Consider the following 42,747-nt stretch of genomic DNA (forward strand, 5'->3'; position numbering starts at 1 on the left):
GGTTGGGGCTCCGGGTGGGGGACGGGCGGGCGGGCCCGGGACGCGCAAAGGGGTCGGGGGCCCGGCCTGCGGGCGTCCGCCGGCCCCCTCCCCGTACCCCGAACGCCGGGTCGCCGTCGACGTCCACGTCGTGCCTGGCAGCCCCCCGCCCACGCCCTCCTGACGTCAGGACCGCGTACGGAACGGCCCCGCGCGCGTCAGAGCTCCGTCAACGAACGGCCCGGCCGCACACCGCCCGGCTTTGCTGGAACCGACAGCACCTCAGCAGCAGCCGGAAGGACGGGCAGGGCCATGGCGGACAACGGCGCCGGGACGGGCAGCGAAGCGTTCGACACGTACGACGCAGACGAGGGCCACCGCCGGATCGTGGTCGGGGTCAGCGGGTCGCTCGGCAGCCTCGCCGCCCTGCACCACGCCGTCGCCGAGGCGCGCCGCGTCGATGCCGAGGTGCTCGCCGTGCACTGCTGGACCCCGCCCGGCGGCGAGTTCGGCTACCGCCGCTCCCCGTGCCCGCCGCTGCTCACCGCCTGCCGCGACGCGGCCGCCGTCCGGCTGCGCCAGGCGCTCGACGAGGCGTTCGGCGGCGGGCACGCGGGCGTCCGGCTGTGCAGCCAGACCGTCCGCGGCGAGACCGGTCAGGCGCTGGTCGGCTCCGCCGACCGCCCCGGGGACGTGCTCGTCCTGGGAGCCGGCGTCCGCGGCGTGCTCGCCCGCGCGCTGCGCCCGTCCGTCACGGCGTACTGCGTCCGGCACGCGACCTGCCCGGTCCTCGCCGTGCCCAAGCCGCCGCTGCAACGCGAGCTCGAAGCGCTCGAACGCCACCGCCCGCTGCTGCGACCGCTCCGGCCGCTCACCGTCGGGAGGTGACGTCGTGACCAGCCCCCTCCGCCTCACCGCCGCCATGTCCGGCGCGGTGGCCCTGCTCGCCTCCGCCGCCCTGCTGCCGGCCCTCGCCGTCCTCGGCGAGCTGCGCCCGACCTGGGTCGCCCTCGCCGCCTACGCGCTCCTGGCGGCCGCCGTCGGCCGCCACTCCCGCCCGGCCGCAGCCCCGCTGGTCGGCCTGGCCGCCTGGCTCTTCCACAACGGGTTCGTGGAGCACCGCCACGGCGCCCTCGGTTGGGCCGGCCCCGGCCCCGAGGCCGGCCACCTCCTCCTCTTCACGGCGGCCGCCCTCCTGCTGTCCGCCCTCGCCGCCCTCCCACGCCCGGCGCGCTCCGCCGCCCGCACGGGCCGGGACGCGTGGCGGCCCGCCGCCTGAGCCCTCAGTCGCCTGAGCCCTCAGCCGGCGGACGCCCGGGCCGCCTCGGACAGCACCCGGGCGGTTGCCCGTCCGGCGAGCACCGCGTGCTCGGCCCGGGCGGGCACACACCGTTCGAGAGCGGGGTCGAACTCGGTGAGGACGACACCGGCGTGGTCGGTGTCCGGCTCCAGGAGGCGTGACGCCGGATTGCCGACGGCCTCGCTCAGCTCCCGCGTGAGTTCGGCCGGCACCAGGTCGTCCCGCGTGCCGTGCACGAGCCAGAGCGGTACGGGGGAGGGCCGGCCGGCCAGCAGGGGCAGCGGCGGCTCGCCGGTGGTGACGGCGGGGCGGACGTAGCTGGAGGCTATGCCCACGGCTGCGGTCGGGCGGTCCTCCGCAGGGGTGGACGGGTGGGTGGCCAGGGCGACGGCCTCGCGACCGCCCAGCGACCAGCCGGCCAGCACGAACCGCGTCGGATCGCCGCCGTACCCGGCCGCGTGGCGCCGGGCGTGCCCGAACGACGCGAGCAGGTGGGCCCGGCCGCCGTCCTCCTCGTCCGACCGCCAGTCCGGCACCAGCACCAGCAGGCCGAGCCCGGCCGCCTCGTTCGCCAGCGGGCGCAGGACGTCCCGCTCGTCGGCGCCCCGTCCGTGCCAGAGCAGCACGACGGGCCAGGGCCCGTCTCCGCAGGCGGGGCGGTGGACGTCCATCAGCCGCCCCGGGGCGTACTCGACGACCTCGGGCGGGGCGGGGTTCATGGTCATGCGGTGTTCTCCTCGGATCAGGACAGGTGTGCTGAGCTGTTAGTATTCTCCTCGTCGCGAGGGAGATGATCTCTCGTCAGGCGTCAGCGGTGCTACCAGAGCACGCCCTACTTTCAGTAGGGAGAGTCCGTGCGATCCGGGCCTGGCGCTCTTCTGTCGGACGAGGTCCGGTGCCGTTCTGGTGCCGGGCCTCGTTTGCGTGTGTGGTCCTGGCGGGTCGTTCGGGGTTGGCGGTGGGTTGGAGGGCAGGGCTTCTGACCTGCTAGTCTTCTCTTCGTCGCGAGGGAGATGATCCCTCGTCAGGCGTCAGCGGTGCTACCAGAGCACGCCCTACTTTCAGTAGGGAGAGTCCGTGCAACCCGGGCCTGGCGCTCCATTGTCGGACGGGGTCCGGTGCCGTTTCCTGGCACCGGACCTCGTTCGCGTGTGCGCCGGTTCCCGCCGGGGACCGGCACCGGGGACCCCGCCGGGGACGCTCAGCCCGGCTGGCGGTCGGAGCCGAGTTCGCGGGAGATCCGCAGGCCGACCTGGGCGACCACCGGGCCGAGCGAGCGGACTCGGGCGGCGGTCATCCGTGAGGTGAGCCCGGAGACCGAGAGGGCGGCCGTCACCTCGCCGGTGTGGTCGAAGATCGGGGCGGCGACGCAGCGGACCTCGGGCTCGTTCTCCCGGTCGTCGATCGAGTAGCCGCGGGCGCGGATCCGGGCGAGGTCGGCGCGCAGACGGGGCTCGTCGGAGATGGTCCAGGCGGTGACCGGCCGCAGGCCGGCGGCGACCACCTCGGCGACGGCCTCCTCGGGCAGCCAGGCCAGGATCGCCTTTCCGGTCGCGGTGCAGTACGCGGGTGCGCGGCTGCCGACCCGCGACGCCATCCGGACGTTGGTCTCGTCCTCGACCTTGTCCAGGTAGACGATGCCGGGGGCCTGCCAGACGGTCAGGTGGACGGTCTCGCCGGCCTCGCGCTGCAGCCGTCTCAGGTGTTCGGCGGCGACGCTGCGCAGGTCGAGGGTGGAGAGGTAGGCCTGGCCGAGCCGGAGCGAGCCGTGTCCGAGTCGGAACCAGCCGGTCTCCCGGTCGCGGTCGAGCAGGTGCTCGTCGAGCAGCGGACCGGCCAGGCGCAGCACGGTGCTCTTGTTGAGGCCGAGCGCCTCGGAGAGCTGGGCGAGCGGTACGCCGCGGCCGTTGCCGTGGTCGCGCACGTGGCCGAGGACGGACAGCGCGCGGCGCAGCGAGGACGACTGGTTGCGGTCGGAGGCCGCCGCCTTCCTCGCGGGCTTGGCGGGCGCGGGAGCGTTCCCGGCGTCGGCGTCGGCCTCGGCCCCGGTGCCCGTCTCGGCCTCGGTGCCCGTCTCCGCCCCGGTCCCTGTCGCCGTCCCGGTGCCCGTCTCCGTCATGGGTCCGTTCCCCTCTCGTTCCGCCGCCGGGCTGCGGCGGTGGTCAGAAGGTACCCCTTCGGACCCCGCTCGACGATTCTTCGATACAGCGTTGTGCACTGCAAAACTTCCCGAACGGCCTCTTGTTGGCCCCGAGCGCCCCCGCCTAACGTCCTGGCATCGAGCAGGCGCCGCGGCCCCACCCGAGCGGTCGCTCTGCCGCACCCCCACATCAACGCGTTCGCGCACCCACCATCGGCCCCGGTCAGGGCCCGCTTCGACGTACCCGTCCCCAGCGGTGCACGTCTCGGCGGCAACTGTCGGGAGGGGAGGTCTCCACCCATGCGACTCATCAGACGGACCGCTGCGGCCGCCGTTCTCACCGTCACCTGTATCGCGGCGGCCGCCTGTTCGCCCGGTACCGCGCTGCCGGCCGGCGACAAGGCGGGGGACGACCGGACGGGAACGCTCCAGGTCTGGCTGTACAACGAGGCCGGCAACGCGGCGAAGGAAGCGGTGATCGGCAAGGCGGTCGCCGAGTTCCAGGCCTCCCACCAGGGCGTGACGGTGAACGTCAGCTACATCGACACCGACGCCTCGGCCCGCGCCGCCAAGATGAAGGGCGCGTTCAACGACCCGAACAGCGCCCCGGACCTGGTCGAGTTCGGCAACACCGACCTCCCCGGCTACGTCGCGGCCGGCGGCCTCGCCGACATCGGCGCCGACCTCGACAGGTGGAAGGACAAGGGCGACCTCGACCCGGCGATCGCCGGGACCGCGGTGCTGGACGGCAAGACGTACGGCCTGCCCTGGTGGGTCGGCGTGCGCGCGCTGTACTTCCGCACCGACCTGTTCACCGAGGCCGGGCTGACCCCGCCGAAGTCGTACGACGAACTGGTCGCCGCCAACCAGAAGATCCACGCCGCCCACCCGGACACCTTCGGCATCGCGGTCGGCGGCAAGTACACCTTCGGCGCGCTGCCGTTCGTCTGGGACGCGGGCGGCGACATCGCGACCAAGGACGGCGGCACGTTCAAGGCCGCCATCAACTCGCCCGCCTCCCAGGCCGGGATCAAGCGCTACACCGACCTGTTCGGCGAGAACGGCTGCCCGGCCCAGCAGTGCGCCGACCTGACCGGCGGCAAGACCGTCGACCTCTTCGCGGCCGGCAAGTCCGCGATGGCGATCCTGCCCAACTCCAGCCGCAGCAAGGTCGACGCGGGAGCGGTCAAGGGCCGGTACGGCGTCGTCCCGCTGCCCGGCGAGAAGGCCGGCTCGATCGCCCCGGCGTTCGGCGGCGGCAACAACCTGGGCGTGATGAAGGCGGCCAGGCACCGCACCCTCGCGGTCGAGTTCGCCGAGCTGCTGGCGGGCCCCGGCTACCAGGAGCAGATGTACGACGCGATGGGCAACCTGCCGACGCTCAAGTCCGTCAACGACAAGGTCGCGGCCAAGGACGCCTTCCTGAAGCCGTTCACCGACACCATCGCCGCGGGCACCCGGTTCGTGCCGCTGGACCAGGCGTGGGCGCAGATCGACGCGCAGGCCGTCGTCCCGACGATGCTCCAGCAGGTCGTCACCGGAAAGGCGGACGTGGCCAAGGCCTCGGGCGACGCCGCCACGCAGATCACCTCGGCCTTCGCGGCCCACTGATCAACGGCCCCGGCACGCGGGGTCCGGACCGGCCCCGCGCGAACAGGGTCCGGACCGGCCCCGCGTGAACGGGGTCCGGACCGGCCCCGCGCGAACGGGGCCCAGGCGGAAGCAGCCAGGCGCATCAAGAGAGCAGGTCCCGTACGTGTCCGCATCCACCACGACCGCCCCGCCGGCGCCGGCCGCCCCGAGCGGGCGTCGCCGGGGCACCGGCCCGGCCGCGCCCCCGAGCGGCCGGCGCCGGCGAACCCCGCTGCTGCTCCTGCTGCCGGCCGCGATCATCATGATCCCGCTGGTGGCCTACCCGATCTACCAGCTCGGTCTGCTGTCGGTACTGGACTTCGGCCAGGCCCAGGCGTCCGGGGGCGTGCCGACCAGCTTCGTCGGGCTCGGCAACTACCGACGGATCCTGAGCGACGGCCAGTTCTGGTCGGTGCTGCTGCAGACGATCGGCTTCGCCGCCTTCTGCGTGGTCGCCACCCTCGCCGTCGGAGCCACCCTCGCCGTCCTCCTGACCAGGGTCGGCCGGGCGGCCCGCCTCTTCCTGACCACCGCCGCGATGGCGGCCTGGGCGGCGCCGGCGATGACCGGTTCGACGGTGTGGAGCTTCCTCTTCGACACCAACCTGGGCCTGGTCAACAAGACCCTGGTCGACCTCGGACTGAACGGCTTCCACGAGTTCAACTGGTTCTACGACAAGTGGACGGCGTTCCTGATCGTCGGCGCCGTGGTGGTCTGGCACTCCTTCCCGTTCGTCATGGTGACGCTCTACGCGGGCATCCGGGCGATCCCCGAGGAGATCCTGGAGGCCGCCGCCCTGGACGGTGCCGGCACCTGGACCGCCTTCCGCCGGATCACCGCCCCGATGCTGCGCCCGATCCTGACCATCGTGGTGATCCAGTCGGTCATCTGGGACTTCAAGGTCTTCACCCAGATCTACGTGATGACCGAGGGCGGCGGGATCGCCGGCCAGAACCTCGTCCTCAACGTGTACGCCTACCAGAAGGCGTTCGCCTCCTCCCAGTACGGACTCGGTGCCGCCATCGGCGTGATCATGCTGCTCGTCCTGGTGATCCCGACCATTCTCTACATCCGCACCCTGCGACGGACGGGGAACGACCTGTGAACACCCGCAGCCGCCGACGGCTCGCCGCCGACACCACCGCCGTCGTGGTGGGCGTCGTCACCGCCTTCCCGATCTTCTGGATGGTGCTCTCGGCCTTCAAGCCCAAGGGAGAGGTGCAGTCGCTGGACCCGAAACCGTGGACCACCCACCCCACGCTGGACAGCTTCCGGCAGGTGCTGAGCGTTGACGGCTTCGGCCGGTACTTCACGAACAGCCTGGTCATCGCGGTGTCGGTGGTGGTGCTGTCGGCGCTGGTGGTCTTCCTGGCGGCGGTGGCGGTGACCCGCTTCCGGTTCAGGTTCCGCACCACCGTCATGGTGATGTTCCTGATCGCCCAGATGATCCCGGTCGAGGCGCTGACCATCCCGCTGTTCTTCATGTTCCGCGACGTCGGCCGGGTCGCGCCGGGCATCGGCCTCAACACGCTGGCCTCGCTGGTCCTGGTCCAGCTGGCCTTCTCGCTGCCGTTCGGCATCTGGATGATGCGCGGCTTCGTCGCCGCCGTCCCGGTCTCCATCGAGGAGGCCGCCCAGATCGACGGCGCGAGCCGCACCCGCATCCTGTGGCGGATCCTGCTCCCGCTGGTGGCCCCGGGCCTGGCCGCGACCAGCGTCTTCTCCTTCATCGCGGCGTGGAACGACTTCGTCTTCGCCAAGACCTTCATCATCAGTGCCACCGAGAACCAGACCCTCCCCTCGGCGCTGCTGGTCTTCTTCAAGCCTGACGAGAACGACTGGGGCGGGATCATGGCGGCGTCCACGCTGATGACGGTGCCGGTGCTGGTCTTCTTCGTCGCGGTGCAGCGCAGGCTGGTCTCCGGCCTGGCGGGTGCGGTGAAGGACTGACGCGTGTCCGACGGTCCCCGGCGGGCGCCCGACGGTCCCCGGCGGTTCCTGGCGGGCGCCCGACAGTCCCCGGCGGTTCTTGGCGGGCGTCCCGGCGGGAACCGTCGGCCGTGCCCCGGGGCCCGTCCGGTGGCCCCGGAAATCCCTGGTGAGGCAGGGTGTCGGCTGTTAGCGTCCCGGATCATGGATGTGGGATCGGTGAACCGGGAACGTGCCGACGGGCAACTCGCCCAGATCGCCGGGACGGTGGGCCTCGCCCGCCGTCTCGGCATCGACGTCTGGCTGCGCGGCGGCTGGGCGATGGACTTCTTCCTCGGCAGGCTCACCCGGGACCACGAGGACATCGACTGGTTCGCCCCGGCCGCCGACGCGCCCGCCCTCGCCGCGGGCCTGCACGAGCTCGGCTACCGCCCGCTCGACGGCGTCCCGCCCGAGCAACAGCTCGACTTCGTGAAGGACGGCCTGGAGTCCAGCTTCACCCTGCTGGACTTCGCCGCCGACGGGCGGGCGCTGGTCGCCGGCGGCCCCTGGGCGGGCACCCCCTGGCCGGCCGGACTGCTGGCCGCCGAACCCGGGCGGCTCGGCGGCGTCGAGTGCCCGATCGTCAGCCCCGAGGCGCAGATCGAGATCAAGCAGATGATGCCGGTCTGGGACACCCGCCGCCCGCGCCGTCCCAAGGACGCCGAGGACATCGCCCGGCTGCGGGAGGCGCTCGGCTGAGTCGCTGCTGCGGCCGGCACTGTTGCTGCCGGCACTGCTGCTGCCGCCACCGTTGCCGTTGCTGCCCCCGTTGCTGCCGCCACCGTTGCCGCTACCCGTGGACGAAGGCGTAGGCCTCCCGGGCCAGTCGGGACCACGGCAGGGGCGAGCCCGGGTCCAGCGCGAGCCACTCGCGCATCGGACGCCCGCGCCCCGCGTCGAACCGCTCGCCGTCGCCGGACGCCACCAGTTCGTCGACCCGGGTCCGCGGCAGCTTCACCACCAGGCGGCCGGCCGACAGCATCGCGAAGATGTGCCCGTCGGACTTCAGCGCGTCCGAGCCGAAGCTCCGCCGGCCCTCCGCCGAGGGGGTGGTGACGCCGTCCAGCTCCGCCAACTCCCGTGCCAGGGCGGCGAACCGCTGCTCGTCCGGTCCGGTCAACTCAGACCACCTCCTCCTGGGCCGCCGTCCCGCCCGCCGGGACGGCGATCAGGGTGAACGCCGCCCCGCCGTCGTCCCGCACCACCGCCACCCGCCCGAACGGCGTCGGCTCGGGCCCGTCCAGCACGCTCCCGCCGAGCCGGACCGCCCGCTCCACCGTCGAGTCGGTGTCCGCCGTGCCGAAGTACACCGCCCACAGCGCCGCCGGACTCTCCGGCCCGGCCCAGGGGTTCGGGCCGATCCCGCCCGCCGGCAGCCCGCCGGCCCGGAACACCGTGTAGTCGCCCGCCGGGCGCGCGTACTCGTACCCGAGGACCTGCCGGTAGAACGCCCGGGCCCCGTCCGGGTCGGGGGAGAGGTGCTCGTTCCAGGTGAACGTGCCCGGCTCGTTGACCAGGGCCGCCCCCGGGTTCAGCCGGCCCTGCCAGAGGCCGAAGGGCGCGCCGAGCGGATCCACGGCGAGCGCGCTGCGCCCCAGCTCGGCCAGCTCGCCGGGCTCCCGGACGATCCGGCCGCCGGCCTGCCGGACCGACTCGGCGGCCCGGTCGGCGTCGTCCACCGCGAGGTAGGTCAGCCAGGCCGAGCCGTCACCCCCGGGCCCCCGGGCGATCCCCGCGACCTGCGCCCCGCGCAGCGTCGCCACGGTGTGGCCGGGGTGTCCGGCCAGGTCGACGAACTCCCACCCGAACAGCGCGCCGTAGAAGCTCCGCGCCGGGCCCGCGTCCGGTCCGGCCGCCAGCTCGACCCAGCACGGGACGCCCTCCCGGTACCTGCCCGCCTTCGGCATGCGGTCCTCCTCGGTCCTTCCCGCCAGCCTCCGTCGCCGCCGGGGCCCCGGCAACCGGACCCGGGGCGCTGCACGGCAACCCGGCCCCGGCAACCCGGGCCGGCGCGGTGCTCGTCGGACGGCCGGATCAAGTCGGTGGACAACGGTCCTGCGATCGGCAGACTGGTCGCCATGACCGCCGGAAAAGATCCCAAGAAGGACCTCCTGGTCTACCTCCAGGACGCCCGCGACGCCCTCCTGTGGAAACTCGAAGGGCTCTCGGAGTACGACGTCCGCCGTCCCCTGACACCGACCGGCACCAACCTGCTCGGCCTGGTCAAGCACCTCACCGGCGCCGAGGCCGTCTACTTCGGGGAGACCTACGGCCGCCCCTTCACCGGCCCGGCGCTCTGGATCACCGGCGAGGCCGAGCCGAACGCGGACCTCTGGGCCACCCCGGAGGAGAGCCGCGAGCACATCGTCGGGTGGTACCGCGAGGCGTGTGCCCACGCCGACGAGACCATCGCCTCCCTGCCCCTCGACGCCGTCGGCCGTGTCCCCTGGGGCGGGCGCAGCGAGGTGACCCTGCACGGCTCCCTCGTCCACATGATCGCCGAGACCCAGCGCCACGCCGGCCACGCCGACATCGTCCGCGAACTCATCGACGGCACCACCGGCCAGCGCCCCGACGGCGGGAACACCGCCCCCGGCGACGCGGCCTGGTGGCAGACCCACCGCGACCGCGTCGAGCAGGCCGCCAGGCAGGCCGCGGGCCAGGCCGCCGATCGGGCCGCGGATCGGGCCGCGGATCGGGCCGCCGTGGGGGGCGAGCAGGGAAACCCCTCCGGATCCCCGCTCACGCCCGCCCCGCGGAGCTGACGGCCGGGCGGGCCCGCACCCCTCACCCCGGGGTGCGGGGCCGGTCACGAGCGGGTGGCAAGCTCGCGGAACCAGCGGACGATCCGCGGGTACGCGGCGAGCGCGGAGCCGACGTGGTCGGCGCCGGCGATCTCCTCGACCGGTGCGTCGACGCCGTTGGCGGCCAGGCTGCGACGGCAGGACTCCGTGTTGGCGAAGGCCACGTCGCGGTCCGCGGTGCCGGCGTAGAGACGGACCGGGGCGCGCGGCAGCTCGCGCACGGCCCGGGCGTCCCTGCGCCGGACCGCCGCGATGACTGGGGTTCCCAGTCCCGGCCCGGCCCTACGGGAGCTCGCGGCGGACGAGGGACGCGGCGAAGGACTCGCCCGTCCGGCGGGCGTGGGCCATCCGCGCCCGGACCTCGCCGGGGGTGCGGGGGCGGAAGTGCGGGCCGCCGCAACGGCACTTGTGGAAGCGGACGCCGGCGTGCAGCAGCACGGAGAGGGTCCGCCACGCGGCGGTGTCGCGGCGGCGCGGCGCGGCGAAGGCGGAGCCCGTGTGGACCAGCGGCCGCGTGCAGCGCGGGCAGGGACGTTCGCGGGCGCCGGCGTGGACGTCGCCGTACTGCTGCTTGTACGAGGCACGGCAGGGCAGGCAGACGAAGGAGCTCTTGGTGTGGGCCACCCGGCGAGCCTACGGCCGTGCCCGGTGGTGTTCGACGGCTTTCCGAGCAGGCTCTCCACCTGCCCGGCCGGCAGGATCGGCACCCGGGTGCCCGGGCGGGCGCCGGAGACCTCGAGGCCTTGCAGGTGGTGACGCCGGCCGCACGGGAGCGGGGCCGCGTCGAGCGGGTCGAGGCCGTCGGGCGCGGCCGCCCTGACCTCGTCCGTCGTCGTCCATCCGATTTCTGAGCAGGCGTGATGTCCTGCTACTGTTCATCCCGTCGAGAGGGAACGTCCTCTCTCGGACAGGCGTCAGAGGTGCTACTGGAGCACGTCCTACTTTCAGTAGGAAGAGTCCGTTCGACCCGGGCCTGGCGCTCTACCCCGGAGGGGCCGTTCGCACTGGGAACGGCCCCTTCGGCGTTTCCTGGAGCGTCGCGCGGACCTCCGGGCCGTCGCCGCCAGATGTTCGAGGCGCGGCCGGACCTCCGCCCAGGCGCGGGTCTTGAGGCCGCGGTCCGGGCTCACCCGGAGCCGCCCGGCGGGCAGGTGACGTAGCGCCCGTCCGCAGCAGCGCGACCGTCTCGGCGGTGCCGGGCACGCGGGGCGCATGGATGTCGTAGACGCCCGCAGGGTCGGCTCGTGCGCCTGGACCACGGCCGCCCCGGTTGCCTCCAGGTCGGCGACCTCGTCGTGCAGCGCCAGTGCAACGTGCCGGGCGGTGTCGGCGAGCGGCTGGTCGTCGCGGACGAACGACCAGGCCGGCATGGTGACGGGCCCGGTGAGCATGCCCTCGCTTCCCGGGCGCTCGGCGTCCAGTGCTGGGTGACGGCTTTCGTTCCCACGCACCACTGCGGGGCAGTTCCGGATTCGCACCGGATTCCCTCTTGCGACGCACCCCGCCTGGCGGACGGGTGCGGACCGGCTGCGCCGCTCACCCTAGCCGCAACGGCCGGGCGCGGTACGCGGATCGCTCCTATCGCAGTCCGTGGCCGAAACCCTCCGGCGTGGCCGACAACCGGCCAAGGTCCCGGTCCAGGTGGGCCGGTGGGCCGGATCCCGGCGGCCCGCCGCGTCGGCTCCGGCCAGCACGTTCGACCGTCGCCTCGATCTGATGCGACGTCATAGCTTGGCTGAAATCAGACCCTTGTGGTGTGAATATGCCATTGGAATGTTCGTCATACGGAATCCGCCAGTAGCCTTCCGTGTCGAACCCGCCACTGCTCGTGGCGGTCCGGTCGGCGCCGGCCCAGCGTGCCCGGCTGCCCCAACCCGTCCGAAGGAGCCTGAGTGCCGGGTATCGACGAATGCCTGTCCGCGGCCATGGCGATCGCCGGTGCCCGCGCGGCCAGCCTCATCGACTGGAGCAGCGGACTCGCCCTCGGCAGCGCCGGCGTCAGCCCCACCGGCGACCACGAGACCACGGCCGCGGAGGCAACCGACTTGGTACGTACGGCTTTTGAGAGTGAAACCTTCACCGTGGCGGAGGACAGTCGGGCGCCTCTGCAGGACATCATCCTCACTGCGGGCCGCAGCTACCACCTGATCTGCTTCATTGACACCGTCTTCGACAGTCCACTCGTCCTGCACCTGTGGCTCGACCGGACCGAGGGCAACCTCGCCTCGGCCCGCTACCGCCTGCAGGCCCTCGCCGAGGAACTGGTGCTCGGATGACCGGCGTTCGGACGGCGAACGCGATGGCGGGCCGGCGCGGCGCGTCCCCGGCCCGGGGCGCCGTGTTTCGGCCAGCGGGCCGGGCCGCCGGCGCCCCGGCGGTCAGCGGGCGGCCCGCATGAACGACGTCGACGCCATCGTGCCCGGTCACGTCATGGCCCCCGGCCACGCCCTCGCCACTGGCGCGCCACTCAGCACCGATGAGGCCTTCGGCGCCGTCGAACGACTGGCCGACGAGCGCGCGACCGGCGCCCTGCACGGTCCCACGGGCACGCTGCACCTCGTCGACGGCCTGGTGGTGCATGCCGAGTCCGACCGCGCGCCCGACCTCGCCGCGCTGCTCACCGGCTGCGGCCGGATCACCCGGCAGGCCTGGCAGGAGGCCGTCCGCACCCACGGCCCGCACGGCCGGGTCGGCGGCGCCCTGGTCGAACAACGGCTCTTCACCCGTGGGGAGTTGGAGCTCTGCCAGCTCGGCGCCCTCTACGACGCCGCGTTCTTCGTGCTCGACGGCGCCGGGGCCTCGGCGGGCCCGTGGTCCTTCGAGCCGGGCGCACGGCACTGGCTCGGACCGGTCGCGGCGGTCAGCGCCCCGCGGCTGCGCCGGGAGGTGGAGCGCCGGCACCGGCTGCTCGACCGGATCTGGCCCTGGCCGCAGCTCGACACCGCACCGGTCCGCCCGCTGGGCCGGGTCGGCCGGACCGCCGAGGCGGGCCGGACCGGGGACGTCGGCCGGACCGGGGACGTCGGCCGGATCGGGGAGGCGGGTTTGATCGCCGAGGCCGGCCGGATCGGTGAGGACGGCCCGCCGCGTCCGGTCCGTCAGGCCGGTGCGTCCGGTTCCGTCCGCCCGGGCGGAGCCCAGGAGCGGTGCGCGGCCCCGGGCAGGCGGCCGGGCCGGCCGTGCCCGCCCAGTCGGCGTCAGCGCGAACTGCTCGACCACGCCGACGGCCGAAGAACCCCGGCGGAGCTGGCGCGGCTGCTCGGCCGCTCGGGGTTCGCCACCACGGCCGACGTCCGCCGCCTCGCCGCCGCCGGGCTGCTGGCCACGCCGGGCCGTGACGTCCCGCGGCACGCCGCCGGGTCGCGGTCCTCGGCACAGGCCGGACCGGCGCCCGGGGTACGGACCGAAGCACCGCCCGGGACTCAGCCCGGACCGCCGCCCGTGCCGCCGCCCGGAACTCAGCCGGCGCCGCCGCCCGGGCTGCTCCGCCGCGTCCCCGGCGCGGCCCTGGCGGGGTTGCTCCCGGTGAGCGCCATCCGCTCCGCCCGCCACCGCCCGCTCGCGGGCCATCCGCCGGCCCCGGTCCACCCGCCGGCCCCGGCGGCGGCCCGCCCGCCGACCGTCCCCGACCCGGACATCGCGCTGCTGATCCGGGTCCGAACCCTTCTGGAGGCCCGACTTTGAACAACTCTCCGCCCGCGACCCCGCTCTCACGGTCATGAGGCGGGCGCTCAAGCAGCGTGTCGGAAGGAGACAACTGATCGCCTTGGAGACCGAGCTGCTGGCCGAACTGCGGGCCCTCAGGCATCGGGTCCCGCACCTCGCGGGCGGTCTGGTGGCCAGCGTGGACGGCCTGTTGGTCGCGCACGACACCCACGGGGCCGAGCCCTCCGGTCTGGCCGCGATGACCGCCGCCTCGCTGAGCCTGGCCCAGCGGCTCGCGGACACCACCGGGCAGGGCGAGTTCCGGGAGTCGCTGGTGCGCGGCGAGTACGGGTACATCGGCACCTACGCGGCGGGCGGCAGCTGTGTGCTCACCCTGCTGGCGCACCCGGACGTGAACGTCGGCCGGCTGCACCTGGAGGCCCGCCGCTCCGCCCGGCGCATCGCAACCCTGATCAACGACTCGCTGACCCCCAAGGACCCTCCGTAGGCGCATCCCGCACCTTCCGGCCCCATCCGACCCGACCGAACCTTCCGACCTTCCCCACCCTTCCGATCTTCCGAACGAACTGGAGAAACCGACATGACGGACGCAGCCGGCGCGCTCAAGCAGACCATGACCGCGATCGAGGGCGCCCTCGGCGCAGCCCTCGTCGACTACAACAGCGGCATGGCCCTCGCCACCCTCGACGGCCCCGGAGGGTTCGACCTCAACGTCGCCGCGGCCGGGAACACCGACGTGGTCCGGGCCAAGATGCGCACGATGGACATGCTCGGGCTGCAGGACGGTATCGAGGACATCCTCATCACCCTCAGCAGCCAGTACCACCTGATCCGCCCGCTCACCGGCCGCGGGGGCAAGGGCCTGTTCCTCTACCTCGCGCTGGACAAGGGCCGCGCCAACCTGGCGATGGCCCGGCACCAGCTGACGAAGATCGAGAACGAACTGGAGGTCTGACGCGTCGGGCGGTGCTGCCGACCCGGCCGCCCGTCCGGCGGCCGGCCCCCCGCGTCGCGCGGCGCGGGGACCGGCCGGTCGGTGGCGTGGGTCGGTGGCGTGGGCCGGACGGCCGGTGGCGTCGGCCGGTCCGGCCCGGGACGCCCGGGGCCTGCCCGGGCTGCATCGGGCCGACCCGGGACGCCCGGGCCGACTCGGGACTTCCGGGCTCACCCGCTGGGCGTCGCCGGGTCCCCCGCCCACGCCACCTCGCCGCCCGCCAGCCCCGCGCAGACGGTGCCCTCGGGCGTGACGACGCTCCAGGGCGCGACCTGCGCGTGCGGCGGCACGGACAGCACGGCGTCACCGTCGAAGGCCAGCTCCAGCCCACCCGCCATGGTCACCCGGGCGGCGCCGAGCGTCCGGCCCACCAGGCCGAGCAGCGCGCCGGACGGGCGGAGGGTCAGGGCGGGGAAGAAGTGGTCCACCTCGGTGGGCGTCGCGAACACGAACTCGTGCGCCACCCGGACGGTCACCGGCCCGTCGAGTGAGATGTCGAGCCGGCCGCCGCCGCCGACCGCCGCCACCCGGCGGCCGGCCAGTACCTTCCCGATCGCGTTCTGCATGGGCCCAGTGTGGACCAGGAACACCGTTCTGGTCCGGTACTCCGGCGGTCCGGTACTCCGGCGGTCCGCCTCCGCCCGCCCGCCTCCGTCCGCCCGCCTCCGTCCGCCCGCCTCCGTCCGCCCGCCTCCGTCCGCCCGCCGTCGGCGCGCCCGTCCGCCCGCCGTCGGAGCGCGCGGCGCTGCGCGCGCCGGTCAGCCGTCGCGTGCGCCTGCAGGCCCGTCCGCCTCCAGGCGCATGCGACGGCGGCCTGCGGGCCGGCGCCCGCCGCCCTCCGTCAGTCCGCAGGCCGCCCGCCGACCAGTTCGGCCGGGCCGCCCGCCCGGGCGCGGGTGGCGAGGGCGGCCGCCGTCCGGGCCCAGGAGGAGCCGGACAGCAGCGCCCGGGCCCGGGCCGGGTCGCAGAGCCGCCACTCGACCAGCTCGTCCTCGGCCAGGGCGATCGAGGAGAGCTGTTCCTCCGTCACCGTCCCGCCGTCGAAGACGTACACCAGGACGGCGGTGTCCCGGCCGCTCGCCCGGTCCGCGTCCCGTCCGGGCAGCCAGTCGAGGGCCAGCAGCCGGCCCGGTTCGCACTCCCAGCCCAGCTCCTCGCGGACCTCGCGCCGGGCCGCGGCCCGGGGCAGCTCGCGGTCCGCCTCGATGCCGCCGCCGGGCAGCACCCAGTACGGCTCCTCGCCGCCCGGGCCCGGCCACGGGCGCAGCCGCACCAGCAGCACCCGCCCGTCCGCGTCGGTGAACAGCGTCCGCGCCTTGGCCCGGATCCGTGGGCGGGTGGCGATGAACGTCTCCCGGTCCAGCGGGGGAGCGGCGGGCTCCGCCGGGGGCAGGTCGGGCGTGCCGGTGAGCGTGACCCCGGCCAGCCGGGTGTACGCGGGCGGCGGCCCGGCCGCCAGGTGGTCGAGGGTGTGCCCGGCGGGCATGCTGTCCTCGAGTTCGAGCGGCCCGGCGTCCCGCGGCGCGCGCAGGCAGGCGCTCACCCGGCGGGAGAGCCGCGGCGGCAGGGCGTGGCCCGCCTGCTCGGGTGTCAGCCACGCCCAGCCGCCGACCTCCGCCGGGTCCGGCGTGAACGCGGCCAGCTCCTGGGGGGTGAGCGGGTCGCCCCAGTAGAGGTGCGCGGCGATCGGCGGCCGGTGGTCGTCGAGCGTCCAGTCGATGCAGGCCAACGGCCCGAGCCTGGGGGTGAACCCCAGCTCCTCCTCGATCTCCCGCACGGCCGTCCGGCGCGGGGAGAGGTCCCGCGGCTCCCATCCGCCGCCGGAGACCGCCAGCGGATGCTTCCGGTCGTACGGCAGCCGGACGACCAGCACCCGGCCCTGTGCGTCCGGGAACAGCACTCCGGCGGCGGCCAGCAACTCGCGCCCCGCACGACCGTCCAGGCCGCCCGCAGACTCCGACGTCACCACGGCAAGTCCCTCCGTCGAACCGGGTGGACGACCCCCGCCCGCCCGCCTGGCAGGACAGCCCCGCCCACCCCGACGGTTCCCCGCCGACCCGCGGGCCGAACCCGCCGTCAGACCCGTTCGAGGGGCCGGTGCGGTCCTTCCGGCAGCTCCACGGCGATCGCGTCGCCGGGCCGGACCACGCCGCCGGTCCGGACGACACCCATGATGCCGGCCCTGCGGACGACGTTCCCGGCCTCGTCCCGGCCGACGACCTGCTTCAGCAGCCCGTCCTGGAAGTTGTCGATCTGGGCGCACGGATTGCGCAGGCCGGTGACCTCGACGACCGCCTCGCCGCCGATCCGCAGCAGCGCCCCGACGGGCAGGCCGAGCAGGTCGACGCCCCGGGTGGTGACGTTCTCGCCGAGATCGCCCGGCCGTACGCCGAAGCCGGCCGCGCCCACCTCGGCGAAGAGCTCCTCGTGGATGAGGTGGACCTGCCGCAGGTTGGGCTGGGTCGGGTCCTGCGCGACCCGCGAGCGGTGCCTGACCGTGACCCCGGCGTGGACGTCCCCCTCCACACCGAGCCCGGCGAGCAGAGTGATGGCGGCCCGGTTGGGCTTGGTGAACGAGTACTCGCCGTTGCTGCTGACTGCCGTGACCGATCCGCTCATTCGGCGGCCCCCTCCGTACGTGGCGCTGATCGCAGCGCCTCTGATCGTGACCGTGCCCGTCAGGAGGGTAGCTTCCGGCAGCCGGCCGACGGATCCCGCGCCCCGGCCCGGCCGAGCGAGGCGAGCGCCGCGGCCGCCGCGCGAACCATCTGCTCGTCCTGGCGGCCGGTGGCCCCGCGGAGCCGGGCGAATCCCTCGACGGCGGCCAGTGCGAGCAGGCCGGGGAGCAGATCGGTGCTGCGGTCGGAGACCCAGCGGGTGCCCCGGGTCGCCATCCACCACAGGTCCGCCAGCGTGCCCGGCGGGGGCTCGGCCGGTTCGGCGGCGGGGGCCGGGCCGAGCGGGCGGCCGGCGGCGGCGAGCAGGTCGTGGAAGCCGCGGGCGATCAGGTGGTGCCCCTCGGCGCTCGGGTGGAGCCGGTCCACGCTCAGCAGCTGCCGCCGCGCCGTCCACGGCAGCTCGGCGATGTGCAGGTGGACGGTCCGGTGACGGGCCGAGAGCGCGTGCACCACCGTGTTCACCGCGCGCATCCGGCGGGCCAGCGGACGGGCGAGCGGCTGCGGGAGCCGCAGCAGCGTGCCCGGGTCGGGCAGGCACGCGGTGAGCACCAGCGCGCCGGTGCGGGCCAGCTCACGGATGGTGGTGTCCAGCTCCCGCGCGGTGCGGCCGACGTCGAACCCGGCCCGCAGGGTGTCGTTGCCACCGACGACCACGGCCGCCACCGCCGGGCGCAGCGCCAGGGCTACGGGCAGCTGCTCCGCCGTCAGATCGGTGCTGAGGGCGCCGCTGCGCGCCAGATTGGTGAACTCGACGCCGGCCCCGGCCGGCGCCAGCGACCGTGCGAGCAACGCGGCCCAGCCCCGCCACCCGCCGGCCACCGGGTCGCCGACCCCCTCCGTGAGGGAGTCCCCGAGCGCCACGAACCGGACGGGCCCGGCCACCCGTCGCCCTCCCGGCCCCCGGGCCCCGCCCGGAACCGCCGCACCGCCCCCGTCCCCGCCCCCGCCCCCGACCGTCACCGTGCTCACTGCCTGCCTCCTGACTCCGCGTCCCTCACCGCCGGAGTGGGAAGTCGGCGGGTCCGACGTCCCACTCCGGTCCTGCCTCGCCTCTCCGGGCAGCGGCCCCAGCGCCCCCCGGGGGGCACCCGGAGCAGGAAGTCGGCCCGTCCGACTTCCCATGCGCTACCGGCCCGCCTCGCCTGCCCGGGACGCCGAGGCGGCGTCCCCGCCGGCGCCATCCATCCCGGCCTGCTCCGTCCCCGCGCCGTCCGTTCCCGCGCCGAGTGCCCTCGCGCCGTGGGCGGCCAGGAAGGCGGTGACGGCGGCGGGCCAGCCGTACTGTTCCGCCTGGGCGCGCGCCGTACGGCGCCGGGCTGCCTCGGGGCGGGCGAGCAGCGTGGCGACGGCCTCCGCGAAGCCCGCGCCGGTGTCCGCGGCGGCCACGCCTGCCGGCCCGACCAGCCCGGGGAGCGCCGAGGAGCGGCTGACCGCCACCGGCGTGCCGCAGGCGAGCGCCTCCATCGCGGCGAGCCCGAACGTCTCGACCGGTCCCGGGGCGAGCACCACGTCGGCGCAGCCGAGCAGCCGGGCCAGCGCGTCGCGGCCGCCGACGTGCCCGAGGAAGTGCACGGGCAGCCGGAGCCGGGCGGCCCGGGCGGCGAGCCGCGGGCGGAGCGGCCCGGTGCCCGCCACCACGAGGACGGCCGGGACCCGGCGGGCACGCAGCACGGCGAGCGCGTCGACCGCCCGCTCGGGGTGCTTCTCGGTGGAGAGCCGTGAGCAGAGCACCAGGAGCACCTGCCCCGGCTCCGCGTACCGGGCCCGTTCCGCTGCCCGCTCCGCGTCCGTCGGGGGCCGCATCCCGGTGAGGTCCACACCGAGCGGTGCGCGCGCCAGGTTCCGCACGCCCAGGCGGCGGAACTCGGCCGCCGCCCAGTCCGTCGTGCAGACCACCGTGTCGTACGCCCGCGCCGTCAGACCGTTGAGCCGGTCGGCGGCGGCCCCGGCGAGCGGGGCGGGCAGGCCCCAGGTGCGGAGCAGTCCGGCGGCGCTCTCGTGCGACACCATGACCGAGCGGATGCCGTGCCGCCGTGCCCACCCGCCGGTCCAGCGCAGGGTGGTGCGGTCGGACACCTCCAGCCGGTCGGGCGCGAGCCGGGTGAGCTCGTGGGTGACGGCCTGCCGGTCGGTGAGCAGCCGGTAGCCGCCGCTGCCGGGCAGGACGGGCCCGGGCAGGGTGACGACCAGGCCCTGCTCGGTCTCCTCCTCGGTACGCCGCGCGCCGGGCACGACGAGCACCGGGACGTGCCCGGCGGCGCGGTAGCCGGCCCCGAGGTGGCGCAGCGCCGTGCGCAGTCCGCCGGAGACGGGGGTGACGAAGTTCGCCACCCGGACGATCCGCAGCGGGCCTCCGTGTCCGGTCATGCCGTCAGCTCCTCCACCACCGGGGAGGCCGGCGCGGGCGGAACGGCCGGAACGGCCGGTACGTCCGGGGCAGGCGCCGCGGTCGGTGCGGTCGGTGCGGCCGGTACGGGCGGCACGGGCACGGCCGGCGGGGCCTCGGCGGCCGCCGCCGGGGAGACTCCCCGGTGCTCCGCCAGCACCTCCGCGTAGTGCCGCAGCAGCAGGTCCCCGACCGCCTCCCAGGTACGGGCGGTCACCTCCGCCCGCCCGGCGTTCCCGTAACGGGCCCGCAGGGCGGCGTCGGCGGCCAGGGTCCCGACCGCCCGGGCGACGGCGGCGCCGTCCCGGGGCGGGACCAGCAGGCCGGTCCGGTGGTGGGCGACGAGGTCGAGCGGCCCGCCGACGGCCGGGCCGATCACCGGGACGCCGCTGGCCATCGCCTCCTGGATGGTCTGGCAGAAGGTCTCCAGCGGACCGGTGTGCACGAACACGTCCAGGGTGGCGAAGCAGCGGGCGAGGTCGTCGCCGGTCCGGCGGCCGAGGAAGACCGCGCCGGGCATCGCGGCCCTGAGCCCGGCGGTGGACGGCCCGTCCCCGATGACGACGACCCGCACCCCGGGCAGTGCCGAGGCGGCGGCCAGCAGGTCGACCCGCTTCTCGGGCGCGAGCCGGCCGACGTACCCGACCAGCACCTCCCCGCCGGGGGCGAGCGTCCGGTGCAGCGTCTCGTCGCGGTGGCGCGGGTGGAAGCGGACCGAGTCGACCCCGCGCGGCCAGAGCTGGACCCTGGGCACGCCGTGCGCGGTGAGGTCCTGCGCCGCCGGGGTCGACGGCGCGAGGGTGCGGGCGGCGGCCCGGTGGATGGTGCGGATGCGGTGCCAGGCCGCGGCCTCGCCGAGCCGGCGCCCGGCCCGGTAGGCGTGCGCGTAGCCGGCGAGGTCGGTCTGGTAGACGGCGACGGCGGGGACGCCGAGCCGTGCGGCGGCCTGCATGCCGCGCGCGCCGAGCACGAACGGGCTGGCCAGGTGGACCAGGTCGGGCCGGTGCCCGGCGACGGCGGCGGTGAGCTGCCGGCCGGGCAGGGCGATCCGCACCTGCGGGTACCCGGGCAGCGGGACGGAGGGGACGCGGACGACCGGCAGTTCGGCTGCGGTCGGTCCGGCCCCGAAGGTGTGCGGAGGGCAGTCGGCGCCTCGCGCGGGAGCCGGGGTGATGACGAGTGGCTGGTGGCCCCGGCGGACCAGGTGCTCGGCCGTCCGCAGCACGCTGTGGGCGACTCCGTTGACCTCGGGAGGGAAGGATTCGGTGACGATGGCGACGCGCATGCCTGAGTTGTGTCCGGGTCCGGCGTGCACGCGGCCAAAGGGATCTGTCGTACAAACGAACGCGGGTCGGCGATTTGTGCCGCCGACCCGCGCTCCACCCTCATCCCGCCGCCAGCAGCGGGAGCCCGACCGCTCAGGCCGGACCGGCCGCCGATTCCTTGAGCTCCGCGTAGGGCGCGAGCTTGCGGATCGACTCGATGCTCTTGATGCAGTCGTCCCGGCTCTCCTGCGGGTCTCCGGTGACCACGACGGAGCCGTTGCTCGCCTTGAGCCGGAACCGGTGCATGCCGGTCTCGTCGGTGTACAGCTCGAACTTTCCAGCCATCAGGTCCTTCACCTCTCGGTCGGGTAACCCCCTCGAACGGCAACGTAGGACCAAATACCCTCCACCGCTTGCCAGATGAGGCATTCGGGTTGTCTCCGCCAAACGGGTCACCGGCGTCCGGGACGGATCAGAGCGGACGGCTCCGGTGGGGACCCTCCGGGGACATGTCGGCAGGGGGATCCGGAGAGCCCTCGACGGCGAGCGGGTGGCGGCCGGCCGTCCCTGCTCGACCAGCTCCGCGCCGTCGGAGTTCCGGCCCGGCGTGGCCAGGCCTCAGCGATCCGCCACCGGTTTCCTCCGTACTCCGCACCCGTGGCCGCCCGGGCCCTCGGCCACCACGGCACGACCACCACCCACCTCGTTACGGAGGCCCGCGGAGCCTGGAGCCGATACGCCCCCGGCGGCCACAGCCGGTGACCGCCACGATCGCCTGTTCACGAAGACGGGCTCGCTGCTTCCCGACGGAGCCCTCGCAACTGCCGAGGGCTCCGTCGGGCTCTCACCGAGGCCGTGCCTATCCCTGGAGGACCTTGACGGCCCACGCCACCACTGACATCCCCAGCGCGTACGCCGCGCCGCGAAGTGCGCTGAATCCAGCTGCCCGCGCCCAACGCCGCTGCCCTGCATTCCACTTGGCCATTGGTCCTCCTTCGACTGTGGCTCCACGTTTGCAGGGTCGGAGATGATCTCCAAGCAGGCGGCGCGTTGTGGGGCAACGTCGTGCATGGCCGGCTGGTTGTGGGCATAGTTGAACACCATGGAACAGGGGGAGGGCTGAGATGGCGAGGGCGGGGCGGCTGGGGAGACCGGAGCATGTCGCTCCGGCGCATCGCCGTCTCAACGACGCCCTTCACGAGCTTCACGACCGGGCGATGCGCCCGTCAGTGAGGGAGGTGGAGAAGGAGCTTCGGGCGCTTGCGGTTCCCTTCGCTTCGGCAGCGACCATCCACAATGCCTTCGCCGGGGCGCGCCTGCCCAAGGGGGAACTCGTGGTGGGGCTCGTGAAGGTCCTCGGCCCCCGCGTGCACGGCGCAAATCCGGAGGACCTGCTCGAACTTGAGCGCCGCTTCCGACTGTTGTGGCTCCAAGCAGAAGTTGAGGAGCATGCGCCACTGCGAGTCAGCCGCCCTCAGGAGCAGATGTGGCCGCAGCGGTTGGAGAGCCGGCCCCGAATCTGCACCGCGCCCATCCCGCCGGAGCAGCTCAGGGCCTCGAATGGGTGGGCGCTTCACGGCGAGTTGACACGGACGCTGGTGCCCCAGGAGCTCCGTGGTCAGGAGGATGACGTCCACGCCGATGGACTCGCGGAGATGACGGAGCGGCGGCGAGCCCACGGCGACCCCGACAATCCCGTCCTGCCCGGCCTTCCGGAGAACGTGCCGCGTCAGCATCCTCGGTCGTAGATCGCCCGCAGCCACGGTTCCCGGACGGTGGGAATCCGCGCGAGCGTGTACCGGAACGCCTCCGTGGACGGCTGGAACGGGTACCACGGGTGCGGCGGCAGCGGGTCGTCCCGCTCCACGCCTGCCGGCAGCCCGCCGACGACCGGCAGCCGGGTCCGGTGTGGAGGAAAGGCGAGCTCGGCCCAGAGCGCGGCATCCATGGGTACCGGCACCGCCCCGGCCTGCGGCTGCCACATGTCTCCGGTCTGCGGGTGGACCGGCACCAGCACCAGATCGGCGGCCGGCTCGCCGAGCCCCGGTCCCGCCAGGTCCAGCCTCCTCGCGCTCTCCCCTGCGGGAAGCAGCGCGCCGAGTGCCCGGCCGAGGAGCTCCGCGACCGGCCCGGGTGCCACTTCGACCGGCGCGCCCCCGGCGGCCACCACCACCTGGGCGAGAGCCACGCCCGCCGGGATGTCCCGGTACTCGCTCAGCCGGTGCCACAGCGCGCCGGTGGCCAGCAGCTCCGCCCAACCCATGATCGGCCGCTCCGGCGGGCCGGGCAGCCGCACGACCGCCTCCGGGACGAGCCGGACGACCTGCCAGCACCCGCAGTCGTCCAACCTCGTTCCCACCGGCAGATCGCAGCCCAGGCAGGCGAGGTTCGGCCCGTCCCTTCCGTCGATCCCCATGCAGTAGCCATCGGCCCGTTCGAGGATCAGCCCGGTGTTGCGCATGTCGCCGGGCGCGAGGAGAACGGTGCCCGACGGCCCGTCGGACAGCACGCCGAACGGCTCGAAGCGCCCCCGCGCCGCCGCCTCGCGGGCCCCGGCCTCGTCCCACTGCCGCCACGGCGGCCCGAACGGTGCGGGGTCGACGGCGTAGGACCCGGCCTCCAGCAGCGGTGGGTGCAGCGTCTCCCAGTGGGTGTCGGCCAGGTGGATCGGCAACGCCACCTCCGACACCGCCGCCGTCAGGACCGCACCGCAGCCCGCACACCCGAACACCGCCAAGCTGTCCCCTCCCGCCGTCGAAGCCCCTGCATCCCACCAAGCGGGCGGACCGGCGAGCAAGGGGTTTTCGGACGACGCCGAACGCCCCACCGAAGGGCAGTGCGGGCGTCGGCATCCCGGTCGCAGGAGCCGGGAGCCGGGAGCCGGAGGCTGGAGGCCGGAGGCCGGTCGGAGGTCGCGAGGCAAGAGGCCACCCGGCCCGCGCGCACGGTGAAGGCAGCCTGGCCGATGGCGACTTCGGTCGGCCGCGGGTGGTGGTGACGGTGGTGCAGGTCGCCGATCGGGTGGGCGAACGGGAGCAGCGGATCAACGATCCGGGTGGCCGGTTCCAGTGGTGACCGTGACGCTCGTTCACTCCACCCGCCACGAGTGGTGTCCTCGGACGCTCGATGCCGGTCGGCCCGAACCGCGCAGTCGGCAGCGAGGTCGGTCGACGACCCGGCCGTGGCTGTGGCCGACTGACCGATGTCGCCGCTCGATCGGGCACCGGCGTTGTGAACATGGCCTTCGTGACGGGGGAATGACGGCCGCTCGCTATCATGACGCCGGTCGACGAGGGGATATGCGGTGGCAGCCGTGGGCGACGGGGTGGCGGGCGAAGGGGCGTACGAGGGGCTGGTCATCGCCGGGCGGTACCGGCTGGTCCGGCGTCTGGGGGCCGGTGGGTTCGGGCAGGTCTGGCAGGCGACCGACACCGCCCTGCACGTCGACGTCGCGGTCAAGCAGGTCTGGCTGGCCCCTTCGATGAGTCCGGCCCAGGCCGACGAGCGGCTGGTCCGGGCGCAGCGGGAGGCCCGCAGCGCCGCCCGGCTGCGCGACCACCCGCACGTCGTCGCGGTGCACGACGTGCTCGTGGCGGACGGCGTGCCGTGGACGGTGATGCAGCTGATCACCGGGGGCTCGCTGGCGGACCGGCTGGCGGCGGACGGACCGCTGGCGCCGGAGACGGTGGCCCGGATCGGTGCGGCGGTGCTGTCGGCGCTGGGCGCGGCGCACGCGGCGGGCATCGTCCACCGGGACGTGAAGCCGGCCAACATCATGCTGGCCGACGACGGCCAGGTGCTGCTCACCGACTTCGGCATCGCCCTGCGGCACGAGGACACCGCGCTCACCGCGACCGGCGCCGTCATCGGGTCGATCGAGTACATGGCGCCGGAGCGGATCCATGGCCAGGACGACGGACCGGCCGGGGACCTCTTCTCGCTCGGCGTCTCGCTGTACCAGGCGGTCGAGGGCCTGTCCCCGTTCCAGCGCGCCACCCCGACCGCCTCGCTGCTGGCCGTCGTCTCGGACGAGGCGCCGCCTGCGCGGCGCGCGGGGGCGCTCGCGCCCGTGATCGAGGGCCTGATGACGAAGGACCCGCTGCGCAGGCTCTCTTTCCACGAGGCCGCCGCGCTGCTGGGCCGGGCGGCCGCCGCTGCCGTTCCCGGGCCGGTGGATTCGGCGGTCCCGGAGGTCCCGGCGGTCGGCGCACCCGTACCCGAACCCGTACCCGCCGCTCCCGCTCCCGCTCCCGCTCCTGCTCCAGGACCCGCCGCCTTCGTGACCGGGCCGGTGGCCCCGGCCCCTGTACCAGCGGCGGGCAGTACCGGGGCTCCGGGCGTCATCGACGCGTACGCCGGGCCCACCGTTCCGGCGCAGTCCGTCACCGGGCCGACCCTGCCGGTACCGCCTGTCACCGGGCCCACCCTGCCCGCCGGAGTGCCTGCTGCCGTGCCCGCACCGCACGTCGCTGTGCCCGAGGTGTCCGCCGCGGACCCGTCGGACCCCGCTCACCCCGCGGACACGACGGACTCCGCGCGGCGGCCGCGGCGGCGGACGTGGCCGGTGATCACCGCGTCGTTCCTCGCGGGGGCCGCCGCGCTGGGAGTGGCCTTCGCCTTGCCCTACTTCTCCGAGACCAGCACGATCCGGGCGAAGCTGCTGCACAAGAGCGACATGCCGTCCGGGTACTACGAGAACTCCGGCGCGGGGGACATGGGCTACGGACGCCCCGTCGGGGGCACCTGGCCCTGCGAGGCGCGCAACCGCGAAAGCCGCTGGAAGCACACGCAGGACGACACCGCGGAGTTCTTCTACAAGTCGGCCGCCGGTGCGGCGGAGCGGTACTCGTTCAACGAGCAGCTCAAGGAGGCCGACGCCGCCGAGGTGGCCCGGACGATGCAGTCCGTCCGGGACCAGTTGAGCGGGTGCCCGTCGTTCACCGCGAAGATCAAGTTCAGCGGCGACCCCCAGAGCTGTGAGGTGACCGTCAAGCCCCTGCCGGCCCCGGCGATCGGCGGCGACGTGGTGGCCCGTCGTGAGACCTACACCTGTACCGAGAACGGCATCACCTACGCACCCGCCGTCGTGGACAAGGTCACCACCGCCAAGGGCGGGTACCTCGTCGAGTTCTTCGCGACGGAATCACGGCCCTTCCCGCCCGCAGGGCAGGTCGAGGCCCTGATGACGAAGGCCCTCGGCAAGCTCCCCTGACACCGGTACGGGGCGGAACGCCGGACGCCCCGGCCGCTCGGTGCGGTCGGGGCGTCCGGGTGGCGGTGGAACGGCAGGTCAGCCGTTGCTCCGGCTGAACGCCTCCAGCCAGGCGAGCTTCGGGCCGAAGAGGCCGACCGAGGCCGCGCCCGTGGCGAGGCCGGAGGCCGAAGAGGGCTGCGGGGCCTCGCTGTGCGCCACCGCCGTGGTGGGCACGGCGACCGCGGCCGCAGCCGCCAGGACCGCGGTGACGGCGAACTTGCAGAGCGTTCCACGAACAGACATCTCATGCCTTCCAGGTGTTCCCAGCTCTTCGGCCGGCCCTGCGGCCGGACGGCCGGCCCGGGCGGGCAAAGAGGCGTCCTGTGGGGACGCCCTGCAAACGTTGGCATGCGAACGTGTGGATTTGGCCGTTTTGCCACCGGAGAGGTGCGAACGGGTGATGGAGACAACCCGGTCGGGTGAACCGCCCTGTGGCCGGCTCGGCAGCGGCCCGACGCGGAGCGGGCCGCCGGCCCCACTGCCGTTCCGTCCGCCGTTCCGTCCGCCGCTTCGCCGACCGCCCCACCGGTCGGACCGGACGTCACCCCACCGGTCGGACCGGGTGTGCCTCGGCGGCCGGCGCGGGAGCCGCGCTGCCGGCCTCCGCAGGGGCGGACGTCGTCGTCGGGGTGGGCCGCACGGTCGCCAGTCGCCGTTCGCAGGTCCGGCGCTGGACGACGGAGAGCCCGGCGACCGCCGCCCCGAGCCCGAGCCAGCCGACGGGGCCGGCCGTCATCACCACGCCGGTCAGCAGCAGCGGTCCGGCGGACTTCTGGATGGACTGGGCCATGCCGGCCACGCCCAGGTAGGACGCCCGGGCCCGGTCGGGTGCGAGCGAGACGGCCAGCTCCCAGGAGGTCACCGACCGCACCAGCTCGGCGGCGGTCACCAGGACCGCCGTGACCAGCAGGGCGATCGACGCGCTCCAGGCCCCGCCCCCGGTGCCGAACGCCAGGACGACGCAGGTCGCGAGCATCGCCACTCCGTACAGGGTCACCGCGGCCGCCGCCCGGTGCGGCCCCTCGGCCCGCGCCGAGACCCGCAGTTGGAGCAGGACGACCAGCGCGGTGTTGACCACCAGGAAGACCGGGACGAAGGCGTGCGGCGCCGAGGTGTGGTTCACCAGCCAGAGCGGCAGTCCGACGTTGAGCAGCGAGTCGTCCAGGCACATCGGGATGTCGAGCAGGACGAAGCGCAGGTAGCCGCCGTCCCGCCAGGGGCTGGGCGTCGGCCCTTCCGCGGCGGTTTCGACGGCGGTGCCGGCGGCCGTGTCCGGTCCGCCGCCGGCCTGCGCCGCCACCCGCCCGCCGCCGTGCGGCTCCCGCGTGCGCCACACCAGGGCCGCGGTTACCGCGTACGAGAGCGCGTTGGCCAGGACCAGCGCCCGGTAGGCGTTCTCCGTCCCCACGGCCAGACCGATCGCCGCGACCCCGGCGCCCAGTGCCACCCCGGCGTTGGCGGCGCTGCGGGTGAGCGCCTGGTAGGTCGAGCGCCGCTCGCCCGTCGCCCGCGTGGCGAAGAGCATCTCCAGCGTCTTGGCGGCGCGTTCGGCCAGGCAGACGAGGGCGATGACGGGCAGCAGGGCGGCGAAGCTGTCGCAGAGCAGCAGCAGCACCATCGCGCCCAGCCGCACCAGGTGACTCCAGATCAGCAGTCCCCGAGCCGTGAACCGTCCGGCGAGCTGCCCCGCCAGCGGCGACCCGGCGATGCCCGCCACGGCGGCGACGCCCAGCAGGATGCCGACCTGTTGGGCGTCCAGCCGTGTCACGAAGGTGAAGTACAGCACCGAGGCCGCCGCCCAGACGCCCGATCCGGCCCGGTCCAGGAACTGGGCGAGCAGCATGATCCGCCCGTCCCGTCCTCCGGGTGGTCGGCGCAGCTGTGCCAGTAGCCCGCCCTCGTTCCGTCCCATGGCTTGCCACTCCCCGTTCCCCGTTGCGGTGCTCGGGGAGCAGCCTGCCGGAGATGAATCTCGACGTCAAGATACTTGATGTCGACAGACCTCTCGCCATCCTGGCGACCGCCATCCTTGCGGCCGCCGTCGTTGCGCCAGCCGTCATGGCGACTGCTGCCGTTGCGACCGCCGCCGTTGCCGCCGCCGCTGCCCGGCCTACCGGCCGCCGGAGCCGCCGAGCGTCGTGCGGAGCAGCTTGCGGTCGGGCTTGCCCGCGTCGGTGAGCGGCAGGCGGTCCAGGACGTGGACGGCGGCCGGCGCGTACATCGCGCCCAGCCGGTCGGTGACCCAGGCACGGACCAGCGGCCGGTCCGGGTGCGGGCCGACGGCCGACGGGACCACGGCGACGTGCAGCTCCTCGCTCCCATCGGCCCGTTGGACACCGAAGGCGGAGCACTGGGCGACGGCGGGGTGGGTGAGAAGCACCTGTTCCACCTCCGCCGGGTAGACGTGCCCGCCCACGACGATGACCATCTCCTTCAGCCGGTCGACCAGGTGGAGGTAGCCCGCGCCGTCGAGGTGGCCGACGTCCCCGGTGCGGACCCAGCCCTCGTGCAACACCTCCGCGGTGAGGTCCGGGCGGCGCCAGTAGCCGCTCATCACCATGGGGGTGCGGACGTGGATCTCCCCGTTCTCGCCGGCGGGCAGGACGGCCCCGGCCGGGTCCCGGACCTCGATCTCGACCCCGGGGTCCGGCCGGCCCGCGGTGATCCGCCCGCCCGGGCCGGTCACCGTGTGCTCGTCCGGCCCGACCTCGGCGATGTTCCCGGCCTCGGTCTGCCCGTACCAGCCGTGCAGCACCGGCCCGAACGCCTCCGCGGCCTGCCGCAGCCGTTCGGCGGAGGCGACCGTGCCCCCGTAGAAGAGCCGCCGCAGCGAGGAGAGGTCGGTGCCGGCTGCGGTCGGGTGGTCCAGCAGCTCGTACAGCATCGGTGGCAGCAGCCACAGGTCGGTGATGCGCTCCCGCTCCAGCGCGGCGAGGACGTCGCCCGGTTCGAAGCCGGGCCGCAGCACCACGGTGCCCCCGGCGAGCAGCGCCGCGTCGGCGAGGATGCCGGCCATGTGTGCGAGGGAGGTGCAGGCCAGGGCGCGGGGCGGCGCGTCGGCCCGGAGTCGTCCGGCGAGCCGGTCGAGCAGCTGCCGGTAGGGCCCGTGCGTCAGGGGGATGCCCTTCGGGATCCCGGTGGTGCCCCCGGTGAAGCGAAGGCACCAGTCGTCCTCGGGCCGCACACGGTCCGCGGAGGCGTCGGCGCCGGGGGCGGCTTCCGGGGCGGCTTCCGGGGCAACGACGTGGGCAGCGCCGTGGGCAGCGCCGGAGGCCACGGCCGTGCCCGGCAGTGGGGTGCCGAGCGTGAGCACCGTCGGGACCGGCACCCGGGTGAGCAGCGCCCCGGCCGCGGCCTGACAGGCCGGGTCGACCAGCAGCACGGTGGCGTCCGCGCTCGCGACGATCTCCGCCTGCACCGCCGCGGACATGCCCGCGCCCAGGAAGAGCACCCGGGCGCCGAGCAGGTTCGCGGCATAGCGTGCGACGACGGCCTCCGGCAGGTCGCCGGTGATGAACGCAACGCTGTCTCCGCGCCGGACGCCGTGAGCGGCCAGGCCGGCGGCGGTGGCGCGGACCTCGTCGTGGAGCGCACCGGCCGTGACGGTGCGGCCGTCGGCGCCGACCAGCGCGGGCCGCTCGGGTTGCCGGAGCAGGGTCGCGAGGATGCCGTCGACATAACTTTCGAACGGTGGAGTGGAGTTGGCGGGCATGGTGGCGTCTCCTTCGACGGTCCTGGCGGATGGCCCTGTCCGGAGGCTAGGCGAACTCCGCTCATCGGCGCCAAGACCGAATCCGGTATGAGATCATGCCTGACCGGTTATCAGAACCGGCCCGGCCGAAGGGGGACGACGGGGTGGACCTGCTCGCTCTGCGCTGCTTCCAGGTCGTCGCCCGGCACGGTCACATCAGCCGCGCCGCCGAGGAGTTGCGCGTCGCCCAGCCTTCGGTGAGCCGGACGATCGCCAGGTTGGAGGCGGAGCTCGGCGTCCTGCTCTTCGACCGCCGCGGCCGACGGATACACCTCAACGACCACGGCGCGGCCTTCCTCCGCCGCGTCGACCGCGCCCTGCGTGAACTGGACGACGGCAAGCGTGAGTTGGCCGAGCTCGCGCAAGGGGGAGGCCGGGTGACGCTGGCCACCGAGACCCTGCTGACCGTCACCGACCTGCTGGCCCGCTTCCGGGCCGCTCACCCCGAGGTCGAGATACGGGTGCGGCAGTCCTCCGTCGATGCGATGGTGCGTCGGCTCCGCACCCGGGAGGTGGATCTCTGCGTCGCCTCCCAACCGCTCGTGGGGCCGGGGCTGGTGTCCGAACCGCTGCTGCGGGAGGAGGTGCTGCTCGCGGTGCCCGAAGGCCACCGGTTGGCGGGCCGGGACGAGGTGCCGGTTTCCGAGCTGGACGGTGAACCGTTCGTCACCCCGAGCCGGGGCCACTGGCAGCGGGTCCTCGCCGAGCGGCTCTTCGCGCAGGTCGGCGTGGAGCCGGTGATCGTCTGCGAGGGGGACGAGCCCGGCGCCGTCGTCAACCTGGTCGCCGCGGGCATGGGCGTCGCCCTGCTGCCCGCGATGGCGCGTGCCTCGGAAGTCCGGGCGCCTCTCCGCTGGGTGCGGCTCGCCGAACCGGGCTGCCACCGCGAACTGCGCCTCGTCCGCGACGGCGCCGCCCACCACCCGGCCGCCGCCCGCCTCTTCGGCGCCTTCGCAGTCCACCACTTCGGCCGGACGGCCACGGGGGTGTGAGCGCCGCCGGGGCCTGGGCGCCGCGGGGGTCGGACGGCCGCCGGATCCTGAGCGCCGCGGGAGCCCGGCCTCTGCGGGGGCCAGACCTCCGCCGAGTCCGGCGGCGGCACCGATCACGCGGCCAGCCGCTCACGCCACCCGTGGTGGGGCACGGCCGGGCCCGCCCCTCCCGTTCGGTCGGCCACCTCGCCCCCGTCCCGTTCGGTCGGCCGCCTTGCCCCCGTCCCGTTCGGTCGGCCGCCTTGCCCCCTCCCGTTCGGCCGGCCACCTCGCCCCCGTCCCGTTCGGTCGGCCACCTTGCCCCCGCCGCCTTGTCGGACCCCGCGGTTAGGGTGGAAATGCCACTGCCACCGCAGTGCCGCCATGCCCCGTCCCCTCCGGAAGGCCCGCCCATGTACGCCCTGCACGCGCTCTGGCGAGCCGACGGCCGCCTCGCGCTCTGGGCGGAGGACGCGCAGGCGTACCGGACCGGGCGGGCGGCGGCGCGCCGCGCGGAGGGCGGAGCGCATCCGTACGCCTGCACCGCGGGGGAGGTCGCGCGGCTGCTCGGCGCGATCGGGCCGGGGCTCGACTGGCTGGCCGGCCAGGGCGCCGAGCGCTGGACCGGGCTTCTCCTGCCGACCCTCGGTGACCGTCCGACCCCCTCGCCCGACCTGCCGGTCGGCCGTGCGCCGCACGGGGTCGTGCTGAGCCCGTGGCGGGTGCCGTCTCTGCTGTTCGACGCCGCGGAGGCGGCCCAGCTGCTGGGTGCGCTGTACGACCCGCACTGGCCGGGTGCGACCGTCGAACTTCCCGGCGCCGGGTCGGTCGAGCTGGCCTACGGCGCCTCGCTGCGCTGGCTCTCCGCCGTGCACGACCTCGCCTGGCGGCTGGTCGGGCGGGGGCTGCTGCTGCCGGCCCTGAGCGAGGAGGCACCGGGGGAGTGGTACGCGCGCTGGCGGCCCGCCCCGGACGCCCCGGCCCGCCGTGAGCTGGCCGCGCTGGCGGCGGGCTGCCCGCCCGTCTGCCGCGCCGAGCACCGGCCGTCCGCACCCCGCTTCTCCGCACCCGGTTCCTCCACTGCCGCCTCCTCCACTGCCGGTTCCCCCGCCGCGGCCGGGCCCACCGGCGCCGACCTGGTCACCAGCCTGCTGGAGACCCTGGTCGACCGCGAGGCCCGGGCCGCCCTCGCGGACCTCGAACCGCCCGCCGAGCCCTGGCTGGCCGCCCTCCACGCCGCCGATGGCCTGCTCGGCCAGGCCCCGCCCGCGGACCTCTCCGAACGCCTCACCGCCTGGCGTGGCACCCGGCCCGCGGACAGTCCGCTCCGGCTCAACCTCCGGCTCACCGAGCCACTCGCGCCCGACCTGGACGCCTCAGGACCGGACGCGTCCGGCCTGGATGCGTCCGGCCTGGATTCCTTCGGTCTGGACGCCGGCCACGAGACCCCTGACGGGAAGGCCGCCGACGTCTGGCGCCTCGACCTGCTGGTGCAGGCCGTCGACCGCCCCTCCGTGGTCGTCCCCGCCGCCGACCTCTGGTCCGAGGATGCGGGCTACGCCGTCCTGGCCCGGACCGTCCCCGACCCGGCGGCGGCCTACCTCGCCGAGCTGGAGCGCGCCGCCCGTGTTCACCCGCCACTGGGTACCGCCCTGTTGGGCGCCCGCCCCACCGGCGTCGACCTCGACCGCGACGGCGCCCTGCGGTTCCTGCGCGAGGCCGCTCCCGCCCTCGCCCGGGCCGGCTTCGGCGTGCTGCTCCCGGCCTGGTGGCAGCGGCGCCCCCGGCTCGGGCTAGCCCTCAGCGCGGCCCCGGCCGCCGCGGCCGGCGCGGTCAAGCGCACCGCGCACATCGACCGGGACGACGTGCTGGACTTCCAGTGGCAGCTCTCCCTCGGCGAACTCATCCTGACCGAGGAGGAGTTGGCCGAGCTGGCGGCGGCCCAGCGCGGGCTGGTCCGGCTGCGCGGCCGCTGGATCGAGGTGGACCAGGCCCAACTCGCCGTCGCCGTGCGGTTCCTGGCCGAGCACGGCACCGGCACGATGGCACCGGCCGAGCTGCTCCGGCTGGCCGTCGACGACCGTGCGGCCGTGGACGGGCTGCCCGTCACCGCCGTTCACGCGGCCGGTCCGCTCGGGGACCTGCTGGCAGGCCGGCCCGGCCCCGCAAGCCGCGTCCCCGAGCTGCCCGCCGGCTTCACCGGGACGCTCCGCCCCTACCAGCGGCGGGGACTGGCCTGGCTGGACGCCCTCGGCCGGCTCGGTCTGGGCGCCGTGCTGGCCGACGACATGGGCCTGGGCAAGACCGTCCAGACCCTCGCCCTGCTCGCCCTGGAGCAGGAGCGCGGCGCGACCGGTCCGGCCCTGCTGGTCTGTCCGATGTCGCTGGTCGGCAACTGGCAGCGGGAGGCCGCCCGGTTCGCCCCGGGCCTGCGCGTGCACGTCCACCACGGCGCGGACCGTACCGCGCCCGACACGTCCGCCGATCTCGTGATCACCACCTACGGGCTGGTCCAGCGCGACGTCGCCGAGTTGCGCCGGGTCCGCTGGCGGCGGATCGTCGCCGACGAGGCGCAGCACATCAAGAACCCGGCGGCCCGGCAGTCCCGGGCGGTCCGCTCGCTGCGGTCCGGTCCCCGGATAGCGCTCACCGGCACACCGGTGGAGAACCGCCTCGCCGAGCTGCACGCCGTCCTCGACTTCGCCAATCCGGGGCTGTTCGGCAGTGCGGAGTCCTTCAAGGAGCGGTTCTCGATCCCGGTCGAGCAGTCCGGCAACGCCGAGGTGGCGGCCAGGCTGCGGCGGCTGGCCGGGCCCTTCCTGCTCCGCCGCAGCAAGAGCGACCCGCTGATCTCCCAGGACCTGCCCGCCAAGCAGGAGTTCACCGTCCGCTGCAACCTCACCGCCGAACAGGCGGGCCTGTACCGGGCGGTGGTCGCCGACCTGTTGCAACGCCTGGCGGGCATCCGCGGGGTGGAGCGCAAGGGTGCGGTGCTGGCGGCGATCGGCCGACTCAAACAGGTCTGCAATCACCCGGCCCAACTCCTCCATGACGGTACCGAGTTGGCAGGTCGTTCGGGCAAGGTCGAGCGGCTGGTGGAGTTGCTGGAGGAGGCGCTGGCCGAGGGGGACCGGGCGCTGGTCTTCACCCAGTACGCGGAGTTCGGCACCATGCTCCAGCCCTACCTGGGCCGAAGGCTGCGCGAGGAGATCGCCTACCTGCACGGCGGCGTGCCGAAGGGGCGCCGGGACGAGCTGGTGGAACGGTTCCAACGACCGGACGGGCCGAAGGTCTTCCTGCTGTCGCTCCGCGCGGGCGGCACCGGCCTCAACCTGTCCGCCGCCAACCAGGTGATCCACCTCGACCGCTGGTGGAACCCGGCCGTCGAGGACCAGGCCACCGACCGGGCGCACCGGATCGGGCAGCGCCGCGACGTTCAGGTACGGCGGCTGGTCTGCGCCGGCACCGTCGAGGAGCGGATCGACGGTCTGCTCGCGGCGAAGCGCAGCCTGGCCGACGCCGTGATCGGCGGCGGCGAGCAGTGGCTGGCCGAGCTCTCGACCGAGCGGCTGCGCGAGCTGCTCACCCTGTCGGCCGACGCGATCGGAGAGTGACCCCCGTGATGCCTGAGCTCCCCGCGGTGCCCGGACGCCCCGTGGTGCCAGAGCCCCCCGCGGTGCCAGAGCCCACCGCGGTGCCCGGACGCGCCGCCAGGTCCGGGCGCGCCCCCCGGCCCGCACCCGGTGACCGCCCGTTGGCCGAGTGTCTCGACACCTTCTGGCAGGGGCGCGTACCGCCGCCCGCCGACGAGGCCGGACCGGCCCCGGCTCTCGACGGCCTGGGCCCGTCCGGCATCACCGTCCGAGGGCGGTCCCTGGAGACCGCCCTCGGACCGGCCTACCGCCGCTTCACCGGCACCGGCTGAGGCATCGGCCGAGGCATCGGCCGAGGCGCGGCGCGAAGCACAGGCCGGGGCACCGTCCGCGCGACCCTTCGCGCGGCCGTCCGCGCAGACGTGCGCGCGTGGTCGTTCGCCCGCTCAGCCCGCCGACAGCGGGTAGTGGTCGGACAGGTCGGTGTAGGTGTAGCTCTTGCCCCAACTGCTCACCGTCCACGGCGAGCTGTGGAAGCGCACCACCGTGTTGGTGTAGCTCGCCGGCTGCGCGTGGTCGGCACGGTAGAGGACGTAGTCGAGGTCCTCCTTGGGCTCGCCCGGGTAGCGGTAGGCGGCGATCGAGTTGTCGACGGTGTCGAAGGAGTCGGCCCAGCCGTTGCGCGTGGTGGCCGGTGCGACGTTGGCGTTGGCGAGCAGCGAGGGGTACTCGCTGCCGTGCGAGTCGATGTTGAGGTCGCCGGCCAGCAGGACCGGCTCGGCGGCCGGGATGTTCTTGCCGTCGATGAACGCCTTCATCGCCTTGAGCTGTGCCGCCCGGACGGCGGCGGGCTGGCCCGCGGAGCACCCGGTGTCGGTGGACTGCAGGTGGGTGCCGACCACGTGGGTGCGCACGCCGTTGACGTCCAGCACCGCGTAGACGAAGCCCTTGTTCGACCAGTAGTCGCTGCCGCAGGCGTCCTTGAAGACGTACTGCTCCTTGCGCAGGATCGGCCACTTGCTGAGCAGCGTCACCCCGCCGTCCTCTGGGGAGGCGGAGGTGTAGCTGCCGCCGGTGGCGTCCCAGCCGTCGGTCGACCGGCCGACGACCGGGGTGTGGTACGGGTACGCGGCGGAGGCCTGCGAGGTGAGCAGGTCGGAGGCGGCGTTGTCGAAGGCCTCCTGGAGCACGACCACGTCGTGGCCCTGGAAGACGTCGGCCGCGGCGATGGCCTTGGCCCGGTAGTCCTGGCCCCAGTTGGGGTACAGGTTCTTGCTCATCAGGAACACGTTGTACGTCAGCACGTTCAGTGCCGGAACCGTGGCGACCGGCGCGGCCGCCGCAGCGGTGACCGGAGTCGTGCCCGCGGCGGTGGTCGCGGAGGCGGCCGGAGCGGCGGCCACCGGGGCGATCAGGGCGGCGGCGACGGTGCAGGCGGCGGCCAGCCGGGTGCCGCGGCGAGGCGTGGTGAAAGTTGGCATGAGCGCAGTCAACGCGGTCCCGGTCACGCCCGGCAAGACTGCGGACGAGAACCGTGTGAACTCGACGGTAACTTAAAGCTGTCTGGTCAACTCGCTCTCCGGACGGTGGACTTGCTTGGACAACTCGGACGGCCACCACATGTGCCGGTCCAGGTCCATGGTGAGCGCGGTGACCAGCACCGACCGCACCACCAGGGTGTCCAGCAGGACGCCCAGCGCCACCGCGAAGCCGATCTCGGCGAAGCCCACCACCGGCAGTGTGCCGAGCACCGCGAAGGTGCTCGCGAGGATCAGCCCGGCCGAGGTGATCACCCCGCCGGTCGCCGCCAGCCCGGCCACCGCCCCGTGCCGGGTGCCGTGGTGCACGGACTCCTCCCGCACCCGGGTCATCAGGAAGATGTTGTAGTCGATCCCGAGTGCGACCAGGAACACGAACACGAACAGCGGGAACGAGTTGTCCTGGCCCTCGAAGTGGAAGACGTGCTCGAAGAAGAACGCGCTGATCCCGAGCGCCGCCGCGTACGACAGCACCACCGTGGCGATCAGCACCAGCGGCGCGGTGACCGCCCGCAGCAGCATCGCCAGGATCACCAGCACCACGCCGAGCACCAGCGGGATGATCGTCCGGTTGTCGTGCGTCGCGGCCCGTCCGGCGTCCAGGATCACGGCCGTGGAGCCGCCCACCTTGGCGTCGGCGTCCGGGACGGCGTGGACGGCCGCGCGCACCCGGTCCACGGTGTCCTTGGCGGCCTGGCTGTCCGGCGGGTCGGCGAGCGTGGCCTTGAACAGCGCCTCGCCCTGCTGCACCACCGGTTCGGACGTCCCGGCCACGCCGGGCGTCGCCGCCGCGGCCGCGCGGACGGCCCCGGCCCCGCCCGCCGTGCTGATCACCGTCAGCGGCGCACCCGTCCCGCCGGGGAAGTGCTGCTCCAGCACCTCCTGGCCGACCACCGAGTCCGGCTTGCCGGTGAAGGTGCCGGCCGTGCTCAGACCGGTGGCGTTGAGCGAGACCAGCCCGACGCAGCAGGCGGCCAGGGCCAGTGCGGTGCCGATCCACACCTTGCGCGGACGGCGGCCGATCCACGTCCCGACGTGCGCCCAACGGCCCGTTTTGGTCGGCTCCGGCGTCCCGAACGCGGGCTTGACCGGCCAGAACACCCAGCGGCCGACGATCACCAGCAGTGCGGGCAGCAGCGTCAGCATCGCGATCAACGCCACCAGCACGCCGATCGCGCAGACCGGGCCGAGGCCGCTGGTGGAGTTCATCTCGGCGATCAGCAGGCAGAGCATCGAGGCGATCACGGTGGCCGACGAGGCGAGGATCGCGGGGCCGGCCCGGTGCAGGGCGAAGGCCATCGCCTCGTGCCGGTCCTCGTGCCGTCTCAGCTCCTCCCGGTAGCGGGCGGTCAGGAGCAGCGCGTAGTCGGTGCCGGCGCCGAGGACCAGCACGATCAGGATGCCGGCGCTCTGCGCGTTGACGGTCAGTCCGGCGTGCTGGGCCAGCAGGTAGATGACCGCCTGGGCGACGATCAGGGCCCCGGCGGCCGAGACCAGCGGCAGCGCCCAGAGGACGGGGCTGCGGTAGGTGAGCAGCAGCAGGATGATCACCACGCTGATGGTGGCGGCCAGCAGCGTGCCGTCGATGCCCGCGAAGGCCTCGGCCTGGTCGGCGCCGATCCCGGCCGGGCCGGTGACGTGCGTGGCCATGCCCTGGCTGTCGGCCGCGGCGGTGGCGCGCAGGCTGTCCACGGCCGGGCGCAGGTCCTGCCAGCCCCCGGTGCCGATGTCGATCGGCACGGTGGTCTGCATCGCCTTGCCGTCCGTGGAGACCACGGGGCCGACCACCGACCCGAGCACGTGTGGCGCGCCGGCGAAGGCGGTGGCGTCCCGGGCGGCCTCGGCCCGGTCGGCGAGGGTGATCCCGCTGTCGCGTTGGTACACCACCACGGCCTGCGCGGTGTCCACCGGTTGGAAGGCACGCTGGGCGTCCAGTACCTGGGTGGACTCGGCGTTGCCGGGCAGCCAGCTGGACGCCTGGTTGTCCTCGGCGTTGGTCAGCTTGCCGGCGAGCGGTCCCGCCACCACCAGCAGCACCAGCCAGAGCGCGAGCACCACCCACTTGCTGCGGCGACCGCAGGGGAGTGTGGCCAGTCTCCGGGTCGGGCTCATTCCAAACCCCCAGGGGGCTGAGACATCACTCGTTCCAGCCTGCCACCGCCCCGCCGACCCGGCAGCCCGAGTAGGCAGTCCGAGCGTTGCCCGAGCGTTGCCCGAGTGCTGTCCCGCCGGCTGGACAGGGCGTTGACGACGGTCCGCCAGGGGCGTAGCCCCCCGCCGGGGCCGGGCCGCCCGTCAGGCCGGTACCGCGGCCCGCTCGCGCAGCTCCTTGAGCAGTGCGATGTCGATCGCGTGCCCGCTCCCGTCACCGCCGTGCCTGCGGTCCGGGGTCTCCACCACGAGCGGGACCCCGGCCGTCTCCGGGTGCTCGAAGAGCTCGCGGAACGGCTCCGCGCCGATCCGCCCCGCGCCGATGTTGGCGTGCCGGTCCTTGCGGGCGCCGACCTCGTCCTCCGAGTCGTTGGCGTGGATCAGTCGCAGCCGGCCCGGCCCGGCGGCCGCCACCAGGGCGTCCAGCGCCTCCCGGACGCCGCCCGGTGCCGCCAGGTCGTGGCCGGCCGCGAAGGCGTGGCAGGTGTCCAGGCAGACCCCGACCTTCGGGTGGCCGTCCAGCGCGTCCACGTACGCGGCCAGGTCCTCCATCCGCGAGCAGAGCGAGCTGCCCTGACCGGCCGTCGGTTCCAGCAGCAGCCAGGGCGCGTCCTCGCCCAGGGCGTCCAGCTCGTCCAGCAGCGGGCGGACGTCCGCGCGGACCTGCGCCATCGCCTCGGCCCGCCGGGAGCCGCCGTCCGGGGCCGTGCCGACCGCCGAACCGGTGTGCAGCACCACGCCCAGGGCGCCGATCGCGTGGCCGCGCAGCAGGGAGTGGCGCAGCGAGACGGCCGAGCGCTCACGGGTCGCCGCGGTGTCCGAGCCGAAGTTGATCAGGTACGGCGCGTGCACGTACGCCGGGATGCCCTGTTCGGCGCAGGCGGTGCGGAACTCCTCGTCCTGCGCCGGGTTGCCCGGGGGAGTGGCCCACCCGCGCGGGTTGGCCACGAATACCTGGACGGCCTCGGCGCCCACGGTCCGCGCGTACGCCAGCCCCGTCCCGGCCAGCCCGCGGGCGGCCACCGGCACGTGGGCCCCGACGGGGTTGCGGACGGCGGTGGCCGGTGCGACGGCGGCTGGGGGCGGCAGGACGGCGGCGGTGTTCATGGCCCCGAGCATGCCACGCGGCCCGGAGCCCCCGGCACGCGCCCGCCCGTACCGTCCGGCCCGCCCCGCGGGCCCCCGCCGCCGCCATTTGCCGACGCTCCGTCAGTCCTGCAGCCCAGCCCTGGTGGCGGGCCCACCCGCGCGCCCATAGCGTCGATGCGACCGACATCCACCGGCCGTCATCCCTCGCTCACACCGCGTCACCGCGCCGGCGTTCCCGCGAGCGCGTCAGAAAGCAGGTCACCACTCATGCCCACGCGACGGGTCCACCACCTCGCCGCGGCCACCGCCGCCGCCACGACCGCCCTCACCACCGCCCTCACCACCCTCGCCGCCGCGCCCCCGGCCCACGCCGCGGGCGCCCTTCACCTCGTCCAGCCGGGCGAATCGATTCAGCAGGCCGTCGACTCCGCCCGGCCCGGCGACACCGTCCAGCTGCTCGCGGGCACCTACCGCGGCAGCGTCCGGATCACCACCCCCGGCCTCACCCTGCGCGGCGTCGGCCCGCAGAGCGTGATCGCCCCCGGTACCGCCGCCGACGGCACCGCCGGCGACTCCGTCTGTGCCGCCGCGGGCCACGGTCTCTGCGTCGCCGGCACCGACGACAACCGGCTCGACGGGGTCACCGTCGAGGCCCTCGCCGTCACCGGCTTCACCAAGAACGGCATCAACGCCAGCTCCACCACCGCCATGACCGTGCGCGCGACCCACGTCCACGACAACGGCCTGCAGGGCATCAGCCAGGAGAAGTCGACCCGCGCCGTCATCGTCGGCAACGAGTCGGCCCGCAACGGTCAGTCCGGCGTCTTCCTCGCCAACAGCGTGGTCAACGAGGGCGGTGCCACCGACACCGAGGGCACCGTGGTCAGCGGCAACCGGCTCTCCGGGAACCGGATCGGCGTCACCGTCCGCCGCCTGCGCGACCTGAGCATCGAGGCGAACGACATCCACGGCAACTGCGGCGGCGTCTTCATCGTCGGCGACGAGGGCGTGCCGCGGGCCGGCGCGTTGAGCATCGCCCGCAACAGCGTCGTCGCCAACAACAACTACTGCCCGCCCAACCCGCGGCTCGACTACATCCAGGGCACCGGAATCCTGCTCACCGGCGCCGAGGACACCTCGGTGACGGAGAACGACGTCCGCGACAACGTCGGCGCCTCGCCGATGTCCGGCGGCATCGTGCTCTTCCGCAGCCTGGTCGGCGCGCCCAACGCCCGCAACACCATCAGCGGCAACCACGCGGTCGGCAACGGCCCGGCCGACCTGGTCGACGCCGACACCGGCACCACCAACACCTTCGCCCGCAACCACTGCGCGCTGTCCTCGCCCGCCGGCCACTGCTGAACCGCCGCTCCCGCAGGACCCCCGGCCGCGCGCCCCGGCCGCCGGCCCCCTCAGCCCTGTGGGGGCCGGCCCCCGAGGACCCCGGCCACACCCCCCGAGGACCCCGGCCCACAGCCCCCCGAGGACCCCAGCCCCTTCTCACCAGCAGAAAGACGGCACATGACCACCGCACCCGCCACCACCCCGCAGGCCGCGATGCGCCTGCGGGAGCTCGTCTTCGGCGCCGCCTGCGCCGCCGCCGTCCGCGCGGCCGCCCGGCTCGGCGTCGCCGACGCGCTCGGCGACACCCCGACCACCGTCACCGACCTCGCGGCCGCGCTCGACACCGAGCCCAAGCCGCTGCGCCGCCTGCTCCGCGCCCTCACCTGCTACGGCGTCTTCCAGGAGACCGGCGACGACCGCTTCGAGCACACCGAGATGTCCCGCCTGCTGCGCGAGGACGCCCCGAACAGCCTGCGCTACATCTCCCTCTGGTGCACCGAGCCGTGGACCTGGGAGGCCTGGCCGAAGCTGGACGAGGCGGTCCGCTCCGGCCGCAACGTCTTCCCCGAGCTCTTCGGCAAGGAGTTCTTCGACTACCTGCACAGCGACGCGGGCGACTCGGCCAAGGTCTTCGACAAGGCGATGACCACCTCCAGCCGCCAGTCGGCCGCCGACTTCGCCGCCTACCTCGACCTCACCGGGATCGACTCGGTGGTCGACATCGGCGGTGGCCAGGGCCACGTGCTCGCCAGCCTGCTGGAGAAGCACCCGGCGCTGCACGGCACCCTGCTCGACCTGCCCAAGGTGGTCGTCGGTGCGGACCCGCGGCTGCGCGACGGCGGCGCCTACGCCGCCCGGGCCCGGCTGGTGCCCGGCGACTGCCGGGTGGACATCCCGGTCCGCGCCGACCTCTACATCATCAAGAACATCCTGGAGTGGGACGACGAGAGCACCCGTCGCACCCTCGCCAACGTGGTCGCCGCGGCCCGCCCGGGCGCCCGCGTCGTGGTGGTCGAGAACCTGGTCGACGACAGCCCGTCGATGCGCTTCACCACCGCCATGGACCTGATGCTGATGCTCAACGTCGGCGGCGCCAAGCACTCCGAGCAGAGCCTGGTGCGGCTGATGGAGGAGGCCGGCCTGGCGGTCGCCGAGGTCCGCCCGGTCAACCCGTACCTGCACGCCTTCGAGGCCACCGTCCGGGGCTGACCCCGGGCCCGCCCACGACGGGACCGCCCGCACCGGGTACACGGTGCGGGCGGTCCCGTCGTACGGCTCAGGCCTTGCGCGAGGACTCCAGGTGCGCGAAGACCACCACGTTGTCCAGGTAGTCCTTGCGCTTCCTGTCGTACGTGCCGCCGCAGGTGATCAGCCGCAGCTGGGCGTCGGGCGTCTTCCCGTAGACCTTCTGGTCGGGGAAGGCGTCCTTGGCGAACGTCTCCACCGAGTCCACCAGGAAGACGGCGACCGTGCCGTCCGCCCGCTGCACCTCGACCCTGTTCCCCGGCAGCAGCAGGCTGAGCAGCAGGAACACCGCGGGGCCCTTGTTGGTGTCCACGTGCCCGGCCACCACGGCGCTGCCGCGTTCACCCGGGGTGACGCCGTCGCGGTACCAGCCGACCAGGTTCTTGTCGTCCGGCGGCGGCGCGTTGAGCTGCCCGGCCGGATTGAGCGTCAGCTCGGTGAACGGTGCGTCCACGGCGATCTGCGGGATCCGCAGCCGGGTCGGCTTGGACCGCTTCAGCGGGGGCGCGGCGGGCCCGGGAGCCGCCTTGGCCGGTGACTGGGCGGACGTCGGGGAGGCGGGCGCCCCGCCGGGTGACGCGCCCGCGGTGGCCGCGGGGGGAGCGGCCTGGCCGGGCGCGGGATCGGCGGAGGGTGCGGCGTCCACCGAGTTGTAGATCAGCAGCAGACCGGCCGCCGCCGCGCCCATACCCGCGCGCAGCAGCCGGGACGTACCAGGGACCAGACCGGCCATCACTCCACTCCTCGGCCTTCACGTCGACACACCGGCAACGGTGGCGTACCTGCGGCACCGGCGTACCGGCAGCCCCGTCATGCCTGCGGCCACGGCGTACCGGCGGCGCCGTCGTACCCGTGGCCCTGGCGTACCTGCGGCGCGGCCCCGGAACGGTGCCGTGGGGCATCGCCCCGCGCGCCCCCGCCGTGGGCGGCGGCGGAGACGGCGCCCCCCCGCGCGGGGGGCCGGGCGAAGCCGTCGTCGCCGGCGGCCGGGCCCCC

General features: G+C 74.6%; 40 protein-coding genes and 1 riboswitch. Of the genes, 18 read left to right on the forward strand and 22 right to left on the reverse strand.

Annotation, left to right across the window (positions count from 1 at the left end; genetic code table 11):
• The first annotated feature begins 291 nt into the window (after positions 1-291).
• Both ACFC1F_RS18520 and ACFC1F_RS18525 read left to right on the forward strand, forming a co-directional pair.
• Positions 292-867 (forward strand): universal stress protein, encoded by a 576-nt coding sequence (locus tag ACFC1F_RS18520; protein ID WP_376159499.1) that lies wholly within the window; start codon positions 292-294, stop codon positions 865-867.
• A gap of 4 nt (positions 868-871) precedes the next feature.
• Complete coding sequence (locus ACFC1F_RS18525) at positions 872-1,258, forward strand: hypothetical protein (protein ID WP_376159501.1); 387 nt, start codon at positions 872-874, stop codon at positions 1,256-1,258.
• 20 nt (positions 1,259-1,278) lie between these two features.
• Here ACFC1F_RS18525 and ACFC1F_RS18530 read toward each other — a convergent pair whose 3' ends face one another.
• Complete coding sequence (locus tag ACFC1F_RS18530) at positions 1,279-2,004, reverse strand: alpha/beta hydrolase (protein ID WP_376159503.1); 726 nt, start codon at positions 2,002-2,004, stop codon at positions 1,279-1,281.
• A gap of 476 nt (positions 2,005-2,480) precedes the next feature.
• Positions 2,481-3,398, reverse strand: coding sequence for an IclR family transcriptional regulator (locus ACFC1F_RS18535; RefSeq protein WP_376159505.1), 918 nt, complete (start codon positions 3,396-3,398; stop codon positions 2,481-2,483).
• A gap of 321 nt (positions 3,399-3,719) precedes the next feature.
• Here ACFC1F_RS18535 and ACFC1F_RS18540 point away from each other — a divergent pair, with 321 nt between their 5' ends.
• From ACFC1F_RS18540 to ACFC1F_RS18555, 4 genes are all read left to right on the forward strand, one after another.
• The gene (locus ACFC1F_RS18540) at positions 3,720-5,030 is read left to right on the forward strand and encodes an extracellular solute-binding protein (protein WP_209412532.1); all 1,311 of its coding nucleotides are present in this window, start codon (positions 3,720-3,722) and stop codon (positions 5,028-5,030) included.
• A 145-nt stretch (positions 5,031-5,175) separates the two neighbouring features.
• The gene (locus tag ACFC1F_RS18545; RefSeq protein ID WP_376159507.1) at positions 5,176-6,156 is read left to right on the forward strand and encodes a carbohydrate ABC transporter permease; all 981 of its coding nucleotides are present in this window, start codon (positions 5,176-5,178) and stop codon (positions 6,154-6,156) included.
• The gene (locus ACFC1F_RS18550; protein WP_376159509.1) at positions 6,153-7,001 is read left to right on the forward strand and encodes a carbohydrate ABC transporter permease; all 849 of its coding nucleotides are present in this window, start codon (positions 6,153-6,155) and stop codon (positions 6,999-7,001) included. Before ACFC1F_RS18545 ends, ACFC1F_RS18550 begins: the two co-directional genes overlap by 4 nt.
• Positions 7,002-7,184: 183 nt before the next feature.
• Entirely contained in the window at positions 7,185-7,721 is a 537-nt protein-coding gene (locus ACFC1F_RS18555; protein ID WP_376159511.1) for a nucleotidyltransferase domain-containing protein, read from the forward strand.
• Between the two features lie 91 nt (positions 7,722-7,812).
• On the opposite strand, the gene ACFC1F_RS18560 is transcribed toward ACFC1F_RS18555, so the two are convergent.
• On the reverse strand, positions 7,813-8,142 hold the full coding sequence (locus tag ACFC1F_RS18560; RefSeq protein ID WP_376159513.1) for a hypothetical protein: 330 nt from the start codon (positions 8,140-8,142) through the stop codon (positions 7,813-7,815).
• A 1-nt stretch (position 8,143) separates the two neighbouring features.
• Positions 8,144-8,929 (reverse strand): VOC family protein, encoded by a 786-nt coding sequence (locus ACFC1F_RS18565; RefSeq protein ID WP_376159515.1) that lies wholly within the window; start codon positions 8,927-8,929, stop codon positions 8,144-8,146.
• Between the two features lie 171 nt (positions 8,930-9,100).
• Between ACFC1F_RS18565 and ACFC1F_RS18570 the strand changes: the two genes are divergently transcribed.
• Entirely contained in the window at positions 9,101-9,787 is a 687-nt protein-coding gene (locus tag ACFC1F_RS18570; RefSeq protein WP_376159517.1) for a DinB family protein, read from the forward strand.
• A gap of 44 nt (positions 9,788-9,831) precedes the next feature.
• Here the strand turns inward: ACFC1F_RS18570 and ACFC1F_RS18575 are convergent, their stop codons facing one another.
• The 3 genes from ACFC1F_RS18575 to ACFC1F_RS18585 all read right to left on the reverse strand — a co-directional run bounded on the left by ACFC1F_RS18575 (position 9,832) and on the right by ACFC1F_RS18585 (position 11,217).
• Positions 9,832-10,047: a hypothetical protein gene (locus ACFC1F_RS18575; protein WP_376159519.1), complete on the reverse strand. Its 216-nt coding sequence runs from the start codon at positions 10,045-10,047 to the stop codon at positions 9,832-9,834.
• Positions 10,048-10,108: 61 nt separating this feature from the next.
• A complete protein-coding gene (locus ACFC1F_RS18580; protein ID WP_376159521.1) occupies positions 10,109-10,450 on the reverse strand; it encodes a deoxyxylulose-5-phosphate synthase in 342 nt (113 codons plus the stop codon).
• 320 nt (positions 10,451-10,770) lie between these two features.
• Entirely contained in the window at positions 10,771-11,217 is a 447-nt protein-coding gene (locus tag ACFC1F_RS18585; protein WP_376159523.1) for a hypothetical protein, read from the reverse strand.
• Positions 11,187-11,317: riboswitch (cobalamin riboswitch) on the reverse strand. It overlaps the preceding gene by 31 nt.
• A gap of 401 nt (positions 11,318-11,718) precedes the next feature.
• Here ACFC1F_RS18585 and ACFC1F_RS18590 point away from each other — a divergent pair.
• The 4 genes from ACFC1F_RS18590 (at position 11,719) to ACFC1F_RS18605 (ending at position 14,447) form a co-directional block, all read left to right on the forward strand.
• Positions 11,719-12,102 carry a hypothetical protein gene (locus ACFC1F_RS18590; RefSeq protein ID WP_148641415.1) on the forward strand — a complete coding sequence of 128 codons (384 nt, stop codon included), beginning with the start codon at positions 11,719-11,721 and terminating at the stop codon, positions 12,100-12,102.
• A gap of 118 nt (positions 12,103-12,220) precedes the next feature.
• The gene (locus tag ACFC1F_RS18595) at positions 12,221-13,510 is read left to right on the forward strand and encodes a hypothetical protein (protein WP_376159525.1); all 1,290 of its coding nucleotides are present in this window, start codon (positions 12,221-12,223) and stop codon (positions 13,508-13,510) included.
• Positions 13,511-13,592: 82 nt separating this feature from the next.
• A complete protein-coding gene (locus ACFC1F_RS18600; protein WP_307853121.1) occupies positions 13,593-13,979 on the forward strand; it encodes a roadblock/LC7 domain-containing protein in 387 nt (128 codons plus the stop codon).
• Between the two features lie 93 nt (positions 13,980-14,072).
• Positions 14,073-14,447: a hypothetical protein gene (locus ACFC1F_RS18605; protein WP_148641412.1), complete on the forward strand. Its 375-nt coding sequence runs from the start codon at positions 14,073-14,075 to the stop codon at positions 14,445-14,447.
• Positions 14,448-14,656: 209 nt separating this feature from the next.
• Here ACFC1F_RS18605 and ACFC1F_RS18610 read toward each other — a convergent pair whose 3' ends face one another.
• The 7 genes from ACFC1F_RS18610 to ACFC1F_RS18640 form a co-directional block, all read right to left on the reverse strand.
• Positions 14,657-15,052 carry a DUF6188 family protein gene (locus ACFC1F_RS18610; RefSeq protein WP_376159527.1) on the reverse strand — a complete coding sequence of 132 codons (396 nt, stop codon included), beginning with the start codon at positions 15,050-15,052 and terminating at the stop codon, positions 14,657-14,659.
• A gap of 275 nt (positions 15,053-15,327) precedes the next feature.
• Complete coding sequence (locus ACFC1F_RS18615) at positions 15,328-16,452, reverse strand: NUDIX domain-containing protein (protein ID WP_376159529.1); 1,125 nt, start codon at positions 16,450-16,452, stop codon at positions 15,328-15,330.
• Positions 16,453-16,562: 110 nt separating this feature from the next.
• Positions 16,563-17,105: an MOSC domain-containing protein gene (locus ACFC1F_RS18620; RefSeq protein ID WP_376159531.1), complete on the reverse strand. Its 543-nt coding sequence runs from the start codon at positions 17,103-17,105 to the stop codon at positions 16,563-16,565.
• Positions 17,106-17,164: 59 nt separating this feature from the next.
• The gene (locus tag ACFC1F_RS18625; RefSeq protein ID WP_376159532.1) at positions 17,165-18,046 is read right to left on the reverse strand and encodes an SGNH/GDSL hydrolase family protein; all 882 of its coding nucleotides are present in this window, start codon (positions 18,044-18,046) and stop codon (positions 17,165-17,167) included.
• Between the two features lie 243 nt (positions 18,047-18,289).
• Positions 18,290-19,531, reverse strand: a complete 1,242-nt coding sequence (locus tag ACFC1F_RS18630) for a glycosyltransferase (protein WP_376159534.1) — start codon at positions 19,529-19,531, stop codon at positions 18,290-18,292.
• Positions 19,528-20,835: a glycosyltransferase family 4 protein gene (locus ACFC1F_RS18635; protein ID WP_376159536.1), complete on the reverse strand. Its 1,308-nt coding sequence runs from the start codon at positions 20,833-20,835 to the stop codon at positions 19,528-19,530. The genes ACFC1F_RS18630 and ACFC1F_RS18635 overlap by 4 nt, the downstream gene beginning before the upstream one ends.
• Before the next feature lie 133 nt (positions 20,836-20,968).
• Positions 20,969-21,160, reverse strand: coding sequence for a DUF1508 domain-containing protein (locus ACFC1F_RS18640; protein WP_148641405.1), 192 nt, complete (start codon positions 21,158-21,160; stop codon positions 20,969-20,971).
• Positions 21,161-22,053: 893 nt separating this feature from the next.
• Here ACFC1F_RS18640 and ACFC1F_RS18645 point away from each other — a divergent pair.
• Positions 22,054-22,563: a hypothetical protein gene (locus tag ACFC1F_RS18645; RefSeq protein WP_376159538.1), complete on the forward strand. Its 510-nt coding sequence runs from the start codon at positions 22,054-22,056 to the stop codon at positions 22,561-22,563.
• On the opposite strand, the gene ACFC1F_RS18650 is transcribed toward ACFC1F_RS18645, so the two are convergent.
• On the reverse strand, positions 22,545-23,495 hold the full coding sequence (locus tag ACFC1F_RS18650; RefSeq protein ID WP_376159540.1) for a hypothetical protein: 951 nt from the start codon (positions 23,493-23,495) through the stop codon (positions 22,545-22,547). The two genes, ACFC1F_RS18645 and ACFC1F_RS18650, sit on opposite strands and share 19 nt — an antisense overlap.
• A gap of 624 nt (positions 23,496-24,119) precedes the next feature.
• Here ACFC1F_RS18650 and ACFC1F_RS18655 point away from each other — a divergent pair.
• A complete protein-coding gene (locus tag ACFC1F_RS18655) occupies positions 24,120-26,027 on the forward strand; it encodes a serine/threonine-protein kinase (protein ID WP_376159542.1) in 1,908 nt (635 codons plus the stop codon).
• Between the two features lie 78 nt (positions 26,028-26,105).
• Here ACFC1F_RS18655 and ACFC1F_RS18660 read toward each other — a convergent pair whose 3' ends face one another.
• The 3 genes from ACFC1F_RS18660 to ACFC1F_RS18670 all read right to left on the reverse strand — a co-directional run bounded on the left by ACFC1F_RS18660 (position 26,106) and on the right by ACFC1F_RS18670 (position 29,781).
• Positions 26,106-26,312 (reverse strand): hypothetical protein, encoded by a 207-nt coding sequence (locus tag ACFC1F_RS18660; RefSeq protein ID WP_209412516.1) that lies wholly within the window; start codon positions 26,310-26,312, stop codon positions 26,106-26,108.
• A gap of 298 nt (positions 26,313-26,610) precedes the next feature.
• Positions 26,611-27,981, reverse strand: a complete 1,371-nt coding sequence (locus tag ACFC1F_RS18665; protein ID WP_376159544.1) for an MFS transporter — start codon at positions 27,979-27,981, stop codon at positions 26,611-26,613.
• Positions 27,982-28,179: 198 nt separating this feature from the next.
• Positions 28,180-29,781 carry a class I adenylate-forming enzyme family protein gene (locus tag ACFC1F_RS18670; protein ID WP_376159546.1) on the reverse strand — a complete coding sequence of 534 codons (1,602 nt, stop codon included), beginning with the start codon at positions 29,779-29,781 and terminating at the stop codon, positions 28,180-28,182.
• Positions 29,782-29,924: 143 nt separating this feature from the next.
• On the opposite strand from ACFC1F_RS18670, the gene ACFC1F_RS18675 reads away from it, so the two are divergent.
• The 3 genes from ACFC1F_RS18675 to ACFC1F_RS18685 all read left to right on the forward strand — a co-directional run bounded on the left by ACFC1F_RS18675 (position 29,925) and on the right by ACFC1F_RS18685 (position 34,716).
• On the forward strand, positions 29,925-30,812 hold the full coding sequence (locus ACFC1F_RS18675; RefSeq protein WP_376159548.1) for a LysR family transcriptional regulator: 888 nt from the start codon (positions 29,925-29,927) through the stop codon (positions 30,810-30,812).
• Positions 30,813-31,204: 392 nt separating this feature from the next.
• Positions 31,205-34,405, forward strand: coding sequence for an SNF2-related protein (locus tag ACFC1F_RS18680; protein ID WP_376159550.1), 3,201 nt, complete (start codon positions 31,205-31,207; stop codon positions 34,403-34,405).
• Positions 34,406-34,467: 62 nt separating this feature from the next.
• On the forward strand, positions 34,468-34,716 hold the full coding sequence (locus ACFC1F_RS18685) for a hypothetical protein (protein WP_376159552.1): 249 nt from the start codon (positions 34,468-34,470) through the stop codon (positions 34,714-34,716).
• 114 nt (positions 34,717-34,830) lie between these two features.
• On the opposite strand, the gene sph is transcribed toward ACFC1F_RS18685, so the two are convergent.
• From sph to ACFC1F_RS18700, 3 genes are all read right to left on the reverse strand, one after another.
• Positions 34,831-35,865, reverse strand: a complete 1,035-nt coding sequence (sph, locus tag ACFC1F_RS18690) for a sphingomyelin phosphodiesterase (RefSeq protein ID WP_376159554.1) — start codon at positions 35,863-35,865, stop codon at positions 34,831-34,833.
• Between the two features lie 72 nt (positions 35,866-35,937).
• A complete protein-coding gene (locus ACFC1F_RS18695) occupies positions 35,938-38,034 on the reverse strand; it encodes an MMPL family transporter (protein ID WP_376159556.1) in 2,097 nt (698 codons plus the stop codon).
• 183 nt (positions 38,035-38,217) lie between these two features.
• On the reverse strand, positions 38,218-39,180 hold the full coding sequence (locus ACFC1F_RS18700) for a deoxyribonuclease IV (RefSeq protein WP_376159558.1): 963 nt from the start codon (positions 39,178-39,180) through the stop codon (positions 38,218-38,220).
• Positions 39,181-39,429: 249 nt separating this feature from the next.
• Between ACFC1F_RS18700 and ACFC1F_RS18705 the strand changes: the two genes are divergently transcribed.
• Positions 39,430-40,524, forward strand: a complete 1,095-nt coding sequence (locus tag ACFC1F_RS18705; RefSeq protein ID WP_376159560.1) for a nitrous oxide reductase family maturation protein NosD — start codon at positions 39,430-39,432, stop codon at positions 40,522-40,524.
• Between the two features lie 159 nt (positions 40,525-40,683).
• Positions 40,684-41,715, forward strand: a complete 1,032-nt coding sequence (locus ACFC1F_RS18710; protein ID WP_376159562.1) for a methyltransferase — start codon at positions 40,684-40,686, stop codon at positions 41,713-41,715.
• Between the two features lie 67 nt (positions 41,716-41,782).
• Here ACFC1F_RS18710 and ACFC1F_RS18715 read toward each other — a convergent pair whose 3' ends face one another.
• Positions 41,783-42,484: a class F sortase gene (locus tag ACFC1F_RS18715; RefSeq protein WP_376159563.1), complete on the reverse strand. Its 702-nt coding sequence runs from the start codon at positions 42,482-42,484 to the stop codon at positions 41,783-41,785.
• Between the last annotated feature and the right edge of the window lie 263 nt (positions 42,485-42,747).

The organism is Kitasatospora sp. NPDC056181 (assembly GCF_042266225.1).
Taxonomy (GTDB): Bacteria; Actinomycetota; Actinomycetes; order Streptomycetales; family Streptomycetaceae; genus Kitasatospora.

What these genes read in the sequence shown, in the direction of transcription:
- ACFC1F_RS18520 (WP_376159499.1), top strand. Translation starts at nt 292, where the DNA reads ATGGCGGACAACGGCGCCGGGACGGGCAGCGAAGCGTTCGACACGTAC.
- ACFC1F_RS18530 (WP_376159503.1), bottom strand. Translation starts at nt 2,004, where the DNA reads ATGACCATGAACCCCGCCCCGCCCGAGGTCGTCGAGTACGCCCCGGGG.
- ACFC1F_RS18535 (WP_376159505.1), bottom strand. Translation starts at nt 3,398, where the DNA reads ATGACGGAGACGGGCACCGGGACGGCGACAGGGACCGGGGCGGAGACG.
- ACFC1F_RS18540 (WP_209412532.1), top strand. Translation starts at nt 3,720, where the DNA reads ATGCGACTCATCAGACGGACCGCTGCGGCCGCCGTTCTCACCGTCACC.
- ACFC1F_RS18555 (WP_376159511.1), top strand. Translation starts at nt 7,185, where the DNA reads ATGGATGTGGGATCGGTGAACCGGGAACGTGCCGACGGGCAACTCGCC.
- ACFC1F_RS18565 (WP_376159515.1), bottom strand. Translation starts at nt 8,929, where the DNA reads ATGCCGAAGGCGGGCAGGTACCGGGAGGGCGTCCCGTGCTGGGTCGAG.
- ACFC1F_RS18570 (WP_376159517.1), top strand. Translation starts at nt 9,101, where the DNA reads ATGACCGCCGGAAAAGATCCCAAGAAGGACCTCCTGGTCTACCTCCAG.
- ACFC1F_RS18585 (WP_376159523.1), bottom strand. Translation starts at nt 11,217, where the DNA reads ATGCTCACCGGGCCCGTCACCATGCCGGCCTGGTCGTTCGTCCGCGAC.
- ACFC1F_RS18595 (WP_376159525.1), top strand. Translation starts at nt 12,221, where the DNA reads ATGAACGACGTCGACGCCATCGTGCCCGGTCACGTCATGGCCCCCGGC.
- ACFC1F_RS18605 (WP_148641412.1), top strand. Translation starts at nt 14,073, where the DNA reads ATGACGGACGCAGCCGGCGCGCTCAAGCAGACCATGACCGCGATCGAG.
- ACFC1F_RS18610 (WP_376159527.1), bottom strand. Translation starts at nt 15,052, where the DNA reads ATGCAGAACGCGATCGGGAAGGTACTGGCCGGCCGCCGGGTGGCGGCG.
- ACFC1F_RS18620 (WP_376159531.1), bottom strand. Translation starts at nt 17,105, where the DNA reads ATGAGCGGATCGGTCACGGCAGTCAGCAGCAACGGCGAGTACTCGTTC.
- ACFC1F_RS18630 (WP_376159534.1), bottom strand. Translation starts at nt 19,531, where the DNA reads ATGACCGGACACGGAGGCCCGCTGCGGATCGTCCGGGTGGCGAACTTC.
- ACFC1F_RS18635 (WP_376159536.1), bottom strand. Translation starts at nt 20,835, where the DNA reads ATGCGCGTCGCCATCGTCACCGAATCCTTCCCTCCCGAGGTCAACGGA.
- ACFC1F_RS18640 (WP_148641405.1), bottom strand. Translation starts at nt 21,160, where the DNA reads ATGGCTGGAAAGTTCGAGCTGTACACCGACGAGACCGGCATGCACCGG.
- ACFC1F_RS18660 (WP_209412516.1), bottom strand. Translation starts at nt 26,312, where the DNA reads ATGTCTGTTCGTGGAACGCTCTGCAAGTTCGCCGTCACCGCGGTCCTG.
- ACFC1F_RS18665 (WP_376159544.1), bottom strand. Translation starts at nt 27,981, where the DNA reads ATGGGACGGAACGAGGGCGGGCTACTGGCACAGCTGCGCCGACCACCC.
- ACFC1F_RS18670 (WP_376159546.1), bottom strand. Translation starts at nt 29,781, where the DNA reads ATGCCCGCCAACTCCACTCCACCGTTCGAAAGTTATGTCGACGGCATC.
- ACFC1F_RS18680 (WP_376159550.1), top strand. Translation starts at nt 31,205, where the DNA reads ATGTACGCCCTGCACGCGCTCTGGCGAGCCGACGGCCGCCTCGCGCTC.
- sph (WP_376159554.1), bottom strand. Translation starts at nt 35,865, where the DNA reads ATGCCAACTTTCACCACGCCTCGCCGCGGCACCCGGCTGGCCGCCGCC.
- ACFC1F_RS18695 (WP_376159556.1), bottom strand. Translation starts at nt 38,034, where the DNA reads ATGAGCCCGACCCGGAGACTGGCCACACTCCCCTGCGGTCGCCGCAGC.
- ACFC1F_RS18700 (WP_376159558.1), bottom strand. Translation starts at nt 39,180, where the DNA reads ATGAACACCGCCGCCGTCCTGCCGCCCCCAGCCGCCGTCGCACCGGCC.
- ACFC1F_RS18705 (WP_376159560.1), top strand. Translation starts at nt 39,430, where the DNA reads ATGCCCACGCGACGGGTCCACCACCTCGCCGCGGCCACCGCCGCCGCC.
- ACFC1F_RS18710 (WP_376159562.1), top strand. Translation starts at nt 40,684, where the DNA reads ATGACCACCGCACCCGCCACCACCCCGCAGGCCGCGATGCGCCTGCGG.
- ACFC1F_RS18715 (WP_376159563.1), bottom strand. Translation starts at nt 42,484, where the DNA reads ATGGCCGGTCTGGTCCCTGGTACGTCCCGGCTGCTGCGCGCGGGTATG.